This is a genomic window from Caulobacter sp. S45 (assembly GCF_009765965.1).
GTDB lineage: Bacteria > Pseudomonadota > Alphaproteobacteria > Caulobacterales > Caulobacteraceae > CAHJWH01.
On sequence record NZ_LMUL01000017.1, the window covers coordinates 24651 to 80299 of the forward strand.

Annotated in this window: 53 protein-coding genes and 2 tRNA genes (1 of these 55 only partly in view); 20 read left to right on the forward strand and 35 right to left on the reverse strand. The window is 66.2% G+C overall.

Annotated features, from left to right (window positions below; all coding sequences use genetic code 11):
* A partial coding sequence (locus tag GSQ87_RS19880) for an imidazolonepropionase (protein ID WP_158918009.1) occupies nt 1-930 on the reverse strand: 930 nt, incomplete at its 3' end.
* A gap of 1 nt (nt 931) precedes the next feature.
* Complete coding sequence (locus GSQ87_RS19885; protein ID WP_158918011.1) at nt 932-2365, reverse strand: amidohydrolase; 1434 nt, start codon at nt 2363-2365, stop codon at nt 932-934.
* 398 nt (nt 2366-2763) lie between these two features.
* On the opposite strand from GSQ87_RS19885, the gene GSQ87_RS19890 reads away from it, so the two are divergent.
* Nucleotides 2764-3132 carry a response regulator gene (locus tag GSQ87_RS19890; RefSeq protein WP_158918013.1) on the forward strand — a complete coding sequence of 123 codons (369 nt, stop codon included), beginning with the start codon at nt 2764-2766 and terminating at the stop codon, nt 3130-3132.
* A 10-nt stretch (nt 3133-3142) separates the two neighbouring features.
* On the forward strand, nt 3143-4507 hold the full coding sequence (locus tag GSQ87_RS19895) for a PleD family two-component system response regulator (RefSeq protein WP_158918015.1): 1365 nt from the start codon (nt 3143-3145) through the stop codon (nt 4505-4507).
* Between the two features lie 27 nt (nt 4508-4534).
* Here GSQ87_RS19895 and GSQ87_RS22580 read toward each other — a convergent pair whose 3' ends face one another.
* The 4 genes from GSQ87_RS22580 to GSQ87_RS19915 all read right to left on the reverse strand — a co-directional run bounded on the left by GSQ87_RS22580 (nt 4535) and on the right by GSQ87_RS19915 (nt 7613).
* Nucleotides 4535-5623: a hypothetical protein gene (locus GSQ87_RS22580; protein WP_216839499.1), complete on the reverse strand. Its 1089-nt coding sequence runs from the start codon at nt 5621-5623 to the stop codon at nt 4535-4537.
* Between the two features lie 144 nt (nt 5624-5767).
* On the reverse strand, nt 5768-6268 hold the full coding sequence (locus GSQ87_RS19905; RefSeq protein WP_158918017.1) for a DUF3455 domain-containing protein: 501 nt from the start codon (nt 6266-6268) through the stop codon (nt 5768-5770).
* 132 nt (nt 6269-6400) lie between these two features.
* Nucleotides 6401-6568 carry a 50S ribosomal protein L33 gene (rpmG, locus tag GSQ87_RS19910; protein WP_158918019.1) on the reverse strand — a complete coding sequence of 56 codons (168 nt, stop codon included), beginning with the start codon at nt 6566-6568 and terminating at the stop codon, nt 6401-6403.
* 577 nt (nt 6569-7145) lie between these two features.
* On the reverse strand, nt 7146-7613 hold the full coding sequence (locus tag GSQ87_RS19915; RefSeq protein ID WP_158918021.1) for a peptidylprolyl isomerase: 468 nt from the start codon (nt 7611-7613) through the stop codon (nt 7146-7148).
* A gap of 157 nt (nt 7614-7770) precedes the next feature.
* On the opposite strand from GSQ87_RS19915, the gene GSQ87_RS19920 reads away from it, so the two are divergent.
* The 3 genes from GSQ87_RS19920 to GSQ87_RS19930 all read left to right on the forward strand — a co-directional run bounded on the left by GSQ87_RS19920 (nt 7771) and on the right by GSQ87_RS19930 (nt 10691).
* The gene (locus GSQ87_RS19920) at nt 7771-8598 is read left to right on the forward strand and encodes a transglycosylase SLT domain-containing protein (RefSeq protein WP_158918023.1); all 828 of its coding nucleotides are present in this window, start codon (nt 7771-7773) and stop codon (nt 8596-8598) included.
* A 53-nt stretch (nt 8599-8651) separates the two neighbouring features.
* The gene (locus tag GSQ87_RS19925; protein ID WP_158918025.1) at nt 8652-9809 is read left to right on the forward strand and encodes a DUF2336 domain-containing protein; all 1158 of its coding nucleotides are present in this window, start codon (nt 8652-8654) and stop codon (nt 9807-9809) included.
* Between the two features lie 105 nt (nt 9810-9914).
* Nucleotides 9915-10691: an NUDIX domain-containing protein gene (locus GSQ87_RS19930; protein ID WP_158918027.1), complete on the forward strand. Its 777-nt coding sequence runs from the start codon at nt 9915-9917 to the stop codon at nt 10689-10691.
* Here the strand turns inward: GSQ87_RS19930 and GSQ87_RS19935 are convergent.
* From GSQ87_RS19935 to GSQ87_RS19955, 5 genes are all read right to left on the reverse strand, one after another.
* Nucleotides 10664-11173, reverse strand: coding sequence for an Hpt domain-containing protein (locus tag GSQ87_RS19935; RefSeq protein ID WP_158918029.1), 510 nt, complete (start codon nt 11171-11173; stop codon nt 10664-10666). The two genes, GSQ87_RS19930 and GSQ87_RS19935, sit on opposite strands and share 28 nt — an antisense overlap.
* Nucleotides 11174-11321: 148 nt before the next feature.
* On the reverse strand, nt 11322-12098 hold the full coding sequence (locus GSQ87_RS19940; RefSeq protein WP_216839501.1) for an NAD kinase: 777 nt from the start codon (nt 12096-12098) through the stop codon (nt 11322-11324).
* A gap of 99 nt (nt 12099-12197) precedes the next feature.
* Entirely contained in the window at nt 12198-13298 is a 1101-nt protein-coding gene (locus GSQ87_RS19945; RefSeq protein WP_158918031.1) for a DUF2336 domain-containing protein, read from the reverse strand.
* 99 nt (nt 13299-13397) lie between these two features.
* Nucleotides 13398-13871 (reverse strand): cytochrome c family protein, encoded by a 474-nt coding sequence (locus GSQ87_RS19950; RefSeq protein ID WP_158918034.1) that lies wholly within the window; start codon nt 13869-13871, stop codon nt 13398-13400.
* Between the two features lie 37 nt (nt 13872-13908).
* The gene (locus tag GSQ87_RS19955; protein WP_254063179.1) at nt 13909-17931 is read right to left on the reverse strand and encodes a Pls/PosA family non-ribosomal peptide synthetase; all 4023 of its coding nucleotides are present in this window, start codon (nt 17929-17931) and stop codon (nt 13909-13911) included.
* A gap of 218 nt (nt 17932-18149) precedes the next feature.
* On the opposite strand from GSQ87_RS19955, the gene metG reads away from it, so the two are divergent.
* Nucleotides 18150-19856: a methionine--tRNA ligase gene (metG, locus tag GSQ87_RS19960; protein WP_158918035.1), complete on the forward strand. Its 1707-nt coding sequence runs from the start codon at nt 18150-18152 to the stop codon at nt 19854-19856.
* A 51-nt stretch (nt 19857-19907) separates the two neighbouring features.
* On the opposite strand, the gene GSQ87_RS22585 is transcribed toward metG, so the two are convergent.
* Nucleotides 19908-21221 (reverse strand): hypothetical protein, encoded by a 1314-nt coding sequence (locus GSQ87_RS22585; RefSeq protein ID WP_216839503.1) that lies wholly within the window; start codon nt 21219-21221, stop codon nt 19908-19910.
* Nucleotides 21222-21342: 121 nt separating this feature from the next.
* A complete protein-coding gene (gene rlmB / locus GSQ87_RS19970) occupies nt 21343-22164 on the reverse strand; it encodes a 23S rRNA (guanosine(2251)-2'-O)-methyltransferase RlmB (protein WP_371416707.1) in 822 nt (273 codons plus the stop codon).
* A 108-nt stretch (nt 22165-22272) separates the two neighbouring features.
* Between rlmB and GSQ87_RS19975 the strand changes: the two genes are divergently transcribed.
* Both GSQ87_RS19975 and GSQ87_RS19980 read left to right on the forward strand, forming a co-directional pair.
* Nucleotides 22273-22357: transfer RNA gene (locus GSQ87_RS19975), tRNA-Tyr, on the forward strand.
* Nucleotides 22358-22460: 103 nt separating this feature from the next.
* Nucleotides 22461-22534, forward strand: a tRNA-Gly gene (locus GSQ87_RS19980).
* A gap of 107 nt (nt 22535-22641) precedes the next feature.
* Here the strand turns inward: GSQ87_RS19980 and GSQ87_RS19985 are convergent.
* The 5 genes from GSQ87_RS19985 to GSQ87_RS20005 all read right to left on the reverse strand — a co-directional run bounded on the left by GSQ87_RS19985 (nt 22642) and on the right by GSQ87_RS20005 (nt 27627).
* Complete coding sequence (locus tag GSQ87_RS19985; RefSeq protein ID WP_158918039.1) at nt 22642-23151, reverse strand: hypothetical protein; 510 nt, start codon at nt 23149-23151, stop codon at nt 22642-22644.
* A gap of 516 nt (nt 23152-23667) precedes the next feature.
* The gene (locus tag GSQ87_RS19990) at nt 23668-24384 is read right to left on the reverse strand and encodes a TIGR04255 family protein (RefSeq protein ID WP_158918041.1); all 717 of its coding nucleotides are present in this window, start codon (nt 24382-24384) and stop codon (nt 23668-23670) included.
* A 117-nt stretch (nt 24385-24501) separates the two neighbouring features.
* Entirely contained in the window at nt 24502-25551 is a 1050-nt protein-coding gene (locus GSQ87_RS19995; RefSeq protein WP_158918043.1) for a tyrosine-type recombinase/integrase, read from the reverse strand.
* Between the two features lie 345 nt (nt 25552-25896).
* Entirely contained in the window at nt 25897-26610 is a 714-nt protein-coding gene (locus tag GSQ87_RS20000) for a hypothetical protein (RefSeq protein WP_158918045.1), read from the reverse strand.
* A 258-nt stretch (nt 26611-26868) separates the two neighbouring features.
* Nucleotides 26869-27627, reverse strand: a complete 759-nt coding sequence (locus tag GSQ87_RS20005; RefSeq protein ID WP_158918047.1) for a helix-turn-helix domain-containing protein — start codon at nt 27625-27627, stop codon at nt 26869-26871.
* Between the two features lie 73 nt (nt 27628-27700).
* Here GSQ87_RS20005 and GSQ87_RS23195 point away from each other — a divergent pair, with 73 nt between their 5' ends.
* On the forward strand, nt 27701-28012 hold the full coding sequence (locus tag GSQ87_RS23195) for a carph-isopro domain-containing protein (RefSeq protein WP_371416708.1): 312 nt from the start codon (nt 27701-27703) through the stop codon (nt 28010-28012).
* Here GSQ87_RS23195 and GSQ87_RS20010 read toward each other — a convergent pair.
* Complete coding sequence (locus GSQ87_RS20010) at nt 27960-28160, reverse strand: hypothetical protein (protein WP_158918049.1); 201 nt, start codon at nt 28158-28160, stop codon at nt 27960-27962. The two genes, GSQ87_RS23195 and GSQ87_RS20010, sit on opposite strands and share 53 nt — an antisense overlap.
* A 96-nt stretch (nt 28161-28256) precedes the next feature.
* Between GSQ87_RS20010 and GSQ87_RS20015 the strand changes: the two genes are divergently transcribed.
* The 3 genes from GSQ87_RS20015 to GSQ87_RS20025 all read left to right on the forward strand — a co-directional run bounded on the left by GSQ87_RS20015 (nt 28257) and on the right by GSQ87_RS20025 (nt 30773).
* The gene (locus GSQ87_RS20015; RefSeq protein WP_158918051.1) at nt 28257-28646 is read left to right on the forward strand and encodes a hypothetical protein; all 390 of its coding nucleotides are present in this window, start codon (nt 28257-28259) and stop codon (nt 28644-28646) included.
* Nucleotides 28647-29614: 968 nt separating this feature from the next.
* Complete coding sequence (locus GSQ87_RS20020; protein WP_158918053.1) at nt 29615-30133, forward strand: hypothetical protein; 519 nt, start codon at nt 29615-29617, stop codon at nt 30131-30133.
* 343 nt (nt 30134-30476) lie between these two features.
* On the forward strand, nt 30477-30773 hold the full coding sequence (locus GSQ87_RS20025; protein WP_158918055.1) for a hypothetical protein: 297 nt from the start codon (nt 30477-30479) through the stop codon (nt 30771-30773).
* 802 nt (nt 30774-31575) lie between these two features.
* On the opposite strand, the gene GSQ87_RS23200 is transcribed toward GSQ87_RS20025, so the two are convergent.
* Nucleotides 31576-31767 (reverse strand): DUF2158 domain-containing protein, encoded by a 192-nt coding sequence (locus GSQ87_RS23200; RefSeq protein WP_158918057.1) that lies wholly within the window; start codon nt 31765-31767, stop codon nt 31576-31578.
* A gap of 1033 nt (nt 31768-32800) precedes the next feature.
* On the opposite strand from GSQ87_RS23200, the gene GSQ87_RS20035 reads away from it, so the two are divergent.
* Together GSQ87_RS20035 and GSQ87_RS20040 are read left to right on the forward strand one after the other, a co-directional pair.
* Nucleotides 32801-33946, forward strand: coding sequence for a phage baseplate assembly protein (locus GSQ87_RS20035; RefSeq protein ID WP_158918059.1), 1146 nt, complete (start codon nt 32801-32803; stop codon nt 33944-33946).
* A gap of 647 nt (nt 33947-34593) precedes the next feature.
* Nucleotides 34594-35304 (forward strand): hypothetical protein, encoded by a 711-nt coding sequence (locus tag GSQ87_RS20040; RefSeq protein ID WP_158918061.1) that lies wholly within the window; start codon nt 34594-34596, stop codon nt 35302-35304.
* A gap of 597 nt (nt 35305-35901) precedes the next feature.
* Here the strand turns inward: GSQ87_RS20040 and GSQ87_RS20045 are convergent.
* From GSQ87_RS20045 to GSQ87_RS20095, 12 genes are all read right to left on the reverse strand, one after another.
* Entirely contained in the window at nt 35902-36099 is a 198-nt protein-coding gene (locus GSQ87_RS20045) for a hypothetical protein (RefSeq protein ID WP_158918063.1), read from the reverse strand.
* Nucleotides 36099-36761, reverse strand: coding sequence for a hypothetical protein (locus tag GSQ87_RS20050; protein WP_158918065.1), 663 nt, complete (start codon nt 36759-36761; stop codon nt 36099-36101). Before GSQ87_RS20050 ends, GSQ87_RS20045 begins: the two co-directional genes overlap by 1 nt.
* A gap of 210 nt (nt 36762-36971) precedes the next feature.
* Entirely contained in the window at nt 36972-37241 is a 270-nt protein-coding gene (locus tag GSQ87_RS20055) for a type II toxin-antitoxin system HicB family antitoxin (protein ID WP_158918067.1), read from the reverse strand.
* 27 nt (nt 37242-37268) lie between these two features.
* Nucleotides 37269-37637, reverse strand: coding sequence for a DNA-binding transcriptional regulator (locus GSQ87_RS20060; RefSeq protein ID WP_158918069.1), 369 nt, complete (start codon nt 37635-37637; stop codon nt 37269-37271).
* Entirely contained in the window at nt 37624-37905 is a 282-nt protein-coding gene (locus tag GSQ87_RS20065; protein ID WP_158918071.1) for a BrnT family toxin, read from the reverse strand. Before GSQ87_RS20065 ends, GSQ87_RS20060 begins: the two co-directional genes overlap by 14 nt.
* Before the next feature lie 173 nt (nt 37906-38078).
* Complete coding sequence (locus tag GSQ87_RS23205; protein ID WP_371416709.1) at nt 38079-38573, reverse strand: permease prefix domain 2-containing transporter; 495 nt, start codon at nt 38571-38573, stop codon at nt 38079-38081.
* Nucleotides 38573-38923, reverse strand: a complete 351-nt coding sequence (locus GSQ87_RS23210) for a PadR family transcriptional regulator (RefSeq protein ID WP_371416710.1) — start codon at nt 38921-38923, stop codon at nt 38573-38575. Before GSQ87_RS23210 ends, GSQ87_RS23205 begins: the two co-directional genes overlap by 1 nt.
* A 571-nt stretch (nt 38924-39494) precedes the next feature.
* Entirely contained in the window at nt 39495-39677 is a 183-nt protein-coding gene (locus GSQ87_RS20075) for a hypothetical protein (RefSeq protein WP_158918075.1), read from the reverse strand.
* Between the two features lie 57 nt (nt 39678-39734).
* Complete coding sequence (gene dprA / locus GSQ87_RS20080) at nt 39735-40853, reverse strand: DNA-processing protein DprA (RefSeq protein WP_254063180.1); 1119 nt, start codon at nt 40851-40853, stop codon at nt 39735-39737.
* The gene (gene plsY, locus GSQ87_RS20085; RefSeq protein WP_158918077.1) at nt 40850-41485 is read right to left on the reverse strand and encodes a glycerol-3-phosphate 1-O-acyltransferase PlsY; all 636 of its coding nucleotides are present in this window, start codon (nt 41483-41485) and stop codon (nt 40850-40852) included. The genes dprA and plsY overlap by 4 nt, the downstream gene beginning before the upstream one ends.
* A 59-nt stretch (nt 41486-41544) precedes the next feature.
* Nucleotides 41545-42087 (reverse strand): gamma carbonic anhydrase family protein, encoded by a 543-nt coding sequence (locus GSQ87_RS20090; RefSeq protein ID WP_174241479.1) that lies wholly within the window; start codon nt 42085-42087, stop codon nt 41545-41547.
* Nucleotides 42084-42506 carry a MerR family DNA-binding transcriptional regulator gene (locus tag GSQ87_RS20095; RefSeq protein WP_158918079.1) on the reverse strand — a complete coding sequence of 141 codons (423 nt, stop codon included), beginning with the start codon at nt 42504-42506 and terminating at the stop codon, nt 42084-42086. The genes GSQ87_RS20090 and GSQ87_RS20095 overlap by 4 nt, the downstream gene beginning before the upstream one ends.
* Nucleotides 42507-42751: 245 nt before the next feature.
* On the opposite strand from GSQ87_RS20095, the gene GSQ87_RS20100 reads away from it, so the two are divergent.
* The 4 genes from GSQ87_RS20100 to GSQ87_RS20115 are packed head-to-tail and all read left to right on the forward strand — an operon-like array spanning nt 42752 to nt 46754.
* The gene (locus GSQ87_RS20100; protein ID WP_158918081.1) at nt 42752-43225 is read left to right on the forward strand and encodes a DUF2076 family protein; all 474 of its coding nucleotides are present in this window, start codon (nt 42752-42754) and stop codon (nt 43223-43225) included.
* 57 nt (nt 43226-43282) lie between these two features.
* Complete coding sequence (locus tag GSQ87_RS20105; RefSeq protein WP_158918083.1) at nt 43283-44485, forward strand: paraquat-inducible protein A; 1203 nt, start codon at nt 43283-43285, stop codon at nt 44483-44485.
* On the forward strand, nt 44482-46164 hold the full coding sequence (locus GSQ87_RS20110) for an intermembrane transport protein PqiB (protein ID WP_158918085.1): 1683 nt from the start codon (nt 44482-44484) through the stop codon (nt 46162-46164). Before GSQ87_RS20105 ends, GSQ87_RS20110 begins: the two co-directional genes overlap by 4 nt.
* Nucleotides 46161-46754 carry a membrane integrity-associated transporter subunit PqiC gene (locus GSQ87_RS20115; RefSeq protein ID WP_158918087.1) on the forward strand — a complete coding sequence of 198 codons (594 nt, stop codon included), beginning with the start codon at nt 46161-46163 and terminating at the stop codon, nt 46752-46754. Before GSQ87_RS20110 ends, GSQ87_RS20115 begins: the two co-directional genes overlap by 4 nt.
* A gap of 31 nt (nt 46755-46785) precedes the next feature.
* Here GSQ87_RS20115 and GSQ87_RS20120 read toward each other — a convergent pair whose 3' ends face one another.
* Complete coding sequence (locus tag GSQ87_RS20120; protein WP_158918089.1) at nt 46786-48825, reverse strand: ATP-binding protein; 2040 nt, start codon at nt 48823-48825, stop codon at nt 46786-46788.
* A gap of 216 nt (nt 48826-49041) precedes the next feature.
* Here GSQ87_RS20120 and GSQ87_RS20125 point away from each other — a divergent pair, with 216 nt between their 5' ends.
* Nucleotides 49042-49854, forward strand: coding sequence for a UDP-2,3-diacylglucosamine diphosphatase (locus tag GSQ87_RS20125; protein WP_158918091.1), 813 nt, complete (start codon nt 49042-49044; stop codon nt 49852-49854).
* Nucleotides 49855-49944: 90 nt separating this feature from the next.
* Here GSQ87_RS20125 and GSQ87_RS20130 read toward each other — a convergent pair whose 3' ends face one another.
* A complete protein-coding gene (locus GSQ87_RS20130; protein ID WP_158918093.1) occupies nt 49945-50451 on the reverse strand; it encodes a hypothetical protein in 507 nt (168 codons plus the stop codon).
* Nucleotides 50452-50986: 535 nt separating this feature from the next.
* Here GSQ87_RS20130 and GSQ87_RS20135 point away from each other — a divergent pair.
* Entirely contained in the window at nt 50987-54148 is a 3162-nt protein-coding gene (locus GSQ87_RS20135) for a TonB-dependent siderophore receptor (RefSeq protein ID WP_158918095.1), read from the forward strand.
* A gap of 101 nt (nt 54149-54249) precedes the next feature.
* On the opposite strand, the gene GSQ87_RS20140 is transcribed toward GSQ87_RS20135, so the two are convergent.
* Nucleotides 54250-55649 carry the 3' portion of a sulfotransferase family protein gene (locus GSQ87_RS20140; RefSeq protein WP_158918097.1) on the reverse strand. It continues 250 nt past the right edge of the window, so 1400 of the gene's 1650 nt are visible here — the last part of the coding sequence; its start codon lies off the right edge, out of view — the gene reads right to left on this strand; it ends in the stop codon at nt 54250-54252.

The following is a 55649-nucleotide window of genomic DNA, read 5'->3' on the forward strand; positions in this document are numbered from 1 at the left end:
AAGTTCCTCGAAGCTGTTGGGCAGGTCGGCGCCGGCGTTGAGCAGCACCGGCACATGGGCGGCGGCGATCTCGGGGGCGACCATCCAGCCCTCTTCCGCGCTTTCCAGGATCAGCTTCAGCTTCTCCTCGCGGGCGAGCTTGAGCAGCTGATGGATGTCGTTGGCGCGGTGGACGCTGACCACCAGGGGCTCGCGCCCCTCGACGACCGGGATCAGCGCCTCCATGTCCTCGCGCGACAGGCTGTAGGCGCGGCTCTGGCCATGATCGTAGGCGGCCTTGTTCTTGGCGTAGGTGCGCACGTCCTCGAACATGGCGCGCAGCAGCACGAACTCCGCCGCACGCGACCCGCCGGCCAGGTGCGCGCCCTCCTCGCCCATCACCAGGATCATGCCGGCGTGGTCCTTGCGGATCAGGTCGGGACCCTGGCCGAGATGGATCACCGCCGCCTGGCCGGCGAACAGCATGTCCTTGCGGGCGCCGGCGCGGTCATGGGGCATGTCGGGGGTGACGATGGCGTCGGTGACGCCGCCGAGCCGCACGATCGGGATCAGCAGCGAGGCCGGGTTGATCGCGTACTGGATATCGAAGGCGGCGCTCAGCCTGTCGCTGGCGGTGGAGTCGTCATTGGCCGCCGTCACCCCGTCGGCCACGTCGGCGGTGGCCAGCGCGGTGTTGGAGGCGATCAGTCCGGGCGTCACGATCTGGCCGTGGGCGTCGATCACGCGGGCGCCGGCCGGCACCGGAAGCGAGGCTCCGACGCCGGTAATCTTGCCGCCCGAGACCAGCACGGTCCCCGAGGCGATCTCGCCGGCCGGACCCAGGCTGTAGATATGGGCGTTGGTGATCGCCAGGGTCTGGGCGGTCGCGGCGCCGGCGATAGCTGCGGTGGCGACGCTCGCGGCCAGCGCGATGAGCAGATTGCGGTTCATCTCAGCGCGCTCCCGAAACGGCGGCGTCCTGGCCGGGCTGGCCGAGCATGAAGTCGGATTGGGGTTGATAACGCCGGTCGTGCGCGTCGTAGGCGAGGCCGCCGTCGATGAACACCTTGTCGGGTGTGGCGTAGACGCTGAACGGGTCGCGGCTCCACAGCACCACGTCGGCCATCTTGCCGGGCTCCAGCGAGCCGGTCTTGTCGGCGATGCCGAGCGCCTTGGCGGGGTTGAGGCTGATCCAGGCGAAGGCCTGGTCGCGGGTTATGCCCAGTCCGGCGCGGTTGCCGGCCCCCATCGCGAGGGCGGCCTCGACGTTGAGATGCTGGATCAGGTTCTCGTCGTCCGACGAGAGGGTGGCGCAGGCTCCGGCGTGCTGGAGCATGGCCACGTTCTCTTCGATGCCGTCGTAGGACTCCATCTTGAAGCCGAACCAGGTGGTCCAGGTCACCGAGCAGATGCCCTCGCGCTTCAGTAGATCGGCGATCTTGTAGCTCTCGGATGCGTGGTGGAAGGCGGCGATGTGGAAGCCGAACTCGTGGGAGATGTCGATCATCTGCGCCATCTCGTCGGCGCGGTAGCAATGGTTCTGGATGCGGATCTCGCCGCGCAGCACGCCGGCCAGGGTGTCGAGCTGCAGGTCGCGGGCTGGCGCCTCGGCCTTCTCGCCGCGGCCGATCTTGTCCTTGTAGTCGTCCCACTTGCGCAGGTACTCGCGCGCCTTGATCCAGCCGGCGCGATAACCGGCGACGTTGCCCATCAGGGTCGCGGGCGATCGGCCCTTGGAGCCGTAGACCCGCTTGGGGTTCTCGCCGCAGGCCATCTTGAGGTCGTAGGGCGCGCCGGGGAACTTCATCGCCTGGGCGGTGGTGGCGGCGACGTTTTTCAGCACCACCGAACGACCGCCGAACAGGTTGGCCGAACCGGGGAGGATTTCCAGCGTGGTCACGCCGCCGGCCAGGGCGTGGCCGAAACCGGGGTCTTGCGGCCAGACCGAGTGCTCGGCCCAGACCTGGGCGGTGTTGGGGTCCGTCGCCTCGTTGCCGTCCGACAGGGCGGGTACGGCGGGCGAGGGGTAGACGCCCAAATGGGAATGGGGGTCGATGATCCCGGGCGTGACCCAACGACCGTTGGCGTCGATCACCTGGGCGCCGGCGGGCGCCTGGACGTCGGGGCCGACGGCTACGACCTTGCCCTCGGCCATGACCACGGTCCCGCGCTCGATCTCACGACCGGCGGCGGTGAGGATGTGGGCGTTGACGATGGCGGTGGGGACGGAGGGCAGCGGTCGGTAGGTGGAGGGGAAGGGATCGGGATTGACGAAGGGGTCAAGTCCGGGCGGCAGCGGCTTGGGCTTGTGGGCCTCGGCGGTCTTGGGCGGTGGCGGCGGCTCGGTGGCGCATCCCGCGACAAACAGGCCCAATACCAGCGCCATCGTCGGCGCGATCCTGAAATTCGACACGGCCAGCCACGTCCCCCGTACTTCCAGCGTCCGGCATCTGACCCAAGCCCGCCGCGGCTGTCCAGCTTGTGGTCGATAGTCGTGGGCAGGAAAGGTGCAGGCGCCTCGATCTGGGCTGTCGTCGCATCCCCCGAGAGTTCGTCCTGCGCGGCGTGTCTGCGAATGGCGATCCCCGACCTGAAGGCCTCGGATAGGCTGCGATGACAGCTTGGTTAAGCCTGCGCCCGACCCAAGAAGTTACCAAGTCATTGATTTTTCAGGGCTCAACTTCTTCGGGTAGCTAACCCCGGTTTAAGGATATGCATGCCATATGAGCCTGCACAAAGTGCGACGGACACTCCCGTCGTCATAAGGGCGGGACGTTGGTGTCGATGACGGCGAAAAAGGTCCTCATCGTGGAAGACAACGAGCTCAATATGAAGCTCTTCCACGATCTGCTGGACGCACAGGGCTACGACACGCTGCAGACCCGCGAGGGCCTGTCGGCCCTGTCGCTGGCGCGCGAGCACCGCCCCGACCTGATATTGATGGACATTCAGTTGCCGGAGATATCGGGCCTGGAAGTCACCAAGTGGCTGAAGGAGGACCGTGAGCTGGCGCATATCCCGGTCATCGCCGTCACCGCCTTCGCCATGAAGGGCGACGAGGAACGTATCCGCCAAGGCGGATGCGAGGCCTACATCTCCAAGCCGATCTCGGTCGGCTACTTCCTCGACACGGTCCGGCGGTTCCTGGGATAAGGAGCAAGCCATGTCCGCGCGCATCCTGGTTGTCGACGATATCGAGGCCAATGTCCGCCTGCTGGAAGCCAAGCTGACGGCCGAATACTACGACGTCTTCAGCGCCCATGACGGCCCGAGCGCGCTCGCCGCCGCCGCCGAGATTCATCCCGACATCATCCTGCTCGACGTCATGATGCCAGGCCTGGACGGGTTCGAGGTCTGCCGCCGGCTGAAGGCCGATTCCGCCACCCGCCATATCCCCGTGGTGCTGGTCACAGCGCTCGACGGTCGCCAGGACCGCCTGACCGGGCTCAAGGCCGGCGCGGACGACTTCCTCAACAAGCCGATCGACGACGTGGCCCTGTTCGCCCGCGTGCGCAGCCTGACCCGGTTGAAGCTGGTGATCGACGAACTGCGCCAGCGCGAAGCGTCCGGGCGGCGGATCGGCGTGATCGAGGACGTCGCCAGCCGGCTCGGCGGCGGCGGTGGCCGGATCATCATCGCCGACGACCACGAGCGCCAAGGCCGCCGCATCGCCGACGAGCTTGCGGCGGAGCATCGTCCCGTCATCGAGGCCGATCCCGAACGCGCCCTGATGGCGGCGCGGGGCCGGGCGGACCTGCTGATCGTCAATATCGCTTCCAGCAGCTTCGATGGTTTGCGCCTGGCCGCCCAGGTCCGTTCGGACGAAAGCACACGCCATCTACCGATCTTGATCGTCTACGAACCGACCGATCGGCAACGGGCGCTGAAGGGGCTGGAGATCGGGGTCAACGATCTGATCGCCAAACCGATCGATCCGGAGGAACTGTCCGCCCGCGCGCGCACCCTGATCCGGCAGAAGCGCTACACCGACTTCCTGCGCAACAACCTGGACAACAGCCTGGAACTGGCGGTCACCGATCCGCTGACCGGCCTGCACAACCGCCGCTACATGAACGGCCAGCTTTCGGGTCTGGTGCGGCGCGCGGCGCTGGGCGGCGATCCGGTGGCGACGCTGCTGGTGGACATCGACCACTTCAAGCGCATCAACGACAGCTTCGGCCACGATGTGGGCGACGAGGTGCTGCGCGAGTTCGCCGTGCGGCTCGCCACCAACGTCCGCGCCATCGACCTGCCGTGCCGCACGGGCGGCGAGGAGTTCGTGGTGGTCATGCCCGACACGCCGCTGGCCGCCGCCGAGATCGTCGCCGAGCGCCTGCGTCTGCACGTGTCTGGCTCGCCCTTCCACGTCGCGGGCGTGGAAGACCTGATGCACGTGACCATCTCGGTGGGCGTCGCCTGCACGTTAGGCGAAGGCGATACGCCCGAAGCCCTGCTCAAGCGCTCCGACGAAGCCGTCTACGAGGCCAAGGCCAAGGGCCGCAACACGGTGATCGCGCGCGCGGCGTGACGCCTCTCGGCCGGTCCCGGTTCGCCTTCAGTTGGCGAAATTGACCATCGACTTGATCGATTCGTACGGGTCGCCGTAGCCAAGCGCGATGGAGTCGATGGCCACGGTCTTCTGATCTTCCGGGTCATAGCGCACGGGAAACTCCGCACCGACGTGAGCGATGCGGGCCGCCTTCTCGGGCGACGACAGGCTGGTGGTCAATTCCGTGCGGTAGGGCCAGCCCCGCTCGGGCGTCACCTCCAGCTCCAGCTTCCACTTGCTGAAGCCGCGGGCGGCCAGGACCGGCTCGCCCATCGCTATGTGCTCGGCCGCCTTCACCACCGCCTTCGCCTTGGCCCCGGCCTTGAGGATTTGTGGCCCGAGCACCAGGGCGTCGAGCCGGTTCATCCCGCGCGGCAAGGTCTGGCCGCCGGTCATGGAGGGGGGCAGGATCGTCACGGCGGAACGGTCGTTGGGATCGATCTGCACATAGACCCGGTCGCCGGCGTCCAGGCTCTGACCCGGGATCGCGTCGGCGGTCACCCGTCGTTTCGGCGCGCCGATCGCGTCCAGCTCCAGGCTGACGACAGGGGAACCGGTGATCGAGGAGGTCGAGATCACTTCGCCTACGCCGAGTTCCCCCTTCAATGCGGGTGGCGGCGTGGGGGCCTGCGCCGCGCCGGCGGTCGAGCCGCCCATGGTCTGGAACGCCGCCATGGCCTGGGCCTGGCCGGCGAGCGCCTGCGCCGCCATGTTGGCGAAGGCCGGCGGGAGGTTGGCGAAGGTGTCCGCGACGACGCCGGAAGTCAGCCTGGCCTTGCTGAGGTCGGCCGGGTCGTAGACGATGTTGACGATATCGCCGGGCCGGGGAATGGAGCCCAGGTCCAGGATTTGGACCGCGGTCGCCTGCCGGGGTGGACCGCCCTGGATCACCTCAAGTTCTATGCGCATCTGGGGCCGGTCGTTGACGGTGACGCCGGTCTGCGACGCCCGCAGCACGCGAGCCATCCCCGGCGCACCGCTCTTCAGCAGCTTGGCGTTGCCCATGGTGCGGCGGATCAGCGGCACGAACACCAGTATCATCACGACAACGACAATGATCGGCAGCACGATCGGCGCCAGCATCAACAATCCCATGTCCCACCCCGGAATGACGCCGGCTCCGCCAGCGAGTACTGGATATCGGGGACGGATCGGTGCGCGCCGCGCTCATCACAGCCCCCGCGTTAAAAAGCGTGACTGCAACTTTCGATCCGCCGGAACGTGTATTTTGGCGGGCGCCTACTTCTCGGCAGGGGTGTAGAAGTCGTACTCGGCGGAGTAGGGCACGCGGATCTGATCGCCGAGGTTATCGCCGTTGCAGGTTTTCGTGGGAGCCTGGCCGCCGGCGGTGTTCAGGCGCTGGACAAAGACCACACGCGCAAACAGGCCGGGGCCGCTGGTGGCCTTCGCCGACAGCAGCAGCCAGTCGATGGATGCGGCGTCGGGGCTGGCCGCCTTGGCGCGGACCTCGCCGACGACCTTGCCGCCGTCCGCCGCTTCCCAGGTCGGGCCGGCGTAGTGGCGGCCGATCGCTTTACCCCCCGCGTCGAGCAGGGTGGCCTGGGGCGCGACGAAGCGCCAGCCGTACTGGCCGGGACTGTCGGCGGGCTGCTCGCAGGCATAGGTCTGGACGCCCCGGCCCTCAGCCCGGAGGGCCAGGACCGCGCCGGCTGGAACAGCCAGTTGCACGGGCGCGGCCGGCGCCGTCGCCGCGAGGGCGGCGATCAGGGTCGCGATCATGGATCGACCTCAAGGCTTAAAGTGACATCGGGCGAGACGCTTAGCGTACCTCCGATGCGCAAGCCACTGGCGATCAAACGAAAAACGCCCGGCCGAGGCCGGGCGTGTTCGTCCGTCGAAGCCGGCGAACGCCTACTTGATCTTGCCTTCGCGGAACTCGACGTGCTTGCGCACGACGGGATCGTACTTCTTCAGCACCATCTTTTCGGTCTTGGTGCGGGCGTTCTTCTTGGTGACATAGAAGAAGCCGGTGTCCGCCGACGAGTTCAGGCGGATCTTGATGGAAGCCGGTTTGGCCATGGCGTAGCTCCGAGCGCCGGCCAACCGAGCGATGCCGGGCCGGTAAAATAGAGGCGGGGAACATACTCACGCAGGCGCACGAGTCAATGCGCATGCTTGGCCGCACGACACGATGGCGACCTATCGGTTTTCACCTAGAAAAACGGATGCGTAAAACTGTACGTGGCGGTCCAGTTTTACTCTCCTGCCGAAGATGTCCAAGTCTTCGCGGGGGTGTTGGACGGGATCGTCTAATCAACGAAACGGCTATTGCCGCGCAACGGGAAGCGTGTTTCCCTGGTTGGATTGAGATCGCACGTTAGATGCGGTGTGAGGAAACGAACAGGAGACGGCGATGATAACGCTGTTGCTTGGCGTATTACGAAACGTGATGGCGGCCTGCCACGAGGGAATGAGCCTTTACGGGCACGCTGGTCTGCGATTTTGACCAGCGCATAGGGGCATGGGTCTTCGGTTCGATCCGAAGGCCCTGCAGTCACCGTCATGGGCCTACCGGAATCAGCCGGTGATGGCGGGCGGGGCTCGATCTTGTGGCGGCGGCCTAAGGGCCGCCGCCATTTCATTTTCAGCTCTAGAGCTAAGCTTTGTCCTGGGTGCGCATCGAGACGATCTTGCCCGGCGTGCGCGGCGGCTCGCCCTTGGGCAGCGCGTCCACGTGATCCATCCCTTCGATCACCTCGCCCCACACCGTGTACTGGTTGTCGAGGAAGCCGGCGTCGTCGAAGCAGATGAAGAACTGGCTGTTGGCCGTGTTCGGGCTGTTGGTCCGCGCCATCGAGCAGACGCCGCGCACGTGAGGCTCGCTGGAGAACTCGGCCTTCAGGTTGGGTTTGTCGGAGCCGCCGCTGCCGGTCCCGGTGGGATCGCCGCCCTGGGCCATGAAGCCGGGGATCACCCGGTGGAACACCACGCCGTCATAGAAGCCGTCATTGGCCAGCTCGGTGATGCGGGCCACGTGGCCGGGGGCCAGATCGGGTCGTAGGCGGATGACGACGGGGCCGCTCTCCAGGGTCATCAGCAAAGTGTTTTCGGGGGTGTCGGTCATCGATAGGCGGCCTTTGTTATGGTCGAAATGTCTCTAACGCACGGGCTGGCGAGATCGAAGCTTCCGTTTTCACGGCCGAGCCCACGCGCAAGGGAAGTTAAGTCGCCGACCCGGCAAATTAAACCGACGTTAACCGTACACCCGGCAAATCCTGCCTATGGATATCGGCCAGATCGGAGGGCTCGGCGGGGTCGAGCAAGCGATCAAGCGCGCGGCCTCCGCAACGGGCGTCGATTTCGGCTTCCTGATGCGCACGGCTCGGCGTGAAAGCGGATTCGACGCCGGCGCCCACGCCTCCACCTCCTCGGCCGCCGGCCTGTTCCAGTTCGTTGAGCAGACCTGGCTGTCGACCCTCAAGCGGCACGGCCCGGCCCATGGCTACGCCCGCTACGCCGACCTGATCTCCCAGGGCGCCGATGGGCGGTTCTTCGTCCCCCAGGGCGCCGAGGCGCGCAAGACGATCATGGACCTGCGCTACGATCCGCATGCGGCCGCGACTATGGCGGGAGAGCTGGCGTCGGATCACGCGGCCTATCTACGCGGGCGGGTCGGACGCGAACCCACCGGCGGAGAACTCTACGCCGCCCATTTCCTGGGGCCGCAGGGTTCGGCCCGGCTGATCGAAGCCTACAACCGCAATCCCAACGTGACTGCCGCGACCCTGTTGCCCGACGCGGCGGGCGCCAACCATGGCGTGTTCTACCATTCGGGCCGCGCCCTGACCGTGGCCGAGGTCTACGCCAATCTCAGCCGCACGGGCGGCGACGTGGCGGTGCAGATGGCGGCGGCCAACGATCCGGGCGAGGGCGCCTTCACCGCCTACGCCGGGGCCGCGCACACCGAGCGGCTGAAGGAGGAGGAGATGCTGGTCAACTTCATCCTCAGCGATCACGACAGCGGCGGCGGTTCGCCGGTCAATTCGATGTTCTCCTCGGAGATGCTGAGCCTGTTGTCCGAGGCGCGGACCCACCGTCGGGTTGAGTAAATGCCCCATTAAGCTTGACGGCTCACACTGCGGTCCAATCCGCTAGGGAGGGGATGTCCGTCGTGCGTACCGGGCTGAACGAAACCGATATCCGGGCGCTGGTTCGTGGCGAAACGCCAGATGAGCGCGCCCTGGCCGCTCACAAGCTTTGCCGACGCATCGAGGCGGGCGTTCCCGACGAGGAGCGCGAAGCCGCGGGCGAGGTGCTGCGGCTGATGGCGTTCGACGCCGCCGAACTGGTGCGCCGCGCCCTGGCCGTGACGCTGAAGACCTCCCCGCTGTTGCCGCGCGACGTGGCGGTGAGGTTGGCCCGCGACGTTGAGAGCGTCGCCCTGCCGATCCTGAGCTTCTCGCCTGCGTTCACCGACGAGGACCTGGCCGAGATCGTGCGGGTGAGCGACGAGCTCAAGCGGCTGGCCGTGGCCAAGCGTGCGACCCTGTCGGAAATGGTTACCGACGCGTTGGCGCTCCACGCTGGCGAAGAGGCGCTGAGAACCGCCTTCGCCAACGACAACGCCCATTTCACCGAAGCGGCGATGAAGCAGGCCCTGGCGCGGTTCAACCGCAGCGAGGCCATGGCCTTGGCGCTGGCCTATCGCAAGATGCTGCCGGCCTCTATCTCCGAGAAGCTGGTCAGCCTGGTCAGCGATCAGGTGCGCCAGCGCCTGGTGGACCACCACGCGATCTCGCCCGAGACCGCGCTCACCATCGCCATCGGCGCCCGCGAGCGCGCCACGGTGGACCTCGTCGAGCAGGCGGCCCACATCTCGGATCTGGAAACCTTCGTCGCCCATCTGCGCGCCGCGGACAAGCTGACGCCGTCGCTGCTGCTGCGCGCGCTGGCGCACGGCAATATCGCGTTCCTGGAATGGGCCCTGGCCGATCTCGCGGACCTGCCGCATCACCGGGTCTGGCTGATGGTGCACGACGGCGGGCCGCTGGGCCTCAAGGCGCTCTACGAGCGCGCCGTGCTGCCGTCCAACCTTTATCCGGCCTTTCGCGCCGGGATCGACACCTACCAGGCCCTGCAGCAGGAAGATGGCGAGCTCGACCTGCCGCGCTTCCAGCAGCGGATGCTGGAGCGCTTCCTGACCGGCGCGGCGACTGTCTCGCCGCCGGCCGACGTGGACTATCTGGTGGAGCGGATGGACAGCCTCGGCCTTCGCGATCGCCGCGCCGCCGAAGCCGCCAAGCGGACGATCGCGGCCTGACGATGCGAGACGGTTCCAGGCGCTTGTCGGTTTCTCGGCCCGACGTTGGACGTTAAGGTGGGCGCCTAACCCCCCCCGTCAGCTCCGAAGGGGCGCGCGCCGCCCATGTCCACAGACCAGACGCCTGCGATCCCGGCGGCCAGCGTGATCCTGGTCCGCGACGCCCCCGAGCTTCAGGTGCTGATGGGCGAGCGCCCCCTCACCGCCAAGGCCTTCCCTGGCGCGCTGGTCTTTCCCGGCGGCAAGGTCGAGGCGCAGGACGCGGACCCCGTGTGGCGGGATCGGGTTGCACCGCTGGAGGGCGACGACCTGCTGGCGCTGCGGATCGCGGCGATTCGGGAGACCTTCGAGGAGACCGGCGTTCTGCTGGCGCATGCGGCGCCTGGATATACCCCCGACGTGGCGCCGCGTGACCTCGCCATCGCGCGCGAAAACGTGGCCTCGGGCGAGACGGACTTCTCGGTCGTGCTGGACGAGCTTGGTCTTTGGCCGGATGTGGCGGCGCTGACGCCGTTCGCGCGCTGGGTCACGCCGCTAGAGCAGCGGTATCGGTTCGACACTTGGTTCTTCATCGCCGTGGCGTCCGACGCGTGCGCCGAACCGGTCGCGACGCACGAATTCGCCAGCCTGGACTGGGCAGGTGTTCAGGCGATGACGGAAGCGGCGCGGCTCGGTGGGCGAAGTCTGTTGTTCCCCACCCGCGCCAATCTCGGCCTGCTGGCGGAGAGCCTCACCGCGGAGCAGGCGGTGGTGGCGGCGCGTGCGCGCACCATCCTGCCGGTGCGGCCTCAGGCGGAAGTGCGCGATGGGCGGACGGTGATGACCATCCGGGCCGACGCCGGCTATGGCGTGATTCAGGACCCGCGGACGGCCGTCAGATAGTCGTTGGTGTGGCGTTCGAGCTCGCCGACCAGGGCCGCGCCCACGGGATTGTCGCTGTCCTTCACCTGGTCGCGGACGGCGGCGTGGATGGCGTCGACATGGGCGTTCACCAGCGGCATCGGCGCGCGGGCGCGGGTTTCACCCTCGCCCAGCAGCTTGCACAGCGATGCGGCGATGCGGGTGACGATCGGATACTCGTAGGTCGTCCCCAGCCCCTTCAGATCATGGGCGTGACCATAGAGCTTGTCGACGGTGGCCTGGCTGAGCCCTTCGGTACGGATAGCCTGGCGGGCGGCTTCCAGCTTGTTGATCTCGTCCTGCAGCCATTGGCCGAACTGGGACGACAGCCCTTTCAGCGCCGCTTCCGCCTTGGCGATGGCGTCGAGATTGATCTTGCCGAAGCGCGGACCCAGGCGGTCGCGCAGAGCGGTAGGGGGCGCAAAAACCTGCCCCGTATTGCCCGGCTGGCTCGGATTGGACATGGAATATCTCTTGTTCAAGCGCTCGCCATCCAACTTCGCCGAACTTGCTTAAGAAAGATTGTCTTTGCGGCGCGTTCTTAGGGGACGGGTCGGCGAAATCGTCCGGACGCCGAGGTTTCGCGACGTCTCCGGGATTTTGTTGCGCCAGTCAGCTCTGGAACTGCTCCGCCAGCACACGTTCCTCAAGGCTGCGGCCGGCGTCGAACAGCATGGTCAGATGGATTTCGCGGTTTTCCACGATTTCCACCTTCTGCACGCGGCGCACCTCGAAGTTGTCGGCCACCGCGCTGACCGGGCGCTTGTCGGACTCCAGCACTTCGATGCAGACGTGGGCCTTGTGCGACAGCAGGGCCCCGCGCCAGCGCCTCGGCCGGAACGCACTGATCGGCGTCAGCGCCAGCACCCGCGCGTCCAGCGGGATGATCGGGCCGTGGGCCGACAGGTTGTAGGCCGTGGAGCCCGCAGGCGTGGAGATCAGCACCCCGTCGCAGACCAACTCCTCCATCCGCACCTTGTCGTCGATCGACACCCGCAGCTTGGCGGTCTGGCGGGTCTGGCGCAGCAGAGAGACCTCGTTGATCGCCAGGCCATGATGGACTTCCCCGGCGATGTCGGAGGCGGTCATCATCAGCGGATGGATGACGGCGCGCTCGGCGGCGTCGATCCGCTCCAGCAGCCCCTCTTCCAGGTAGTCGTTCATCAGGAAACCGACCGATCCGCGGTTCATGCCATAGATCGACTGGGTGGTCCGCAGGCAGTGGTGAAGGGTCTCGAGCATGAAGCCGTCGCCGCCGAGCGAGACCACGACGTCCGCTTCGTCCACGGAATGCGATCCGTAGCGCGCGGCCAGCCGCGCCTTGGCTTCCTGGGCTTCCGGTCGGTCGCTGGCGAGGAAGGCCAACCGGGGAGGGCCCGCGTGGCTCAAGGGAGGCTTGCTCGACAAGGGGCGCGGACCACACAGTTGTTCGGCGCACAAAGGCGACCCTGCGGCGGTTTGTCAAACCCTGGCTAAGGTCGGCGGCGATCAGGTGCGGCCGGCGGCCTGTTCGCGGAAAGCGGCGGCCGCACCGGCCTTGTCGTAATCGGAGGTGAAGCGGATCAACTCGGCCAGCGTCTGGCCCACGCCGGGGCGGCCATGGTTGAGCTGACGCACCAGGGAGAGCACGGTCGGCAAGGCGCCGCGATCCACGCCCACCGCCGCGCAGGCCAGCGCCAGGGGCTCTGCGCGCTCCGCATCCAGCGCCACGCGTACATCCTCAGTGGAGAATTCTCCCAGGCTGGCCAGCGCGATCGTAAACAGGGTCAGCTTGCTCTCGCGAAGCGCCCGCAACAGCAGGCCGGGGCGAAGCTGGCCGCCGGCCTTCAGCTTTTCCACCACCCGGTGATCCATGGCCACGCGCTCGTCCATCTCCAGGCTGGCGGCCTCCCCAGGCGCGCCCCGAGCGTGTTTGACCGCATGATCCACCGCCGCGCGGAACGCTTCGCCGTCCACTTCGAAGCGGGTCGCGAGCACGGCCCGAATGGTCTCGCCCACCCAGGCGTAGAGCATGGCCCCAAGCTCGGTGCTGAGGCGCGGATGGTGGCTCAGCGGGGCGCGAAGGCCGGCGATGGTCTGGGAGAAGGAGACCAGCCGCTCCATCGACAGCGGGGTGAGCTCGGCGGTCTCGTTGCCGCCCAGCGCGGTCAGCACGTCGGCCTCGCCCTGGGCCAGGATCGCATCCACCACCGAGGCGCTTAGGCCCGGACGGCGCGCCACCTCGATGTGATGCTCAAGGCTGGCTTCCACCAGTAGGCGGATCAGGTCGTGGTCTTCGAGCAGGGGGCTGCGGGCGATGATCGGGCGGGCGATCTCAACGTCGTCGCGCGCCAGGTAGACGATCAGTTCGTGGGGGGCCCAGGTGGCGCCGGCCAGTTTCTCGGCGAGCTGGCGGCGGATGTCGCGCTCGACCCCGCCGATCAGGCCCATGAACACGTCCTTCAGGACGGCCTGCACGTCGGGCTGGTCGCAGCCGCCGTCGTTTTCGCACAGGTCGGCGACGGCCAGCAGAAGCTGGTCCCGGTCTCCCGGCTGGCGGGAGCGGGCGAGATCGAGGATCGACCCGTGGATGTTCTCGGCGGTGTTCACTTGGTCCGATCCGCTGGGGCCTTATGGTTATCATCCCTCGTGGGCGTGAACATGCCCTTAAAGTGGACGAGGCCTAGCCGCGCGCCGAAAAATTAGGCGCTATGGTTGCTCCTCGCTCGAAGCAACCTTCAGGTAGGCGATGAGATCCCGACGGTCCTCGTTGTCCGGAATCCCGTAGAAGGTCATCTTGGTCCCTGGGACGTAGGCGCGCGGGTTCTTCAGCCAGCTGTCGAGCTGGTCGGCGTCCCAGGTCCAGGCCTTGGCTTTGAGGGCGTCGGAATAGGCGAAACCGGCCTTGCTGGCGACCTTGCGTCCGAACAGACCGTGCAGGTTGGGGCCGGTCATGTTCGGGCCGCCGTCGGTGATGGTGTGGCAGGGCTTGCACAGGTTGAAGTGCAGGGCGCCGTTGTCCAGGTCGGCCTTGGCGTAGGCGGGCGGCAATTCGGCCAGCAGATGCTTGTCGGCCTCGGGAACCGGGGGCGGCGCGCTGGCGGAGCTCGGCTGCTGCGATTGATGGCAGGCGCTGGCGACCAACAAGCCGGATAGGGCGATAGCCCTCAAACCGCGCGACATTCGATTTCCGCTCCGTCAGCCCAACGCTTGCGGCTCTTTAACCCCGCGCCGGCCGCGCTGGCGAGCCTTCCCAGCTGGTGCCGGCGGGCAGGGTTTCGCCCTTCATCAGCACCGACAGGTCGCCGAGCTGGGCGTCCGCCTCGATCACCGAATCGTACAGGACGATGGCCAGCGAGCCGACCGTCGCCCGCGCGCCGATCTCGACCGAGGAGACCTTCATCACCCGGTCCTCGAACAGGTGGGTCTGGATGCCGGCGTTCTCGTTCAGCGCCGCGTCGTCGCCCACCGACACCAGATCGTATTCGGTGATGTCGGTGGTGTCGGTGAACACCCGCTTGCCGATCTTGCAGCCGAGCAGGCGCAGATAGATGTTCAGGTAGGGCGTGCCCCTGAGCGGCTCCAGCAGCAGCGGCACGACCAGGTTCTCGTAGGTCGAGGTCACTAGCTCCGTACGCCAGACATAGGTGCTCCACAGCGGCTTGGTGATCGGCGCGTACTTGCCGGCCACCAGCCATTTCAGCGCCACCACGAAGGCCCCCGCCGCCACTGCGAACCAGATGTAGAGGAAGGGGAAGGCCAGCGTGATCCATAGCGCCGCGTGGCGCTTGTTGGACAGGTCGCCCACGATCGACAGCACCGCGCTGAACAGGGCGATGAACACCGTCAGCGACAGGGTGACGCGCACGTACTCGATGGCCAGGCGGGTGGCGATCAGCCGCTTGGAGGGCCGGAAGCGCGCGCCCTCGTCGAACACCGCGAAGCTCTGGCGGTGGGGCAGGCGGATGGCGGGCGAGCCGAACCAGGTGGCGCCGGTCTCCATCGCCTTGGCCGGGTCCTCCGGCGGCTTGGACAATACCCCGATCAGCACCTCGTCGCCCAGGTCCGTGCCCGTGGGCAGCAGGCCGGAATTGCCGACGAAGGTGCGTCGGCCGATGCGGGTGCGCTCCAGTACCAGGGCGCCCTGCTCGGCGCGGGCGGCGCCGAACACCACCCCGTCGGCGATGAAGCTTTCCGCACCGATGTCGATCAGGTCATGCACCACCGAGGTGGCGGTGGAGATCTCCGCCCGCGCCCCGACCTTGGCCCCCAGCGCCCGATACCAGGGGCGCACATAAAGGGTGGCGTACAGCGGATGCAGCAGGTCCAGCGCCAGCAGGCCAAGCTGGCGCACGAACCAGAACCGCACATAGAACCAGCTCCACAGCGGATAGCGGCCGGGTTTGACGCGGCCGAGCAGCAGCCACTTCACCGCCACCGTCAGCGCGCACATGGCAAGCACGTAGATCAGGGCCAGCACCGGCGAGAGCGCCATGTAGGTGTAGTCGCTGGTGCGCCAGTCCAGCTCGATCATGGCGATCAGGCCAGGACCGATGGGGATAACCGCGGCCAGCGGCAGCAGCGGCGCGGCCAGCACCAGACCCGTGTTCACCAGCACCTTGCGGATAAAGCCCGGCTGCTTGACGGGTTTGCGCTCGGGCGCACGACCGATCCGCTCGGCGGGAGAGCCGCTCCATTGCTCGCCCGCGGGGATCTGTTCGCCGGCGGGCAGGGCGGAGAGATCGTCCAAAACGGCGCCGTCGCCGACGCTGGCGTTGCGGCCGACCACCGCCATGGTGCCGAGGAAGGCGTCCTTGCCAATGTCCGCTCGGCCCAGGCGCAGCAGGCCCCGCTCGACCGAGACGGTGGCGATGGTCGCGCCCTCGCTGAGCACTGCGCCCTCGCCTATGCGCACCAGGTCGGCGGCGTCCATGTCGTTCAGGCCCATGAAGGCGCCCGAGCCGACGTCGGCGCCCAGCATCCGGTAGTAGAGCCGCATCATCGGCGTGCCGGACAGGAACTGCACCGGCACGATGGCCAGGAACCGCCGCACGAACCACCAGCGGAAATAGTAGGCGCCCCACAGTGGATAGTCGCCGGCCTTGTAACGCCCGATCACCAGCCACTTAACCGCGATCGAGACCAGCAGCACCAGGGGCGGCATGAAGACGAAGGCCGCGCCGGCCACCAGCAGCGGCAGGATGCGGTCCTTGTCGGTGGCCAGCGCGGTGTAGGCCAGATACGGGAAGATCCACTGCACCCCCGCCACCGCGAAGATCGGGATCAGCGCCAGGGTCTGGGCGATCACGCACAGGGTGCGACGCATCTGGGGAATGGGGTGGAAGGGCTCGGGCGGACGGGCCGCGGCGGCCGCGGTCGCCGCCGGGCGCGCCGCGTCCAGGCGTGCGGCCAGGGCGCGGATGGTAGGCGCCGCGTACAGGTCCTGGATCGAGATGCTGCGCAGGTCCGGGGTGGCGCGGGCCAGCGACACCATCTTGGCGGCGCGCAACGAGTGGCCGCCCAACTCCTCGAAGAAGTCGTCGGTCACCGAGATCGCCGTCTGGCCCAGCGCCACGCGCCAGGCCTCCAGCAAGGCGGCCTCGGTCGAGCCCGACGGCGGTTCGAGCACCCGGCTCTCGACCTCGATCCGGCGGGGGCGTTCCAGGGCCTTACGGTTGATCTTGCCCGAGATCAGCGTGGGCAGCGACTTGCGCACGTCGTAGGCGTTGGGGCGCATGTAGGCGGGCAGGCGGTCGACCAGGCTGGCCTTGATCCGCTCCAGGTCGACCTCCCCCTTGCCGCGCGGGGTGACGAAGGCGACCAGCAGCTCGCCGCCGTCGTCCTCGCGGTACAGGTTGACCACTGTCTGGGAGACGCTGGCGTCGTCGGCGATGGCGGCCTCGATCTCGCCCAGCTCCACCCGGTAGCCGCGGATCTTCACCTGTAGGTCGATGCGGCCGAGGAATTCGATGTCGCCGTCGGCGGTCAGTCTGGTCAGGTCGCCGGTGCGGTAGATGCGGGGATAGTCCCCGTCCTCGCCGACGAAGGGGGCGACGACGAACTTCTCCGCGGTCAGCTCCTCGCGATGCAGATAGCCAGGACTAACCGCCGGGCCGCCGATCACCAGCTCGCCCTCCGCGCCGTGGGGCACGGGCATGAGGTTCTCGTCGACGATCCAGGCGGTGAAGCCGGGCAGGGGCGTGCCGATGGTGACCGGCCGTCCGGCGCGAAGCTCGGTCCAGGTGGCGGTGACGGTGGTCTCGGTCGGGCCGTAGGTGTTGAGCATCCGCCGGCCGGGCCTGGCCCAGCGGCGGACCAGTTCGGGCGGACAGGCCTCGCCGCCGACATTGACGATGCGCGCGCTCGGCACGTCGTCGTCCAGCGCCGCCAGCAGCGAGGGCACCGGGCACCAGATCGTCACCTTCTGCGCCGCCAGGGTCAGGGCCAGGTCGGGACCGGCCTTGGCCAGGGCTTCCGAGCCGATCAGCAGCTCCGCCCCGTTCAGGAACGCCGCCCACATCTCCTCCACCGAGATATCGAACGACAGCGAGGCGCCGGCGAACACCCGGTCCTCGGCCGTGACGCCCAGGATCGAGGCCTCCGAGCGAATCTGGAAGCAGACGTTGGAATGGCGGATCACCACCCCCTTCGGCCGTCCCGTCGAGCCGGAGGTGTAGATCAGATAGGCCGCATCCTCGGGCGCCGCCTCGGTCTCGGCGCGGGGTAGGGGGTCGGTCGGGAAGGCGGCGACGTCGCCCAGCACCCCGTCTACCGCGATGACCTTGGACGCGGGCTCGACGGCGAAGGACGATGCGCGTTCGGCGGTGGTCAGCACCGCATAGGCCTCGCTCTCCACCGCGATGTAGTCGGTGCGGTCCTGCGGTGCGGCCCAGTCGATCGGCACATAGGCGGCGCCGGCCTCCAGCACGCCCAGCACGCTCATGTACTGGTCCACCCCGCGCGGCAGGCAGATCGCCACCCGATCGCCCCGCCGCACGCCCTGGCTGCGCAGGTAGCGGGCGAACTGCGACGCGCGGCAGCGGAGCTCGGTATAGGTCAGCTCCGAGCGGCGGCTGCTGTCGGGGTCGGGCTCGGCCAGGCGGACGGCCAGTCGGTCGGGGTGTATCGCGGCGGTGGCGGCGAACACCTCGTGCAGCATCTCGTCGCGGGCGTAGGGCCGCGTGTCGTAGGGCGGGGCGGCGGGCGCGACGCCGGTCGGGGAGGAAGCGATAGGTTGGTCCACCGGGTTTGCTTAGCAGAGTCCGCGAGCGCGCGGGCAAGCCGATGCGCGGATTGGCTGGGGTGGTTTCATTAGGGGGTCCGGGCAACGGTTCCTGGCGCTGGGAAATGCAACGCACGAAAGCCGGTCGGGTGGCGCGCGCCGTGTTTCGAGAGGCTTGGCTTTCGCCCTGGGGCCTAGGCGTCCTATATGCCGGCGTCCTTCATCGAGACCCCGTCCGCATGGCCCGCATCCTCATCACTTCCGCCCTGCCCTACATCAACGGGATCAAGCACCTGGGCAATCTGGCGGGGTCGATGCTGCCGGCGGACGCCTATGCGCGGTTCCAGCGGGCGCGCGGGAACGAGACCCTCTACATCTGCGCCACCGACGAGCACGGCACCCCGGCCGAACTGGCCGCCGCCGCCGCCGGCCAGGACGTGGCGACCTACTGCGCCGAGCAGCATGAGCTGCAGAAGACCATCGGCGCGGCATATGGCCTGTCGTTCGACTGGTTCGGTCGCTCCTCCAGCCCGCAGAACCGCGAGCTGACCCAGCACTTCGCCCATGTCCTGCTGGAAAAGGGGCTGATCGAGCCGCGCACCGACAAGATGATCTATTCCAACGCCGACGGCCGCTTCCTGCCGGACCGCTATGTCGAAGGGATCTGCCCCGTATGCAGCTTCCCGCGCGCGCGGGGCGACCAGTGCGACAACTGCGGCAGCCTGCTGGACCCCGTCGACCTGATCGAGCCCTATTCGACCATCTCCGGTTCACGGGACCTGGAGGTGCGCGACACCCGCCACCTGTACCTGCGCCAGACCGCGCTGGCCGACACCATCCGCGCCTGGGTCGATTCCAAGACCGAGTGGCCCGCGCTCACCAAGTCCATCGCCTACAAGCACCTGGACGAGGGGCTGATCGACCGGGGCGTGACCCGCGACCTCAGCTGGGGCGTGCCGGTGGCCTATGAGGGCGTGCCCCTGCCGGGGTTCGAGACCAAGGTCTTCTATGTCTGGTTCGACGCGCCCATCGAATATATCGGCGCCACCGCCGAGTGGGCCGCCGCGACCGGGAACGACTGGCGCTCGTGGTGGCGCACCGACGAGGGCGCGGGCGATGTCCGCTACGTCCAGCTGATGGGCAAGGACAACGTGGCCTTCCACAGCGTCAGCTTCCCGGCGACCCTGCTGGGGTCGGGCGAGCCCTGGAAGACGGTGGACATGCTCAAGAGCTTCAATTGGCTCAACTGGTACGGCGGCAAGTTCTCCACCTCCCAGAACCGCGGCGTGTTCATGGACCAGGCGCTGGAGCTGCTGCCCGCCGACGCCTGGCGCTGGTACCTGCTGGCCAATTCGCCGGAGGGGTCCGACACCGCCTTCACTTGGGAGCAGTTCGCCACGGCGGTGAACAAGGACCTGGCGGATGTATTGGGAAATTTCGTCAACCGCATCCTGAAGTTCTGCGAGACCAGATTGGGCGGCGTGGTGCCGGAAGGCGGCGAGGCCGGTCCCCGTGAACTCCAGCTCTACGCCGACATCGGCAAGAGCGTGGCGGAGCTGAACGCCAATCTTGAGGCCATCGAGATCCGCAAGTCGGCCCAGGCGGTGCGCGCCCTATGGGTGCTGGGCAACGAGTACCTGGCCGAGGCCGCGCCCTGGACGGCGATGAAGACCGATCCGGTGCGCGCAGGGGTGATCGTGCGCACGGCCTTGAACCTGACGGCGCTGTTCGCCCGCGTCTCATCGCCCTTCATCCCCTTCGCCGCCGAGACGATTGGCACGGCGCTGGGGCAGCATGAGAAGAGCTGGCCGGGCGAGGATATCGCCGCGGAACTGAACCGGCTGACCCCCGGGGCCGCGGTGCGCACGCCCGAGGTGCTGTTTCGGAAGATCGACGACGTCCAACTCGCGGAGTGGGGCGAACGATTCGGCGGGGCGGAAGCTTAACGCCGCCCACCCCGCCAACGGGAGAGGCGAGCGCGAGGCTCGCCCCTCCGTCTAGAGGGTCGGTGGGTCGCTGTTCTGGTGGGTGGAGCGCGGCCGGGTCGCGCCGGTGGCCTTGGGCCGACGGCGGCTCTGCATCACCCAACCGATCAGGACCGCGGCGATCAGCACCAGCAGGCCGATGCCGAACACGCGTCCCGCTCCGCCGCCGCCCGATTTGATCGAGCCCAGGGTTAGGCTGCGGTTGGAGCCGAGCAGGTTGACGTGGACGTCGGCGTGCAATGGTCCCGGGCTCGCGCCCTGCGTCGTCTGGGGCGTGACCTTCCAGTGGAATACGGTCGCGGCGCCCAGCGTCAGCGGCAGGGCCTGGGTTTCGGCCGGGACGACGCTATAGCCGTCGCCTGCAAGCGTCGCTTCCAAGTTCGCCGAGGCCGCCTGGTCCGACAGGTTCTGCTTGGCCGCTTCGGTGCGCAGGGTCTGGCCGAAATCGCCAGGTACGGTCAGGGTGACGTCTGTCGTCTGGCCAGGGGCGAGGTGGCTGGGGCCGAGCACAGCTTCGTGGGCGAACGCGGCCGTCAGCGCCGACTGCAACGCGTCATAGCGTTGATCCTCGGGCGTGGCGGCGGCCGTGGTGTTGTCGGCCGCGCCGGTGGTGTTGGCCGCGGTGTTTCCATTGGCTGCGGCGCTCGATCCGCCGGTTGCGGCGGCGACCGTGGCCGCGTCCGGGCCGGTGTGGGCGTGGGCGTGGGGCGCCTTGGGCTTCAGCAGCTGGGTCCCCGAGGCGGCTGCTGCGGCGACCGCGGCGGCGGCATGGCGTGCATGATGGGCGACCGGGGTGACGGCGTGCAGGTGGGCGGGCGCCGTTGCGATGTGGCTGTGGATGCGATGGCCGTGATGGACGACCGCTCCCCCGGCGTAGACCGGACCCCACCAGCCCTGGTGATGACGATGGTGGGCCGCGCGCCATTCGTGGCTATGGCGCGGTTCCTCCGGCGGATTGGGGATTGGGGCCATGGCGATGATTTCCACGGGCCCGCGCGGCGCGGCGCCGTACGGAGGGCCCGGGGGATAGGGCGGCGGCGCGCCCGGCCCATAGGGACCCGGACCCGGCCCATAGCCCGGCGCGCCGGGCGGAACCCCGTCCTGGGGCGGACCGACCTGGGCGTATCCGGGCGGCGGCGGCGGGGCGCCCATCAGGTCTGCCGAGCCCTGATCGGGCGCGGCGGCGGCCGGCTCGGCGGGCGGCGCCGTCGAGCCATTGCCTTCGCAAGCCGACAACGTGACGGCGCAGACGGACGCCAGGGCCGCAGCCGCGATCCAGCGGGCGCCGGCCTGCATTCCTCCGGTGTTAAGATGCCTCGTCGTCATGGTGCGCCTCGGATGCAACGTCGCCGTCCACGTTTGGGACATTTACACGTTGTTCAGCAAAGACGCGGCCAAGCCCCGAACGCAACGGGGTTCGCCTGAGGCGTGCGCGTGAAAGCGCCGCTCAGACGGGGGCGCGGCGCGGGCGGGTGGCCTCGTAGAGGGCGATGGCGGCGGCGGTGGCCACGTTCAGGCTCTCGAATCCACCGGGCATGGGGATGGCGGCCAGCAGGTCGCAGTGTTCCGAGACGAGACGGCGCAGGCCCTCTCCTTCCGAGCCGAGCACCAGCACGACCGGGCGGCCGTCGAAGGCTTGGTCGAGCGTCGTCTCGGCCTCGCCCGCCAGACCGATCGCCCGCCAGCCAAGGTCGGAAAGCGTCTCCAGCGCGCGCGACAGGTTGACCACCCGTGCGCAGGGCACCTTGTCCACCGCGCCGGCGGCGGCCTTGGCGAGCGCGCCGGACAGCGGCGGCGCGCGCCGGTCCTGCATGATGATCCCGCGCACGCCGAACGCGGCGGCCGAGCGGAACAGAGCGCCGACGTTCTGCGGGTCCCCCACCTGGTCCAGCAGGATCAGCACACCCTCGGCGGGGTCGGCCAGTTCCTCCAGCGTCATTTCGGTCGCGGGCTCGGCCAACAGCGCGAGGCCTTGATGGACGGCGCCGGTCGGCAGCAGGCGGGCGATCTCGTTGGCTTCCGCGATCTCGATCCGCAGTCCGCGCGCGCCCAGGCCCTCTTCGAGGTGCGACGCCTTGCCCGACACCGCCAGCAGGCGCTTCAAGCCTTCGCGATGCGGGTTGGCGACGGCGGCGTCCACCGCGTGGCGACCCCATAGCCACTCGGCTCCGCCGGACTCTGGAGGACGGGGGAAACGGCGGGATTCCGACGGCGATTTGTCCTTCTGATAAGGACGCCGGCGGTCGTTGCCTTTGGGAGATGAGGCCACTATAAGACGCGCTCCGTTTTGGGGCCCCTTCCGGGGCTTCCCGCTTCGGTCTGGTCTATACTGGCTGGACGGTCGTGGGGAGGCCTCGATCGAGCCTTGATCGCGTACGGGGGAATGTCCCGAGTGGCAAAGGGGGCGGACTGTAAATCCGCTGGCTACGCCTTCGTAGGTTCGAGTCCTACTTCCCCCACCATGCGCGATCACGGATCAAGGTTACGGGCTAGGGCGAGACAGCCGAAAGTGGGTTCCGGTCCCGGCGGCTATCGTGCTCTATTCCGGTCAAGGGTGTTGAGCCCGCAGGTATAGCACAGTGGTAGTGCAGCAGCCTTCCAAGCTGAGGATGCGGGTTCGATTCCCGCTACCTGCTCCAGCCTTTTCAATAAGTTAGGTCGAGCTTCCAGCGACTTTTGGGAATTTTTTGGGGATCGCCTAAGCCAAGGGGCCTACTGACTTCGCGTCGAGCGGGCGAGGGCGCGCCTAAATCAGATCCTCAGCGGGGATCAGCTTTCCCCAAGCTTCCATCGCCAACAGGAGCAGAAGATCATCATTCTGGTCGTTCATCTGGCGGACGGCCGCGTGCGCTTGGTGATCGTCTTCAGGTTCGTGAACGATGCGCGGCCGTGGGCCGAATTGGTTGCCGGCGTCTCTAACGGCTAGGACGTTCCCTACCGCGAAGGCACCGCTTTTCCGGACGGTGAGCGCATTTTTAAATCCGTCCGCGCAGTTTTTCATTAGGTCTGCGCCTGCTGGGACATAGAACTCCAACCATGCACACGAAAGGAATTCCTCCCCTTCGCGGCGGCGAAACGCCTGGGGGATTGCCATCCTGATCCCGGTCTCGGGATCGGTGGGAGACTGCTTGAAACTCAAATATTTTACGACACTGTCCGCGTCAGGGATTCGTTCGGGCAATCCACTGTCCAGCTTGATAGGGTTCAAGGACGGCTGGAAGGCGTCGCACATCTGTACGACCGGCAGCACTTTCACGGTCGCCGTTGATGGTGTGGGCTAGGACCCACCTCACCGCATCCTTGGGGATGCATTCTATGCTTAGCCGCCCAGCTTCGGACGCCCAAACGGCGACTATGTTCCCCTCGTGGGTGACGCCGACACCGGGGCGTCGAACCTTACGGAGGAACGTAATCATCCGGAGAAAGGTAGTGAAGGACTCTGGAGAAGGAAGGCGGTCAGAGAGGTCCCATTCCTCTGGGTCGAGAAGCTTGTCGATATCGCCGAAGAGTCCTTCGCGCCACGCCGTGTCGAGGTGAACAGTGAACAACCCGGCTTGCGCTTTCAGGTGGAAAGCTGCGACCGCTAGCCGAAGATCGTCCTCCGAGTCGTTTTCGGAGAGAGGTGCCGTGACAACGCTTTGGCTTGCGGACGAATTCAGGCTGATCGACTCGCCACGCATCACCGAGTCCGAGATTCGGGTCACATCGAGAGGGCCGCCACCCCATCCGCTGGTCACCGGAACAAGCTCGACTGGAGTCAGCCCGAGGTACATTATCGTATGATCTCCCGAGCGCGATCCGTGATGCAGGCTTCGAAGACGGAGGTACCCAAGCTTCGCATCTCGGATAAGGCTCCGATTATATCGTTCCACGATTGAGGGACGTCAACGTCTCGCCCAACATCGATGTCGAGCAAAAGTCCTGCGTGATCGATAAGGGGTGAGAGCGTCGTGCCCGCGATGAGGATCATCTCGTAGCCCTCGTGGCGGCTGTGGTCTTGGGCGCTGAAGCCAACGGTAGTTGTCGGCGATATTGGCGGCCGCGCGCGGAAGGTTAGAAATTCAGAGGGGTCTAGTCCGATGGCGGTTGCAACCGGGATGTCAAATCGATTCCGAGATCGAAGGCCGAGTCGCACGATCTTGCGTCGCCCGACCTCCTTAGACCAGACGCGCCATGCGCGCTCGGCGCGAGAAGTAAAGTCTTGCCAGCTAATGTAAGGAAAATTCCGAGTGTAAGTCATGCCGTAAGGTCTGGTTACGACGATATTGGCGGCGTCCGCCGACTTAAAGTGGACTGAGTCGATTCCGGCCTTGGATATCCTCGGATCTGATCCTGGCTGTATCTTAAATTCCCAGTTATCATGCTGCTCGCGTATTGGATATTCGGATTTAAGTCTTTTCCCGACGCGATCAAATTCATCCAAAACCCCATGAGGCTCTGTTCTGAACTCGACAATGACCTCGAACAATGGTGACTTGGAATAGCTCATGGCAGACTTTTTCTGAGAGCGGGCGCTAGATCCCACTTTGAGTTCAACTCGCAAAACATTGATGAAGATGGTTGTGCGCGGCCATCAGGGCGACCTTCCGTCGGCAAATTTCAAGTCTCATGACCTTGCCAGGGTCGATTTGGCTTCGTTCGACGCGACCTTCCTAACCAGCGCCTTCACGATCCGGTCCTGGTCGACGTAGCGCGCCAGGATCCGGCGGACCCGCTCGCGCTCCCAACCCATCACCTCGGCGATTTCTTCCTCGGTCAGGCCGGCGAGCCGGAGCCGTGTGGCGAACGTGCCGCGCGCGTCGTGCAGCGAGCGCTCGATCTTCACGTCGGCGGCGAACTTGGCGATGCGGTGACTGAGGCTGTTCGCGCCCCAGGCGCGGCCGTGAGCGTTCAGCAGGACGGTCTCGTCGGGATCCTTTCGGCCGATCTCCTTGAGGAGGGCGCGGGCGTCGGCGAGCAGTGGGATCGTCGCCGTCCGGCGCAAACCGCTCTTCGCGGTGGCCAGCTGGATGGCCAGATCTCCGACCTGGCTCCAGCGTAGTGTGACCAGGTCGCCGCGGCGCAGGCCGGTGAGGCAGGCGAGCCGGAGTGCCTGTGATATCGGCGCAGGCGCCTTGTCGCAGAAGGCGGTGAGGGCTGCAGCCTCCCAGATCAAGTCGGCCCGATCGCCCTCATAGAGGTGCGGGATGCCGGCGGCGCGGTTCGCGGAGAGAATGCCTCGCTCGACCGCGAAGCCGAGTACGCGAGAGAGGACCTGTACGCCATAGTCGGCCGCGCGCGGCCGGTCGGCGTACTCATCGCGCCAGTCCATCAGGTCGGCCCGGACGCGGGAGTCGTCTAGCATGCGCAGGCTCAGCTCGCCAATGTCGTGGAGCGAGATCCGGTCCAGCCAGCGCGACCATTCCTTCTTGGTGCTGGCGCTCAGGCCGGTGAACTCGGGCTTGGACTTGTAGAGGGTGACGAGGCCGGCGAGATTGTCGTTCCGCGGAGCCTTCCGATCGGCGACGGCCAGATTGTAGGCGGCCATGAACTCGGGCGAGCCGGGCTCGCCGGGCAGGCGAGGGCCGCCTTTCCAGGCGTACCAATAGACCGTGATGCCGCCGTCGGCCCGTTTAACGCGGACCTGGTTGAGCCCCTTGAGCCTTACGAGCGGCACGCCGCATTCTCCATTCCTCTAGGTCGTCACGCTGTGCAGCCGGCGAAGCGCCGGTCAAGACGCGTACGCCGCCGTCGGCGGTGATCTCTATGCTGGCCACATGCAGACCGGCGTCTTGGGCGGGCCTGATCGCGCGATCGATCTCGGCCTTCCGGGCGGTGGGTCTACGGAGCCTGGAGCGCTCGCCTATCATCGCGCCGGCGGCCCTCAGCAGGGGTGAGGTCGCATCAGCCATTGCTGCTGTCCGCCAGCGTAAGAAGGGTCTTCACCCGCACCATCGCGTTTAAGGCGCCGACGAGGTCGACAAGCCGCCGTTGCGCGCGGAGGTGCGGGTGCGAGTTCAAATCAGGAGGCTTTGGCCAAGCGCGCTGTCTCGGGCAGCTGCGGCTCCTCAGCAGCGTCGCCTCCGAGCATGGCGCAGACGCCAGCTAGGGACCCCTCCAAGATCTCATGGATATCAGAAGCGTTTCCCTGGAGATCCATGAGGCTGAGGCGGACGGCGCTCACTTTGACGGCGGCGTCCTGAAGCGAGCAGCACGGCGCCGCGTGGACGTCATCGAGGAGCTCCTCTCGCCTATCCCACAGCGGCGCCCCCAACCAGTGATCACCTTCCTCTGTGTAGTCTGAAATAGCGTTCGCATCGTCGCCGGCGCGACGGGCGTCGGAGAGCATGGCGGCTAATGCGGAGACTCCCCTGACGGTAGCCAGATCGCTTCTGAGCGCCCGCAGTGCTGCTGTAAGGCGGGCTGGATCGAGGGCGGCGCTTTCGAGGGCAGCTGCCTTTTCCTCGAGCTCAATCCAAGTCCGCGGAGGCCATCCGATCAACGCTGCGGCGGCGGCGTCGAACGCCCCTACTGCCGTGGTATAAATGGCAGCCTCGTCGGTGGTGGCCAGGCGCCCAAGGGCAACCTGATCGCTAAGGTGGCCCTTTCGAGCAAGATCTGCGGTTGCGTTCGAGAGACGCCATTGCAAGACATCCAGCGCAGAACAGGTTTGCGGATCGAGTGCGGGAACGGCGAGCGCTTCGGCGTAAGCGGTCGAAAAGTGATGGATCGTCATTTGGGTTTCACCTCAGTTGAGCGGCCATAAACGCGCTCCTGGCGGCCGAACAGGAGGGGGTGGTTCCCTGCAGCCGCGAGAGATCTCGGGCCAGAAGGAGTGGGATCGCGATCTGTGCCGGAGGTGCGGGCAGGTCTGGGCAAACGAGGCCGAGCCGACGTTTTCAAACCGCAATCGTAGCGCATGAGCTCCTCCACGCGATAAACGCTACAGAATATAACGCGATCAAGCAATATAAATTGTAGCGGCGCGCGTCAGCTAGGTGTTGTTGGCCCTGGTGTGGCGACCGCTGATCGTCTCGAGTGGCGTTTCAAGGCTCGCGACCGTCGGTACGTCATCTAGGCCGAGCTTCATCGGTGGACGCTGTACGAGCGTATATGCGGCGGTGATCACCCCTATCACCAACTCGGCTTCGGTCAGCGGGTGGTGATTCGAGCCGTCTAACGCGGAAAGCGAGAGGGTGCCTTCCGTCATTGCAAGGCGTCGAACCGTTATCTCCTTCAAGCCGGCGCGTGTTTTCTGCACTAGAACGGCGTCGCCGTCTCGAAGCCGAATCTGATCACCTGGGACTACAAAGACGTGGGTGCCATCAGAAAATTGTGGTTCGGCATGATTATCCTGGATTTGATAAATCTGCATGCCCGCTAATGTGTCGTTAGCGCCAGGAATATCGAGATTTCGCTCGGTTTCACGAAGTGAAGCGGTGGCATCTTCGACATACGAGCCAGCTTTAACAATTCCGACGACAGGAAGACGAAGCCCACTTACGCGATCGAATTCATAGCGGCTCAGCGATGTTCCTCGCATCAACCAATTTGGGGTTACATCATATGCGTGGCAGTAATCCGCGAACGCATCTGCAGGTATGCCGTTTTGGCCACTTTCGTGCGCTCGCACGGTGATGGGGTTCATGTTCAGGGCGCGAGCGGCTTCCGCCGCGGTAGCGAACTTAGCCTGCCGAGCCTCCTTGAGGCGTTCGGCGATTTCCAACAGTCTGTTGCGCGATCCACTGGCCATCGTGTCTCCATACTGGACCCTGCGATACAAATAATATTGACCAGATGCGCTATAAAACGTATCGCCGCTTCAAATGGAAGCTCGAACGGTCATCCTGACATTGGGAGGAGCAGCCGCCCTCGCGCGGGAACTCGGCATGCCTGCCGGGGAAAAAGCAGCCGGTACTATCCGAGCCTGGGCGCATCGTGGATCTATTCCTGGAGAATGGATGGCCGCCGTCTCAAGGGCGGCCGCGCGGCAGGGCCGACCCGAGATCAACGAAGCTATGCTCGCGGCAATAGCAGAGCGCCGTTCCCTAGCCGCGCGAGGATTATCAACCGGGAGCAGTGGGATCACGGCGCCTCCTTTGGGACGGTTGCAACGCCCTTGTGAGCCGACTGCATGATCCGCCCTCGGCGCAACGCCAAGCAGATCAGTTCGGCGCTCGGCCGTTCTAGGGCGTCCGGAATCTTAGCTTGGGGAGTTCCGTCCTCTTCAGGCCCGTCCTTCATTTCGGTCGTCACACCCGCCGCCTCCATCTGCAAACGCAGCATCGCTCCCTCGATCGCGAATTACTCCCTTGATTCCGACGGCTTTGTTCAATGAGCCGAGCTCTAGAGGCAGGGGAGCTCAAGGCGCTAGTCCGTGCGTTGGTGAAGGCTGCGGGTGGCGTCGAGGCTTGCGCCATCGAGCTCGGGATCTCGGGGGAGCGTGTTTCGCAGCTCCAGCGCCCCACCTGCCTTGATCAAATGTCGCTCCTTTGCATCTCACAGCTCGAGGCGGTGATCGGCCGAGCGATCGTCACCGGTGCGGCGGCGCGGGCGGCCCAAGGAGAGACTTTCTCTCCGATCGCCGTGGCGGTCGTGTCGTCGGTGATGGCGTCGGCCGCCGCGCTGCGGGTGATCTCGGAGATGGATCGGGACGGGCGCCGCGATGCCCGCGAGATCTGTGACGTGCAGAAGGCCGCTCAAGAAAACCTCCGCCTGGCGCAGGCGCTCGCCGACACGGCCGGACGCTTGCAGCTCGGGAGTGTCGCGTGATGCAAGTCGCGACCGCGAGCGCGCTTCTCATTTCTCGGCGGAGAGCGCCGCTCGCCCCAGCTGAGAAATCCTTCATCGCTGACCGTCGGCGCGCGGGCCTTAGCTGGCAGGCGCTGAGCGCCATCACTGGCGTGAGCCAGCATGGCCTGCGCCGAGCTTGTGATCCTGGCTACGGGATACGGTGGCGCCAGCGTGTCATTCACTGAGCCGCCCGTTCAGCGGGCGGCGATCGCCTCGCTCTTGGGCCCCTGGCGGCTACGGCGCCGAGATTCTGCCGCTACCGAGAGGGCGGCCGCCTCGCACGCCGCCATGCTCGCGACGATCGCGCGTGATCGCGAGCGACCTGGGCGCCCTCGTCCGCCTCACACCGCGATTCGGCCGCGCCCCCGCTCTGCGTCCCTAGCCTGGCAGCAAAAACGCTGACGGCGACGCGGCCAACCGCATCGATCAATACGGTTCCGACCAGAGCCGCTGCCGTCCGCCGAGCAAAGCCGGCGAACGAAGCTCCCGTTGGAGGTCCACCCTAACACGCCCCTCAATCGGGGGGTGAACGGGCGCGTGTGCCCCCGACGACGGGCTTCCCGCCGCGATGACTGAGGTGTCAGCGCGTTCGCGGGCGGCTGCGCCCTGTCGGAGCCATCGGGAGACTTTCCGATGGACGTGCATCGATATGCACCTTCCGCGCCCGCGGCGATCACCGCAGGCTGGCGCTTGGCTAAGCCCTCCGCCGTTTCCTCCAGGCAGCTTGCCGCGTGGCGGTCATGAGCGCGCGGAGTTGGGAACGCGATGGGGTGCTCCAGGCCCGCCCCTCGGCCGGCCGGCTAGATCCGGTGGCAGTCGCCTTAAATCTTGAGGCGCCGATGACTGAGACCGAGCCCTCTCAGCGGCGAACTGGGGCGAAGGTCCGGCGCTGTTCCCGGCCTTGGCAGTGGGCGGCGAGCTTCTGTAGGCATGTCGCCAAGGAGGCGATGAAGCGGATGCTCGACGCCTTGGCCTGGTATGCCGACCGCCTACCGCGTCGCCGGGGACAGGGCTACGGCGAGATCTCGCCCAAGATGATGCGCGTCTATCGTGAGTTGCTGGCGATTGCGGTCAAACCCGGTGGCGACATCCTTACTCCCGCGTACAGCCAGATCGCTTACAAGGCGCGGTGCTGCAGGGGTACGGTCGGCCGAGCTCTGGCGGTGCTCGAGCGGCACGGCTTCCTCGAGCGTCTGCGGCGCGTTCGTCCGCGGGCTGCCGGTGACGGCCGCTGGGAGCAGGATACCAACGCCTACCGGCTGATGACGCCGCCGGCGGCCGAGCGCCTGGTGAACGCTCCGCATCTTGGTCTCGACATGCGGGCTGTGCCGCGGCCCTGGCCGCCGAGGGAGAGGTGTCGGCCCATACCGCCGTTGCCTCAGGCTCAGGTCGACTTCCAAGCAGCCTTCCTCGCCGGCTTCGAGGCCGCGCAGGTTCAGAGTACGGCGGTCAGCCGGATTCCGTAGCTCCATTTTTCTAAGAGGCAGGATCAGAATGATGAGTGCGCCTGCCGGCGCACAAATTCGCCTTTAAGGCGTCGTTTCCCCAGCTTCAGAACCTTTGCGTCGCGCAAGGGCTCGCTGGCGCTCGCCCGAGTTAGCTCTCCGGCGAGAGCTCTCGATCCCGCACCCGCAACGGCGATTGGCGTCGTGGGCGCGGGAAGGCATTTGATTGAGAGGTGCCGAGAGGCGTTCGACGGGCACGCTTTGGCTCGCCGCGCCGCGGCTCGGTTCTGACTTCCCCTAACACCTGGGCTGCCGTAAAACGGCCTACCCGCGAGACACTCAGCGGACGGGAGCGGTTCTTTCGATGACGATTTTCGCGATCCTAATGCCAAGCCCTCAGGACGCGCTCTCGAAAAAAATCGAGGATGAATTCAAGACGGATTCCTTGAAGATTACCGACACTCAATACCTGGTATCTGCGCAGGGAACGGCCCAAGAGATTTGTGTCCGTCTTGGGATTTTTAATTCAGACGCAGCAGTTCCGGTAGTAGGTCAGGGAATTGTATTTGCAACGTCCGGCTACTTCGGGCGGGCGCCGGCAAATATCTGGGAATGGGTGAAGGCAAAATTGGAAGCGCCTACTTCGGCGACAACAAGCTAGTGAGCGAGGGCAGTCAGACACCCTTGGTGCCGGGACAAAAGGGGTACGCGGAGCCACCTCCGCCAAGTTTCCCTGTAACGACACCTTATGGAGACCTATCTCCGACGCAAACAATCTCGACGCCAGAGCATCTAGATTGGCATATGATACAAGATCATGAGCTAACCCAGCTTTCGAGCACCGAGAACGGGGTTATAGCGTCGCTTGCCTTCGCAGGATTGGGCGCAGCGATTGGACTCTGTGGACCTTTTCTGTCCGCCTATGAAAGAGTTAGAGCTCGGCCGCCTCAGGCTTTGGGTGCCGCGGAAATATTTTACCTCGTCACGTTTAGTGGAGCAGTCGTTCTAACGATCGTTTGCTTTTGCATTCACATTTCCAACAGGCGTCGAAACAAGAGCATTGCCGCCACGATTCGAGAGAGGCCAAAGCGTGGAATGGGCCCCAGCCATGGAGCTCCAAGATAGCGGCCGAGTAGTCCGCCGCACGGTGCTCAGTGACTGGCTCTCACGGGCGGCCACGTGATCGATCAGTCTGAGCCCCGGTTTCTGGTGCCCCATAACCCGATTGCCAGCGCTCCAGTGCCGGCCGGCGCAGCTTGGCGTTAGGCCGCATGGACTTTGTGCGCATAGGGAAGCATGACATCCGTTAGAAGCGGGGCGTTCGCCCCGAGCGTCCCCTGGGGGCCTTCGCCGACGCCAGCCTTGTTTAGTTTATCGCCCCTGTCAGTCGCCATGCGCCGAGAGGTTTGCCCTAACCTCTATCGGTTTTGGGCGAGGGCGATAATGTTCCTTATCGCCCAGCGTTAGTTTCCGCCGACAGGTCTCAGGGCCGCCTCGGGAAAGTCCGCTTGATTCGTGCCGGGTTGGTATTGAGACGTGCCCGGCTGTTCGCTGAACCAGCTGCATGTCCAGTTGCCCCGCTCGGTCTGAGCAGTGATGGTCATCTTGGGGCTTCCGCTCTTCAGCTCAACCACGTCGCCGATTTTTAGAGCCACAGGCTAGTTCTCCATCCTAACTCGCGCGGGAAATAATCCAGACGGGAACGTCCTAATAACATGACCCGAAAAGCCGCACAGCGTCCAATAACCCGTCAGGGGCGGGACATAATGCGTATTATGTCCCACTTCTTCTTCAGCAAAAATTTCTGAAATCAACGAGTTAGCGCGCGACGGGGTTTCGCGCCCACGGCTTTGCGCGGAGAGGCGATCTCCGAGGCTATCGAATCACTCCGAAAACCGTCGCGGCGCGGGGCTGTGGCGGATACCGGAAATCACGCTGATCGGGAGTGAGGGGCTTGTCTCCACCCTGGAAACGGCGGCGTGAACCCCGCAAATTTCGGGTCATAGGCGCAGCCAGGCAGGAGTGCACATAACTCCTCGTCAAGCCGAACAATAACTCCAGCTTCCAAAGGCCGATAGCGAACATAACCCGTCAGATGGCGAACATAACTACAGTTATGTTCACAATCGAGGCGGTGGGCGGCGAGACAAAAATCCAATCCGATCAACGGTGTATTTCGCAGACGCCTGTGACCATCTCGCCGTTCGCGCATGTTGACGCGGACCAACCCACAAATTCAGTGGGCTCACGAAGCAGATGCGCTCCGGCCGCTCGATTTCGCAACGGGGCCATCGCCGTGTGGGAGTTGCGGTCATGCGGGCGCGGGATTGGAGCGCCGCAGGCCGCTGCGGCCCCGCGCCGGGCGCGGCGGTTCAGCGCGGTCAAGTCGGTGTCAATCTCCGCGCCGCGCCTCACCTGCTCGACAGAAACGCCGGCGCATCGCTGCGGGTGGGCCGGGCATCATCGACGGCAAGGAGGCCGCAAAGGTGCTCGCCGCAGGGACCCCACCGTTTTGGTTCATCCTCGATCGGCGTTAGCGATCTTCAGCGCCGCGTATGTGGCCTGACCGTGCTCCCGCGTCAGGCCGAAAGGCTCTGCGACGTTCCCATGGCGAGCTGCGGATGAACGAAGCCGACCCAGCTCTCTCAGTTCATGCCTGCCAGCTTCCAGGCCTCGGAGAAAACTCATATGGCTGACGCCACGCCCGCCGTTGCGCCGATCACTGTTACCTCGGGAAAGGCTGTCCCGGACGATACCATCACGCTGATCGTCAACGGCCAGAACATCACCGGCTGGACCGACGTGCGGATCACGCGGCGATGCGAGGGGATCCCCAACGACTTCGAGCTCGGCCTGACCGCACTCAATCCGAGCGATAGTTCCCAGGTCGTGGCCTACGCGGGCCAGACCTGCGTGGTGAAGGTCGGCCGCGACACCGTCATCACCGGCAACATCGACCGGGACACCAACCAGATCGATGCCAATAGCCATCGGCTGGGTATCATCGGGCGCGGAAAGTGCGCCGACTTGGTCGATTGCTCGGCAGAATACCCTGGCGGTCAGATTAGCGGGGCGAGCGCGCTGGGCATCGCGGCAAAGCTGGCCGAGGCCTACGGGATCACCACCTCCCAAATCGGCATCCAGACTGAGACGCCCATCCCGCAGTTCAACCTGAGCCTCGGGGAAACGGCGCAGGAAATCGTTGACCAGATCTGCACCTACAGCGGGCTGCTCTACTACGAGGACGAGCTGGGAGATCTGATCCTTTCGCAGATCGGAAGCGAGCAGGCAGCCAGCGGTTTCGCCTACGGCCAGAATGTCCAGGCCTGGAACGTCGTCAATTCGATGGACCAGAGGTTCAGCAAGTATGTCTGCGCCATGGTCAGCATCTCGCCGCTGACCGAGCAGGAAAGAACCGACAACCTCTTCTTCACCGCGTTCGACCCCAACGTCACGCGGCACAGGACCAAATATCTCATCGCCGAGAGCGTCTCGGGAGCGAGCGAGCTGCTAGAATTCCGAGCGCTCTGGGAAGCCGCCCGCCAAGCCGGCCGAGGCACAGTGGTCACCTTGACGGCTGATAGCTGGCGGGACGCCGGCGGGACGCTCTGGACGCCGAACACACTCGCCCCGGTCACCGGGCCAGGCCTGCGGATGAGTCCAGGCGCGCAATTGGTGATCTCGGAGGTCGTGCTGCGCTACGATAACGATGGGGGGAAGGTGGCGGACGTGACTTTGATGCCGCCGGCGGCCTTTGCGCCCCAGCCCATTCAGATCCTGACCCCGCCGTTGGCTACGGCCATTGACCCGGACGGGTCGTCCTCGATCGGGTGAAGCTTGTGGGCGCGGAACCTGCGCTCACGGATTGGACGGGGCGCGCAGCCAGAACGAAAGATTCCATGGTCTGGCTCGGGGATAGGTGGCCGTGGCGTTCGGCTCAGAATGAGCAACGCCACGGGATCTTCGAATGCGGCAGCTACGCGCGGATCGAGCCCCAGGCGACCCCCACGCAAGTCGAAGATCGTGGGGCCGACATCGTTCCGCGCTGCAGGCCGCCTCGGGCCACGCAGTGATCCAGCAGCCGCCTGCACCGGCTGACTCAAGGTGATCTTGGGTCCTTCCGGGGCAATCGTGCGTCGAGGGTAATTCGAACCGCGACCTGTCTCCAGCTATGACCCCCAAAAAAGGGTCCGCACTGCGTAGTCCGCACTTTGAATCAGGTGCGGACCTCGTGCACCCATCCTCGCGCGGCATCCGAAACCCTTGTTCAGCAAGGCGTTGGGGAGCGCGCACCTGCGGAGGCGGGTGCGGACCCTAGGTGCGGACAAGTGCGGACAAAGTGCGGAGGGTCCGCACCCAAGCGCCGAAACTACGCACTTTGTCCGCACCTGGTCCGCACGACCCTCCGCACCCGCGCCGGCTCGAGCGATGCACGCGGCCGGTCAGAATTTTCCCCCTCTATCCAAACAGGAGAGCCACCCATGACGAAGTCCAGCCCCGCCGCGATCAAGGAAGCCGAGGAGGCTGCCCCGCCCCCGGCGGCCGAAAAGGCCGCCTATCTACTAGCTCGACAATCGCTCGCCGCCGCCCGTGAGAAGGCGACCAAACTCCGTGAGCGTCTGGTCGCCGTCGACGCCGAGATTGTTGAGCGCCAGGCTGCGCTCAGCGAGGCAGGGGAGCGGATGGCCTCCTCGCCCGATGACCTGGCGAAGTCTCAAGCCTTTTCGGAGGTGACCTCGCAGCTCACGAACCTCGAGGCGCAGCGGGCAGCCCTTCGTGATCGCCTTATCCCAGAGGCCGATTCGCAGATCGGGGAAGTCGCCGGCGAGCTCGAGACTGCGCACACAGCGCTGAACCGCGCTGACTTCCGATCTGCGGTGCGGGAAAAACTGTTGCCCGCGGATCGACGTTGGGTCGCGGCCATCGCCGAAATGGAGAGCGCCCTGGAGGCGTCCCAGGCTGTGCGCGTTGAGCTTCGATCTGAAGACGCCTTCCGCCCATTTTGGGAAGTCGATCGGGGCATGGGGCAGAAGCGAGACTTTCTCGCCACAGGCACGCTGCGGGCGGCGGTGACGTTCGGCCTGGCCCGCTTCATTCACACCTACGCAGCGAGCGGCCGCCACATCACCGCGTCGACGCCGATCCAGGACATCGTCGCGCTTCACATCCAGAATTTTGGCCTGGAGGAATAGCCATGGGGCTGAGTTACGACATTCGGAACCCTGCGAAGCCTCCCAGTGGCGCCAGGGAGTGGCGGTGGGACGCGAAGGCGGGCCGGTGGATGTTTCAGCAGGCCGCCGGCGCAAAGCCGAGCAGGGGAGGTGCTCGCGCTGTTGTCTTCGTCCCTAAGCCAACGGCTGGCAAGGCCCCCACGTCGCCTCCCAAGGGGCGCCCAGCATCACCCTCGAAGCGCGAGGCTGCACCGGCGCCGCAGGGCGCCGGCGGTGTGGCGGCGGCCGCGGGAGGCGGGCGATTTGACCATCTGGTTGCGCATGCCGCCGACCCCGATCCATCAGACGAGGAGAGGCGCTATTGCACGGACTGTAATGGAACCGGAGCCGTTGACGGGAAGCCGTGCGAAGCATGCGCCGGAATCGGGATTATCGTTCCGGCTCGGGAGGAAGAGGATCGATCGGCCGCAAAGCTACGGGCCGCTGAAATCCTCAGGTCGGCAGCGATCGCACGTGGCGAGGTGTCGGGCTCCAAAGGAGGCCGCAAGCCGCCGCGCGGCTCGCTTGCCGAGAAGATCCTCGCGGCCGCCGCCAAAGCTAGGGGCGAGCGCTAAGGCTCTAGCCGCGGGTATTCCCGCTCTCGGTGGCGGACGCGCGCGCTTTTTCCGCCCGGTAGACATTGAGGCCGTGGCTGTCATGGATGCCCAGTGCGCGGCCGATCGCCATCCAGGTCGCGCCGTCGTCTCGCATGCGCACTAGCCGTTCCCGATCTTCGGCGGAGAGAGCGGTGTAGGGTTTCCGATAGGCGTAGCGCATCACGCCTGATCTGGCGCCGCGGGGACTTTGCGGAGCGCGTGATGGGAGCGAGCCGCCTGGTCGATATCCGAATAGGCGAGGCGGAGATTTTCGCACGCCTGGCGGACAACTGTTCCCTGTCCGTGAGTGTCCCCCTCGCCGGTGATCCTTTGGACCTCGGCCCGCCAGATTAGAGCCGAGCCGCACATCACAAGCGGCTGAACCAGAGCCCGCAGAACCGCCGCGTTTGCACGGCCAATCATGCTGAGGACCTGCTCAAATCGAGCGCCGGCATCGAGCATGCGAGCGTTTACCAGGTCGCCAGGTCCCCTCGGAGCCTGATCGATGATCTCCAGCGTTGGCCTCGCGTCTTCGGTGCGGATGCCCATGCTATCGCACCAGTCCTTGAAGAGCCGATTGGCCGCCTGAAACTGGCCTTCAGATAGGCCTCCCTTCCGATGCAGTAGTTCGAAGGGGTCGCACCTCTTGGCGTAAATCGCCCGCTTGTTCGGTTTGTTGGTCGTGATGCCATCCCCGCTGGGGAGGGCGAGGGTATCGTTGGCGATCGTCCAGTTTGACGGGTCGTTTGCAGCAACGCGCTCGTCAGCCCGCCGGCGCGCGGCCGCCAGCCGGATCTCCTCCGGGCTCGAGGGCTTGCCTCGTTTGCGAGCGGCACGGCTCATTGGGCTGGTCCTAAGTCGGGGCATCCTTCCTACGGCTGGGCGGTGCTATCGCCGATGCGGTACTCAGCCGCCTAATTCGTCGCACTGAAGTTGGCAGCAGCGGCGCCCGCAGCCACCAGGCCAGGCCGAAACCACCTCGGTGGGTCTTGATTGTAAGCCCTGCTGTCCTTCGGACTGACAGGGCTTTTTGCGTTTCGGCTCAGGCCACTATTACGTTGTCACGGTGAAAGTGACACGAGAGGCAGTCCCTGGGGCAAGCGTCACCAACTCCTCGCCTTCGCCAGCGGCGCGGGGGGACGGAACTGCGCGGCCGTCCGCCATGTAGGCCAGGATCGCCTCCTCGAGCGCATCAGCGGCCTCCAGACGCGCGGCCTCCAAGCTGTCGGCGCCAGTGACAACCTCGGGGATGTCCGGAAAGGTCACCACCCAATCGCCCGCCTCCTCTTCCTGAAAGACAGCAGGGAATGCCCAGATCGGCATTGGAGCTCCTCCTTCTCCGACTTGGCGTTAAGCGTGCAGTAGCTCAGCCACCTCGCGCTTGGCCTTTGCCGGATCCTTCATGATCTGCCGCAGGAGATAGAGCATCGCGGTGTCCGCGCTGGTGCGCCCCTGCTCAAGATCGCGTAGGCGCCCAACCGTCAGCCCGTAGGCCATGGCGAACTCTGGTTGGGTGAGATCGGCTGCAGCTCGCGCGGCGCGCACGGCGCGCACAGTGTCTATCCGCTGAAATTCTTCCTTGGTGAGGGGAGGGTTGTCGGGATCCGATTCGGCTGCGCGCGTGATCTCGACATCGGTCTTCGCATCCAAGCGCGCGCGGGTCTCCGAGGATAGCTTCGGGGGATTCTTCGGGTCGAGGGTGAACTTAACGTCGGCCATATTCGCGATCCTCGCTACGGTTGGTGGCGCGCGCGGAGATGAGCCGCAGGGCGGCGGCGCGCAGGGTGTAGACGACGGCGAAGAGGCGGCCGTCGATCATGCCGATCACCTTGCGGCGAACCTCTTCATCCGTGGCTCTCGACACGTCCAGGTCGACGGCGTGGGCGTCGGTGAAAACGGCCGTCGCTTCGGCGAAGGATATGCCGTGCTTTGCGATGTTGGCCGCTTCCTTCGCGGCGTCCCATTCGAATTGCGTCGGCGTTTCCATATCCACAATGTACGGGAAACCCGTAGTTTCGTCTACGGAAAACCCGTATGCGACACATATTTCGGCAGATCGCTATCTAGCCTAAGCGACGCGTTTTTGAAGGCGGGGCCGCCTAGACCTCTGAAAGCGGTCAAGCGCCAGATTGTGGCTCTGGAGGGCAACGCGCTCGCAGTTTAGCCTCCGAAGAACCGCCAAAGCGTTTCTCCGAACGGGAGCAGCCGCATAGCCCCAGAGACGAGATTGCCTACTGTCACGCTAGCCACATCCCGCCAGTAAAGAACGCGAGCCCACCCTGGGCCTAGCCGGGCGCAGCTTTTGGCGAAGGACTCTGCGGCATCGCCCAGCTTCTCCTCACGCTGTCGCGCGGGGCATACGAAACTCAGCCAACGTTCAGCAGAACGCGGAGGGCTGTCCGTTAGGGGGAGGGTCGAAGCGATCATCCCTTTTGATATAATTGTCTGACGGGCCGTCCACTGACGGAGCACGTCCATGGTCGAATGGCCGCTCACCTCGATAACGATCTCTTGGCGGCTGGGACTCACCAGGGTGACATGCGAAGGATTCTCACCCGAAAGCACAGCTTGCTCTAGGGCGAAGCGGACCAGGTTATGAGTGGGGATGCCTGCAGGATCTTGAACTTCGACGACAAGGGTGTGAAGCGGCGGCATCAACAAGCTCCCGCGGGCAAGAGCGAAGCGAACAGGTGCGGTTTCTCGCTCGAGCGCTCAAGCGCTAGAGCGCCAGCGCCCGTTACAGCGTACAGCCGCTTCCGGCGGCCGCCACGCACAGCGGTTGGTTCTCCCCATTGGGACGAAAGAAAGCCCTTCCTCTCTAGCCGCTCGAGGACGGTGTAGATTGCGCCAAGGCTAAGCGTCCGATGGTGTTCAAGCCGGTACGCCTCCTGCAGCGCAGCGCCATACGTATCTCTTGGCCGGCTAATCAAGATCGACAGAATGTCCATTTCAAGAGCGCCCAACGATGATCGGCCCATAATGCCTCCTCGGCTTCTGTAGGACATATAGGGGAAATAGATGAAATCGGCAAGCCGAGCGAGCTCCGCCGTTGCTGGGCCAATTCTAATGGCCCAGCAACGCCTTGCGCTGCAAAGGGAAGATCAGTCCTGAACGTTGGAGTTGTGCTGGAACGGCTCAACAATCGCTCGACCTGTCACGCCGGCGCTTTCGCAGCCCTGCGAAATCGCTGCCCCAGGAACAGACACGGAATTGCTTCCCGCGATTCCCCCACATTCGGGTGGGGAGTTCCCATTTTAGACGGATCTAAGACGTGGGGAGTGGGATGAGGTCTATCTATTTTCCCCTTACACCATCAGGGAGTGATGGTGTCGCCGGACAGGATTGAACTGTCGACCTCAGCCTTACCAAGGATGAGGTCAGTTCGGCGCGTGGGCATTTGTGGCGTAAAATCGTGCCTTGTTATTTTTGGGAGAAGTTCCCTAACCGATTGATTTGATTCAGGAGAAAAACAGGTGGTTTGGGAGCTAACTACCTAGACCCACAAGCTTATCCGCAGCCTTCCAAGCTGAGGATGCGGGTTCGATTCCCGCTACCTGCTCCAACCCTTTCAGTTCTCTAGCGCTTCCGGTCGGTCTTTTCGTTGGGCGCGCCCGTCGACGGATCGGTGCGGGTCTTGTTGGTGTGGCTGGAGCCTTCCGAGCCGTGCGGTTCGGTGGCGGGACGCGGCGGCTCGCCCGGCTTCAGGTTCTCGTTCTCGGTGGATTGGGAATGGTCCCGCTGGATTGGGTCGTGTTGCATGGGTGGCCTGATCTCGCTGTCGCTGCGTAACGCGCGCGCTTGGCCGCCGATCCGAACTCAGTCCATCCGCGCGACGAGACCGCCCGGCAACAGCTCGGCCCGGCCAGCCAGCGTCAGCTCCACCAGGGCGGCTAGGACCGTGGGTGTGGGCTCTTTCAGCGCGCGCACCACCTCGTCCAGAGGGACGGGCGTTGGCGACAGCAGGGCGTGGACGCGTTCCCGCAGCCGGTCGGCGGCGGCGTCCAGGGCCACGTCGTCCACGGGCGGTCCCTCGAACAGATCGAGCTGGGGTTCGCGCATCACGCCGATCCCCTGCAGCACCCGCAGCACATCCTCCAGGCCTTCGCATAGGTTGGCGCCCTGGCGGATCAGGTCGTTGGGGCCCTTGGCGCGCGGATCGAGTGGGGAGCCCGGCACGGCGAACACCTCGCGGCCCTGTTCGGCGGCCAGCCGGGCGGTGATCAGCGAACCGGATCGGGCTTCGGCCTCCACCACCACCACGCCCAGCGACAGGCCGGAGATGATTCGGTTGCGGCGGGGGAAGTCGCGGGCCTGGGCGCGGCGGCCGACCATGTTCTCCGACACCAGACAGCCCCGGGCGGCGATGCGGGCGTAGAGCTCGGCGTGCTCGGGCGGGTAGATGTCGTCGACGCCGCCGCCGAGCACCGCTGCGGTTCCAGTCTCCAGCGAACCTTCGTGCGCCGCGCCGTCCACCCCGCGCGCGAGGCCCGACACCACCAGATAGCCCGCACGGCCCAGATCGGCGGCGAGCGCCCGGGCGAAGCGCTGGCCGGCGGCCGAGGCGATCCGCGCGCCGACTACGGCCACGGCGGGCGTGGCGAGCAAGTCGGCGCGGCCGCGGGTCCAGATCAGCGGTGGCGGTGGGTCGAGCACGGCGAGCAGGCGCGGGAAGGTCGGCTCGCCCACGGTGGTCAGGGTCGCGCCCAGCCGCTCGCCGCGTTCCAGTTCCTGATCGGCTTCGGCGAGGGTGGTGACGTGGAGCGGACCCGTCCGGCCGCCGCGACGGGCGAGGTCGGGCAGGGCGGCCATGGCGCAGGCGGCGGTCCCGTAGCGGCGCATCAGTTCGCGGTAGGCGACCGGGCCGACGTTCTCGCTGCGCGCCAGGCGCAGCCGCTCGCGCCGTTCGGCGGCGGAGATCGCTGCGGCGGCCGTCACGGGGAGGGCGTTTGGGGCGACGAGCCGGATGTCTTGCCGAACTTCGGTTCCTGGCCGCTGGTCAGCCGGGCGATGTTCTGGCGATGGCGCAGCACCACCAGCACCGCGCAGGCCAGGATCAGCCAGATCACCGGCTGGGGCGCATGCCAGAGCACCGCGAACAGCGGGGCGAGCACCGCCGCGGTCAGGGCCGACAGGGACGATATGCGGCTGACGGCGAACACGACCACCCAGACCGCGAGCGCGGTCAGCCCGACCGGCCAGGCCGCCGCCAGCATCACCCCCAGCGCCGTGGCCACGCCCTTGCCGCCCTTGAACCTGAGCCAGACCGGGAACAGGTGGCCGACGAAGGCCGCGCCGCCCGCCAACGCCCCGGCGGTCTCGCCCAGCAGGGCGCGCGCCACCAGCAGGGCGATCGCACCCTTGGCCGCGTCTCCGATCAGGGTGATCAGCGCCAGGTCCTTGCGGCCGGTGCGCAACACGTTGGTCGCGCCGATATTGCCCGAGCCGACCTTGCGCAGGTCGCCGACGCCGCCGAGCCGGGTCGCGATCACCCCGAACGGGATCGAGCCGAGCAGGTAGCCGCCGAGGAGAACGCTCGCCAGCGTAAGGAAGGTCAGACCGAAGGACATGGGGCGACTTTAGGGCGAGCGCCGGGGACGGTGCAAGCCGGCTTGGCCGTTGCGCGCGCTCAGCCCAGGGGCTGCGGCTTCAGGCCGGCGGCGTAGCGGCGCCAGTTGCGGACATAGCGCGTGGCGCTCAGGGTCAACTGCGCGCGGGCCTCGTCGTCGAGCGTGCGCACCACGCGGCCGGGCGCGCCGACCACCAGCGAGCCGTCGGGGATCTGCTTGCCTTCGCCGATCAGCGCCTTGGCCCCGATCAGGCAACCCTTGCCGATCTTCGCGCCGTTCAGCACCACCGCGCCGATGCCGATCAGGCTGCCGTCGCCGACCTCGCAGCCGTGCAGCATGGCCAGATGGCCCACGGTGACGTCGCGTCCCAGCGTCAGCGGCGAGCCGGGATCGGTGTGCAGCACCGCGCCGTCCTGGACGTTGCTGTTCTCGCCAATCTCGATCGGTTCGTTGTCGCCTCGGAGCACGGCGTTGAACCAGACGCTGGCGTTGCGCCGCAGGATCACCCGGCCGATCACCAAGGCGCCCGGCGCGATCCAGTAGTCGCCGTCGGCAGGCGTCTCCACCGCGACGCCGTCGAGGCTGTAGGCGCCGGCCGTCACGCGGTCGCCTTGGGCGCGCGTTTGGCCAGGGTGCGCAAGGTCTGGTCCTCGATCTCGCGTAGTTCCAGCAGGGTCTTGGTCAGGGCCTCGCGCGTGGTCTCCAAGTCGTCGATCCGATGGCGGACAGCCTCCAGCAAGGTGCGCAACTGCTCCTTGTGGGTCGGATCGACGTCGTAGAGGTCCAGGAACTGCTTGATCTCCCGCAGCGAGAAGCCCAGCCGCTTGCCACGCAGGATCAGTTGCATGCGGGCGTGCTCGCGCCGGGTGTAGACCCGTGTGGTGCCGGCCCGCGAAGGCGTGATCAGCCCTTTGTCTTCGTAGAACCGCAGGGCGCGCGGGGTCACCCCCAGCTCCTCGGCCATTTCCGTCACTGTGTAGAGCCGCGTCGGGGCGTGCTCAGCCACCTCGGCAGCTGTCATGGGCTTGGTCTCCCGGCGCTCCCCGCGCCAAGACGGTATTGTCACACCGATTTGGTCCGACAAGGCTGCGGCCCGGAGACGCGCTCCCGACCGCAGCCGCTGGGGACTCAGAACGAGATGCGCGGACCCACAGTCGGAGGGAGAGGTGACAGCAGACGTCCGCCACTCCATGTTTCCGCCTTCGCTTTGACGAAATCGCCGCCCAGGCGTTGAGTCGCTCGAAGACCGATCCACAGAGGTTTCCCATGACCCCCGACGAACGCAGCATCCTGCAGCAGTTCCTCTACGATCTCGGCCAGACCCGCGGTGCGGCCAAGGATCAGGAGGCCGACGCCATGATCTCCCAGGTGACGCGCGCCAACCCCGACGCCATGTACCTGCTGGTCCAGCACGCCATCATCGCCGACCAGGCCCTGCTGGCGGCCCAGTCGCAGATCGAGCAGATGGAGCAGCAGGTCGCGGTGCGGCCCGGACCGACCTCCTTCCTCGGTGGCGCTGGCGGCCAGCAGCCGGTTCAATCCGGTGGCTGGAATCAGGGCCAGGGCCAAGGCGGCGGTTGGACGCCCGAACCGCAGCAACTCCAACCGCAGAGCCCGCTTTCGGCCAATAGCGGCCTGGGCAGCTTCATGCGCACCGCCGGCACCATGGCGGCCGGGGTCGCCGGGGGCGAGTTCCTGGCCCACGGCCTGTCCAACCTGTTCGGCTCGCGGGACTGGTAGGGCGGGTCGCATGTTGGCAGGTCGGGCGTAGGCGGCTGAGTCGATGAAGGACCGGCGTTGACCGTCGCCTGCCTCGCCTGCGGAACCGTGCAGGACACGCCGCCCGTCCCCACGGCGAGCGAGTCGTCCTGCTATGTCTGCACCTCACAGATTCAGCGCACCGCCTGGCGCAGCCGCACATGGGCGCTGGGCGTGGCCTGGACTGGCCTGATCCTGATGGCGGCGGCCAACCTGCTGCCGCTGGCGGACGTGAACCTGCTGGGCGTGATCCGGCGTAGCTATCTCGCCTCCGGGCCGGCGACGATCTGGAACGAGGGAATTCCCAGCATCTCGCTGGTGCTTGGGCTGGTGGTCGTGGTCCTGCCCCTGGCCCGCTTCGTCCTGCTGATCCTGGCCCTGCAGATGGCCGGCGGCGCGGGCCGTCCCCGCTGGCTCGGGCCTGTGTTCCGCTGGGCCTTGGAGCTGGAGACCTGGGCCATGCCCGACGTGGCGGTGCTCGGCTTCTGGGTGGCGCTCAGCCGTCTGGCCGCCCTGTTCCCGCTGACGCTGGGACCGGGCGCCTACGCCCTGATGGGCGCGGGACTGGCCAGCCTGCTCGGCCGGGCCCTGCTCGACAAACGCGAGGTCTGGCAGGACATCGCGCCGGATCGGCCCGATCCCGGCGGCGAGACCGTATCCTGCGGGACCTGCGACCTGCTGCTGCCGGCGTCGGCGGCCGGCGAGCCCTGTCCCCGCTGCGGGGCGCGGTTGGAGCGGCGCAAGCGCGACGCGCTCGCCCGCACCGCCGCCCTGGTGCTGGCGGGCGTGGTGCTCTACCCGCTGGCCAACCTGTTCCCGACCTTCACCATCGTCCAGTTCGGGGTCGGGACCAGCTACACCATCCTGGGCGGCGCGATCGAGATCGCCAAGGCGCACCTGGTCGGGCTGGCCATCCTGGTGGTGGTCGCCAGCTTCGTCATCCCGATCCTGAAGCTGTTGAGCCTGGGCTGGTTCCTGATCTCGATCCGGCGGGGTTCGCCGCGCCGGCTCAGGACCAAGACCCGGGTCTACCGGATCGTGGACGAGATCGGCCGCTGGTCGATGGTCGACCCGCTGACCATTTGCTTCCTGTTGCCTTTGCTGCATTACGGAAGCTTGACCTCCAGCCGTCCCGAGGTCGGCGCCGCCTTCTTCACCGGGGTGGTGGTGGTCACCATGCTGGCGACGCGCGCCTTCGATCCCCGGCTGATGTGGGACGCCGCGCAAGGGAGAGCCGTTTGACCGAGACGCCGGAAACCGAGGACGGCCAGGCCGCGACGCCGCGACGGACCTCCGCGCGCATCGAACCGAGCCGCTGGCCGGGCTGGGTCTGGGCCATCCCGATCGCGGCGATCCTGGTGGCGGGCTGGCTGGCCCTACAGGGTTTCGCCACCCGCGGCGAGACGGTGACGGTGAGCTTCGACACCGCCGTGGGCCTGGAGGCTGGCCAGACCCAGGTCAACTACAAGGGCCTGGAGGTCGGCGTGGTCAAGGCGCTGCAGCTCCAGCCCAATGGGCGGATCGTGGCCAAGATCCACATGCACAGCAATGTGCGCCCGCTGCTGCGCACCCACACCATGTTCTGGATCGTCGGCGCCAAGCCCAGCATCACCGACATCGCTTCGCTCAAGGCTGCGGTGTCCGGGGCGGTGATCTCCATGCAGCCGGGGCCGGGCGAGCCGGCCAACCATTTCATGGGCCTGGACGAACCGCCGCCCATACCGCCCGGCACGCCGGGCTCGGCCTTCACCCTGGTGGCCGACCGGCTGGGGCCGGTGCAGGAGGGCTCGCCGATCTTCTATCGCGGGATCGAGGCGGGGAAGATCACCAGCTACACCCTGACCGCCAGCAACGAGGTGCGCATCGGCGCCTTCATCAACGCGCCGTTCGACCGGCTGGTGCGCACCCATTCCCAGTTCTGGGTGCAGAGTCCCTTGCGCATCACCACCGGCGCCGGCGGACTGGAGGCCCAGATCGCCTCGCCCCAGGCGGTGCTGACGGGGGCTGTGACCTTCGACAACCTGAAGACCGGGCAGGACGCCGGGCCCCAGGCCGAGGGCGGCGATTCCTTTGTGCTGTACTCCGACCAGAACAAGGCTGAGGTGGCGCCGACCGGGTCCCAGATCGCCTATGGCGTGGACTTTCGCGATCCCGTGGGCGACCTCCAGCCCGGCGCGCCGGTGCAGTTGCGCGGCTTCCCGATCGGGCGCGTGACCATGGTCGGCTTCCACTTCGATCCCGCCAGCGGCACGCTGCAGACGCCGGTTACCATCATGCTCTACCCCGACGCCATGCACCTGCCTGTCGGCGGACGTGCGCCCTTGGACGACATGTTGCGCAAGCTGGTCGGGCGGGGCATGCGGGCCAAGCTGGTGCAGAGTCCGCCGCTGGTCGGCTCGCGCATCGTCAGCCTCGACTTCGATCCCACCGCCACGGGCGGCGCTCTGGGCCATAGGGCTGAGCTGCTGACCATTCCCTCCAGCAGTTCGGGCGAACTCAGCGACGTGGTGACGGAGGCCGATGCGGTGATGCGCAAGGTCAACCGCCTGCCGATCGCCGAGATTGGCGAGAACCTGCGCGCGCTCACCACCCGGCTGCGGACCCTGACCGACTCGCCCAAGGTGGACGACAGCCTGGACCACCTGGACAGTACGCTGGCCAACGTCGACGAGATGGTGAAGACCGCCAAGCCGCAGGTCGAGCCGTTGATCGCCTCCCTGCGCTCGGCGGCGGATCAGCTCCAGGGCACGGCCGCCGCCGCCGGCCAGCTGGTCAGCGGCCAGGGTGCGCCCCAGGGCACGGACCTGCCTTCGGCGATCAAGCAACTCAACGAGGCGGCTCGCTCGGTGCGCTCGCTGGCGGACTATCTCGGTCGCCATCCCGAGGCGCTGGTCCGGGGCAAGACAGGAGACGCGAAATGAGGCGCCGCACGGTTCGGTTCGCCGTCTTCTCGCTCGGGGCCGCGGGGCTCGCCGCCTGCGGGCACAGCGCGCCGACCCGCATCTTCACCCTGGATGCGGTCTCGCCCCAGGCCGCGCTTCCGACGGCGGCCGCACCCTACGGCGGCGCTCCGTTCCGGGTGGATGCGGTCCACCTGCCCTCGGCCCTCGATCGGGTCGAGGTGGTGCGCCAGACCATGGCCGAACGACTGGAGGTGAGCGACTTCGATCACTGGGGCGCCCCGCTCGGCGATCTCGCCCGTCGCGCCCTGACCCAGGACCTGGTTGCGCGCCTACCGGCGGGCGCGGTGATCTATCCCGATGCGCCCAAGCCGCCGGGGGCCGGCGGCCTGGTGGTGGACGTGCTGACGTTCCGGCGCACCGACCAGGGCTATGTGCTGGACGCGAGCTGGACCCTGCTGGCGGGCCCGGCGGGGACAGCGCCCTTGCGTCGTCAGGTCAGGCTGACGGACGCCGATGTCGGGCTCGGCGACGCGGCGGCGGAAGCGGCGGCGTTGAGCCGGCTCTTGGGTCAGCTTTCGGAGGCCATAGCGGCCGGTCTGGTCCCATAGCGGCGTCTCGGATGAGCGCTCACGCGCCGTCCTACGCTGCTACGCCCATATCCATTTCCGCTTCGGCAGGCGCGCCGTCGAGCGCATTGGCCACGCCGGCGAGCAGGTCTCCGGCGGTGATCGGTTTGGCGATATGGCCATCGGCCCCGACCTCGGCGCAGGCGCGCAGGTGTTCGGGCATGGCGTTCGCGCTCAGCACCAGGATCGGCGTGCGCGGCGCGGCGGCTTGCGTCTCGTGATCGCGGATCGCGGCGATGGCGGTCAGCCCGTCCATTACCGGCATCTGCAGGTCCATCAGCACCAGGTCGAAGCGGCTCGCTTTGAACGCCTCCAACGCCTCCAACCCGTTCTCCACGCAGGTCAGCTCCACGTCGGCTTGGTCCATGATCATCTGGACCACCCGGCGGTTGGTGGCGTGATCGTCGGCCAGCAGGATGCGCGGCGGGGCGTCGCTGGGCTCGGGCGACATAAGGTGGGTGACGTTGGACGGCTGGGCGCGGACGGCGGCGTGCTCCGCGTCGGGCAGGGGCAGCACCAGGGTGAATACGGCGCCCTCGCCGGGGGTGGATTCGGCGTCCAGGCCGCCGCCCATGAGTTCGGCCAGGTCCCTTGAGATCGCCAGTCCCAAGCCCGATCCACCGTAACGGCGGGTGATGGAGCCGTCCGCCTGGACGAAGCGCCCGAACAGGGCGTTCCTGCGCGCCGCGTCGAAGCCCACGCCGCTGTCGCGGACCTCGATCCGGTAGGTGTGTTCGGCGGGGTTCTCCGCCGCAACCCGCAGCACCACGGAGCCTACGGCGGTGAACTTCACCGCGTTGCTGAGCAGGTTGACCAGAATCTGCTTCATCCGCACCGAATCGCCGACCACGTGACGCTCGGCCGCCGGATCGATCTCCACACGCAACGCCACCTGCTTCTCAAGCGCCGTGGACACGAACAGGGCCGCCGACTCCCGCGCCAGGTCGGCCAGGCCGAAGGGTTCGGGATTGATCGAAAGCCGGCCCGACTCCACCCGTGCGATGTCCAGGATGTCCGACAGCAGGTGGTTCAGGGCGATGGTCGAGTTCTCAATGATCGAGACCATTTCTTGCTGGCGGCCGTCGAGCTGGGTCCGCGCCAGGACGCCGGTGATCCCGAGGACGCCGTTCAAGGGCGTGCGAATCTCGTGGCTCATATTGGCCAGGAACTCGCTCTTGGCTCGGTTGGCGGCTTCGGCTGCGTCCCGCGCCTGGGCCAGCAGCTCGGCGTTGCGCTTGCGCGCGGTGACGTCGATCAGGGCCGCGAGCCGTGCAGGACGGCCTTGGTAGATGGTCCTGCGGATGTAGGGCTGGACTTCGATCACCTGTCCGTCGGCGCGCCGATGGCGCCAGGTCTGCTGCGGGGTCTCGGATGGCGAGGCCGGGTCGCCCTGGTTTTTCAGGAAGCTCTTGTGCTGTTCGGGGTCGATGGCGCTGAGGATGTTCATGCCCAGCACCCGTTCCGCCGAATAGCCGTATTGGCGCAGGGCCGCGTCGTTGACCGCCAGCACGCGCATGGTGCGGCTGTCCCACACGCACATGGCCACCGGGCTTTCGCTGAACAGCAACCGTGACGTTTCCTCCTTGCCCTGTGACTCGGTCTTGGCGACTTCCAGCTCACGCGCCAGTTCGGTCATTTCGGCGGCGTGGCGATGATTGTCGGCGTTGGACGCCTGCAGCAGGCCGAGCGCGCTGCCGACCCCGACGTAGCGGCCCTCGTGCATCACGATGAACCCCTTGAGCAGGTCCGAGGGGCAGCTCGACAGGGTGTCGCGGATCAGGTCCGCCGGCGAGGCGGCGCCTTCCACCATCAGGGGGTGGGCGTTCATCACCAGCGATATCGACCGCGCCATATAGAGGGAGCGTCCGTATGGAGATCCGATCTTCAGGGCGAAGGCGTTGCGCTCGACCAGCCCGACGGGGGTCTTGTCCGCGTCCACCACCGCGATCACCAGCGTGTCGGGCTCCGCATTGAAGCGATCGAACACCACCTGACCGGGCGTTTCCGGCGAAACCGGAGCCAGAGGTTCGGCCAGATCGAACAGGGACTGCATTCTCACCACCACAACTCGGTCGTTGCGGGTCGTCTAACGCGGCGAGTTGAAGCAACGATTAACGGCGGTTTTAGTACTTATGTCCGTGTAGGGACGATCTATAGCCAAATTTACACATAACCGTCACATGCGAATGCTTCACATCGATGTCACAGAATCAGCTTAGCAGCGTGTTTCAATCCGCCAAAACGATGGGTGGCGGCCGCGGAGGGCGTCATGGGATTGTTCTGCCGCACCGTCTTCATCTCCGATGTCCATCTGGGCACCAAGGGATGTCAGGCCACCCTGCTTCTAGACTTCCTCGATCAGGTGCAGTGCGACACCCTGTACTTGGTGGGCGATATCGTCGACGGCTGGAAGCTGAAGAGTGGATGGCGTTGGCCTCAGGCGCACACCGACGTGGTGCAGAAGGTCCTGCGCATGGCGCAGAGCGGCGTCGAAGTCATTTATGTCCCCGGCAATCATGACGACCGCATCCGCGACTTCTGCGGCGTCCACTTCGGAGGCGTGGTGGTCGCCCGCGACGCGATCCACCAGGCGGCGGACGGCAAGCGTTACCTGGTCACGCACGGGGACGAGTTCGACGGCATCGTCAGCCACGCCAAGTGGCTGGCCTTCCTGGGCGACTACGCCTACCGCGCCCTGCTGTCGCTCAACACCCGCTGGAATGCGCTGCGCCACCGCCTGGGCATGGGCTACTGGAGCCTGTCCGCCTATGTGAAGCTGAAGGTCAAGAACGCGGTCCAGTTCATCGACGACTTCGAGCGCGCGGTGTCCGACGAAGCGCGTCGGCGTGGCGTGGACGGGGTGATCTGCGGCCACATCCACCATGCCGAGATGCGCGAGATTCACGGCGTGCTCTATGTCAACGACGGGGACTGGGTGGAAAGCTGCACTGCGGTGGTGGAGCACCAGGACGGCCGGTTGGAACTGATCGACTGGGCGCGAGTGCGCCAGGGCAGGGGTGCGGCCGCTTCCGCGCCGACGCGCGCGCCGGTCGATCTGTTCCCGCAACCCGTCGGCGTCTGATCTAAAGACGTGATCGCGTCTCTCGCCGGGCCCTGGCGATAGGATCGCGACTTCTCCCCCGTTTGGATCGGAAGCCGCGATCTCGCACGGTCAGTTCTGGCGGGCGCAGCGGATCGCCGCCTCGTGGCCGACCTTGCAGAAGAAGCTGCTGAGCAGGGCGCGGCGGATGATCATCTTCGTGCCGGGCTTGGGCGTGTCGGTCAGCGGCGTGGTGTCGATCTGACGCCAGACAGCGCCTTCGCTGGTCGTCAGCAGCCACTTGCCGTCAGCCTCCGGGCGGGCCGAGGCCAGTTCGACCTCGAGGTTGTTCACCTGGGCTTCCTTCGCCCCGCGGGAGAAGAGGCTGATGGAGGGCAGGTTGAAGCCGAAGGTCTGGCGGTTCACCTGGCGGACCTGCTCACGGTCCACGATCACCACGTCGCCCTTGTTCTGCGCCTGCTCGAAAGCGTCGGCGGCCCTGTCGTAGCAAGTCAGGCGAGCGGCGTCGTCGGCCTGCTTGCGGCAATCGGAGATGGCTTGCACGACGGCGGCCCGGCCCGGATCGGGCGCCCGCGCTGCGTTCGCCAGCGCTGGAACCGCCAGCAAGAGCGCGGTCATGGCCATCGTCGTCCTGATCACAGTCATACTCCAAGTCCTCGTTTGGATTGGCATTGGACCTCGCTGGAGGGTCGCATGCAATGGGCCCGTATGGCTCAGGCGACGCGGGCCACGCCGCCGTCGGTTCAGGTTACGAAAAGTGTGGCCGAACCCCCGTTCGCTATCGCGCGCGCCGGTGCAATGTGCGCGCTAGAACGCCTCTTCTTTGTGCGTTGTGGGCTCAGCCGGAGGCGGCAAGGGAAAATTTGAACTGGCAGACACATTTTGCCTTATTTGAAACATGATTAAGTATACGAAATACAGTCTATTGTGCCTACCCGTTCAGCCTCGCGCCTTAATTGCGGGCTTGGTGTGACCGTGCTGTGGCAACGATGCGACAGGCGCGCGTCAAACATCGGTTAGTTCAGTAACTTGAATTGACCCCCTGCCGTATGAAAGCCTCTATTTCGACCAACCGGCGGGTAACCCGACGGGGGCGTTTTCACATCGTGAGTAGGCTGGAGGCTGACGCCCGGCCGCTCCGGAGGGGATGAACTTGAAAATCAGATCCATGCGCGAGCGCCTGCTCGCGTCGACGGTCATCGTCGGCGCCTTCGCTGCGGCCACTACCGGACAAGCCTTCGCTCAGGCGATCCAATCCGCGCCGGTGTCCGGCGCCCAACCTGTCGGCCCGACGGGTGGCAACGACAGCGTCCCGACGCCGGCGACGAGCGCCGACGGCGCCTCCACCCAGGTGAAGGAAGTGGTCGTCACCGGCTCGCGCATCCCGCAGCCCGGCCTGACCAGCGTCAGCCCGCTGACCGTGGTCAACAGCCAGGAAATCAAGCTCGAAGGCACGACCAACGTCGAAGACCTGATCAACAACCTTCCTGCGGCCGTCTCCGGCCAAACCAGCCAGATCGCCAACGGCGCCACCGGCACCGCGACCGCCGACCTTCGCGGCCTTGGCCCGACGCGCACCCTGGTCCTGGTGGACGGCCGTCGCCTGATGCCGGGCGACCCGACCCTGCCCGCCGCCGACCTGAACGTCATTCCGGCCCAACTCGTCGACCGGGTTGAAGTCACCACCGGCGGCGCCTCGGCCATCTACGGTTCGGACGCCGTCGCCGGCGTCGTCAACTTCGTGCTGAAGCACGACTTCCAGGGCGTGCAACTCGACGCCCAGGGCGGCTTCTTCCAGACCGACAACAGCGGCAACGACAGCGTCCGCAACGCCATCAACAACTACAACCAGACCGCGGCGACCAAGATCGGCATCCCCGGCAGCACCGTGGACGGACGTAAGATCGACGTGACCGCGCTGTTCGGCGCCAACACGCCGGACGACAAGGGCAACGTCACCGCCTATGTCGAATATCGCAACCTGGCGCCGGTCACCCAGAACAACCGCCTGGGCAGCGCCTGCGGCCTCGGCACCACCCCGTCCGGCAAGACCAATGCGTCGGGCGCGAATATCTACGACACCCACGCCTGTATCGGCTCGAGCAACAACCCCAACGGCCGGTTCGGCGTTCAGTCGATCACCTCGCCAACGGGAACCGTGCTTGCCAATTCCACCGCTGGTCTGCAGGCCTTGGGCGTCAACACGGCCACGCTCTCCAATGGCACGACGCCGGGAACCTTCGTTCCGTACAACAACGCCCTCGCCTACAACTTTGGTCCGCTGAACTACTTCCAGCGTACGGACGACGCCTACCGCGGCGGCTTCCTCGCGCACTACCAGGTGAACAAGATGTTCGACCTGTATTCGGACTTCATGTTCAGCGACGACCGCACCGTGGCCCAGATCGCGCCCAGCGGCGCCTTCGCCGGCACCGGCGCCAATGGCGGCAGCACGCTGGCGATCAACTGTAACAATCCGCTCCTGTCGGCCTCACAGGCCTCCGCGCTCTGCGGTTCCCTGGCCGGGACTTCGAACCTCGCGAATGCGCTGGTCGGCTATCGCGACATCAACGCCGGTCCGCGCCAGGACGATCTTCGCCACACCGAGTACAAGATCGACATCGGGTCGCGCGGCGATCTTGGCCAAGGCTGGAACTACGACGCCTACCTGCAATACGGCACGTCGATCCTGAGCGAGGAATACCAAAACGACGCCTCCGTCTCACGCTTCCAGAATGGTTTGCTGGTCAATCCGGCCACCGGCGCCTGCGCCGGCGGCCAGGCTGGCTGCGTGCCCATCAACATCTTCAAGGCTAACGGGATCTCGCCCGCCGCCATCGCCTACACGGCCGTCCCGGGCTTCGAGGAAGGCAACACCACCGAGCAGGTGGCCAGCGCCTCGGTCAACGGGGACCTGGGCCAGTACGGACTGAAGAGCCCGTTCGCCAGCGACGGTATCGGCGTGGCGTTCGGCGCGGAATATCGTCGTGAGAACCTGGTCCTGAACACGGATGAGGAATTCTCTTCCGGCGACCTCGCCGGCCAGGGCGGTCCGCACCTCAGCAACTCGGGTTCGTTCGACGTCTATGAACTGTACGGCGAAGTCCGGGTGCCGCTGGTTCAGGACCGGCCGTTCGTCAAGAACCTGTCGTTCGACGGCGCGTACCGCTTCTCGGATTATTCGACGGCGGGGATCACCAACACCTACGAAGCCCAGCTTCAATATGCGGTGAACCGCGATATCGCCTTCCGCGGCGGCTACAACCGCGCCGTCCGGGCCCCGAACGTCAACGAGTTGTTCGGACCCAAGTCGGTCGGCCTGTACACCGGCGTCGATCCCTGCGCCGGCGCCACGCCGACCGCTTCGCTCGCCCAGTGCGCCAAGACCGGCGTGTCGACGGCCCAATATGGCAATATCTCCCAGTGCCCGGCGGGTCAGTGCAGCCAGCTCACCGGCGGCAACGCGAACCTGCAACCGGAAAAGGCCGACACCTTCACCCTGGGTGCGGTCTGGACGCCGACCCAGTCCTTCCTGCGTGGCTTCACCCTGACCGTCGACTGGTTCGACATCGATGTGAAGAACATCATCCAGGCGGGCTTCGGCGGGGCCAACAGCACGGTCACCCAGTGTATCCAGACCGGCAGCCCCACCTTCTGCGGCCTCATCAACCGCGATCCGACCAGCGGCATCATCTTCGGCCAGACCGGCTTCGTGAACGCCACGGAAACCAACTCCGGCTTCCTGCGCACCGAAGGCGTCGATGTGGAAGGCAACTACCACACCCGGTTCACCGACTGGGGCCTGCCGGACTACGGCGGGTTGGCCTTCAACTTCGAGGGCACCTACACCTACGAGTCGCTCGAGCAGCCCGTGTCGGGCGGCGGTGTGTTCAACACCGTCGGTTACTATGGTCCGACCTCGGCCGGCGCGACCGCGCCCATTCCTCGCTGGAGGCACAAGGCGCGCCTGACCTGGACCACGCCTTACCCGCTTACGGTCTCGGTGCAATGGCGCTTCGTGGATAGCCTGCGTTACGAGGGCAACTCCGCCAATCCGTTCCTCAATGCGTTCGACGATACGGCGGACGCCAAGCTCCCTGTGATGCAGTACATGGACTTGTCGGCGACCTACCGGATCAAGGACGGCCTGACCGCTCGCTTCGGGGTCAACAACGTGTTCGACAACAACGCGCCGGTCACCGACTCCAGCTACCTTGGCCTCGCGGGTCCTCCGTACGGCAACGGCAATACCTATCCGGGCCTGTACGACGCCCTGGGTCGGGAATTCTTCTTCGGCATCACCGCCGACTTCTAAGACTACGATCTGGCAAAGAACTGGGGCGGCGATCTTCGGATCGCCGCCTTTTATTTGTTCGGGTCTGGCTGCACCCGCGATGTGGATGGGGCCTGGAAGCTTTATTCTTCGGAATAGCCGAACCGCTCCACCCAAGGACGCAGGATCGGAAGGGCCGCAGCCAACTGATCCTTGTATCGGCGCCAAGTCCCAAACCCACTGCGGTTCAAGCCCTTCGCCACCTGCAGCGCGCTTGGCGTCGCGATCGCATGGGTCTGCAGGTGCGGCCCCTGTGTGAAGTTTCGCATATCCGCCGACCAATCCAGCCCGATGAAATCGCAGATCTCTCGCGTGCGGCGATCAAAATCGTCGACTAGATCTTCGTGGCGGGTGAAGTGTACGTCCAGCGGAAGCTTTTCAAGACACAGCATCGCAGCGCTCATATATGCCGCGTAGAAAGTTGCGCCGCGCTCCGTGTCCAGTAAATCGATGGTGTACGGAGCGACCCGGAACTGTTGACGAAAGCAGCTCAGCACGACATCCCTTGGGTCCCGCAGTGCGAACAGGATTTTGGCTTCCGGGAATAAGCGAGTGATGATCGGTAATTTCAGCGCGTTGAATGGAAGTTTGTCGATCAGGGTCTTTTCACTCGGCTCGATCCCGTGGGCGCGGACCCTGTTCCAGTAGGCCTGTCGCAGTTCGTCGCGTTGCCCGTGGCCGAGCCGTCGAAGGCGGTCGAGGCCGCTGCTCCCCGTCATGAACAGGAGGGCGGAGTCCACCAGCGTCTCCTTTTCCTCCAGGCTGACGACGGAGGGATGGGACGCCAGAACCTGTTCCAGCAAGGTCGTGCCAGACCTCGGGAAACCCATCAGGAAGGCGTGGATCACCGGTTCGTCGGGCGTTCGAATGGGCGGGGTCCCCACCGGTTCCCAGCGCGAAGCTGTGGAGAAGTAGGCCTCGGTCCAACGGGCGGCGTCCAGCCCCGTCCGGCCTTTCGCGACCTTGCCGCCATCCGCGACTTGCGCGCACCGGTTGCTTTCGGCGTAGGCCGCAAAGGCGTCCGGATATCTGTGCTGGGCGTGGCGAAGATCGGCGCGCAGGCCATAGGCGAGACGGCGCTCGAACGGACCTAGGCGCGGATCGGCCAGCAGGGCGTCGATCTTGGCCTCGGCGCCGGGATAGTCCCGCACTTCCATGTCCGCGGCGATCATGGCGCGCTTCGCCAGGGGCTGGTTCGGATCGATCGCCAGGGTACGTAGGGTATAGGCGCGCGCGCGGGGCCAATCCCCCCGCCGGGATGCGATCATCGCCAGCCGCCCCAGCGGTTCGGCGCTGCGGGGGTCCAGCGCCGCAACCCGTTCGAACGCCGCCTCCGCCGCGATCAATTCGCCGGCCCCTTCCAGCGCCCGGCCAAGATTGAAGAAGGCCGGCGCGAAACCGGCGTTGAGGTCCGTGGCGGCGCGATAGGCCGCAAGCGCCTCTTCCAGTCGATCGTGCTTCTCCAAGCACAATCCGTAGGCGT

What these genes read in the sequence shown, in the direction of transcription:
- GSQ87_RS20005 (WP_158918047.1), bottom strand. Translation starts at nt 27,627, where the DNA reads ATGGCCAGTGGATCGCGCAACAGACTGTTGGAAATCGCCGAACGCCTC.
- GSQ87_RS20125 (WP_158918091.1), top strand. Translation starts at nt 49,042, where the DNA reads ATGGGATTGTTCTGCCGCACCGTCTTCATCTCCGATGTCCATCTGGGC.
- GSQ87_RS19905 (WP_158918017.1), bottom strand. Translation starts at nt 6,268, where the DNA reads ATGATCGCGACCCTGATCGCCGCCCTCGCGGCGACGGCGCCGGCCGCG.
- GSQ87_RS20000 (WP_158918045.1), bottom strand. Translation starts at nt 26,610, where the DNA reads ATGACGATCCATCACTTTTCGACCGCTTACGCCGAAGCGCTCGCCGTT.
- GSQ87_RS20095 (WP_158918079.1), bottom strand. Translation starts at nt 42,506, where the DNA reads ATGACAGCTGCCGAGGTGGCTGAGCACGCCCCGACGCGGCTCTACACA.
- GSQ87_RS20060 (WP_158918069.1), bottom strand. Translation starts at nt 37,637, where the DNA reads ATGGCCGACGTTAAGTTCACCCTCGACCCGAAGAATCCCCCGAAGCTA.
- metG (WP_158918035.1), top strand. Translation starts at nt 18,150, where the DNA reads ATGGCCCGCATCCTCATCACTTCCGCCCTGCCCTACATCAACGGGATC.
- GSQ87_RS23205 (WP_371416709.1), bottom strand. Translation starts at nt 38,573, where the DNA reads ATGCCGCCGCTTCACACCCTTGTCGTCGAAGTTCAAGATCCTGCAGGC.
- GSQ87_RS20115 (WP_158918087.1), top strand. Translation starts at nt 46,161, where the DNA reads ATGAGGCGCCGCACGGTTCGGTTCGCCGTCTTCTCGCTCGGGGCCGCG.
- GSQ87_RS19915 (WP_158918021.1), bottom strand. Translation starts at nt 7,613, where the DNA reads ATGACCGACACCCCCGAAAACACTTTGCTGATGACCCTGGAGAGCGGC.
- GSQ87_RS20010 (WP_158918049.1), bottom strand. Translation starts at nt 28,160, where the DNA reads ATGCTGCGTTTGCAGATGGAGGCGGCGGGTGTGACGACCGAAATGAAG.
- plsY (WP_158918077.1), bottom strand. Translation starts at nt 41,485, where the DNA reads ATGTCCTTCGGTCTGACCTTCCTTACGCTGGCGAGCGTTCTCCTCGGC.
- GSQ87_RS19890 (WP_158918013.1), top strand. Translation starts at nt 2,764, where the DNA reads ATGACGGCGAAAAAGGTCCTCATCGTGGAAGACAACGAGCTCAATATG.
- GSQ87_RS22580 (WP_216839499.1), bottom strand. Translation starts at nt 5,623, where the DNA reads ATGGGATTGTTGATGCTGGCGCCGATCGTGCTGCCGATCATTGTCGTT.
- GSQ87_RS20130 (WP_158918093.1), bottom strand. Translation starts at nt 50,451, where the DNA reads ATGACCGCGCTCTTGCTGGCGGTTCCAGCGCTGGCGAACGCAGCGCGG.
- GSQ87_RS19935 (WP_158918029.1), bottom strand. Translation starts at nt 11,173, where the DNA reads ATGTCCAATCCGAGCCAGCCGGGCAATACGGGGCAGGTTTTTGCGCCC.
- GSQ87_RS20100 (WP_158918081.1), top strand. Translation starts at nt 42,752, where the DNA reads ATGACCCCCGACGAACGCAGCATCCTGCAGCAGTTCCTCTACGATCTC.
- GSQ87_RS19990 (WP_158918041.1), bottom strand. Translation starts at nt 24,384, where the DNA reads ATGAGCTATTCCAAGTCACCATTGTTCGAGGTCATTGTCGAGTTCAGA.
- GSQ87_RS23210 (WP_371416710.1), bottom strand. Translation starts at nt 38,923, where the DNA reads ATGTCCTACAGAAGCCGAGGAGGCATTATGGGCCGATCATCGTTGGGC.
- GSQ87_RS20045 (WP_158918063.1), bottom strand. Translation starts at nt 36,099, where the DNA reads ATGCGCTACGCCTATCGGAAACCCTACACCGCTCTCTCCGCCGAAGAT.
- GSQ87_RS22585 (WP_216839503.1), bottom strand. Translation starts at nt 21,221, where the DNA reads ATGACGACGAGGCATCTTAACACCGGAGGAATGCAGGCCGGCGCCCGC.
- GSQ87_RS20120 (WP_158918089.1), bottom strand. Translation starts at nt 48,825, where the DNA reads ATGCAGTCCCTGTTCGATCTGGCCGAACCTCTGGCTCCGGTTTCGCCG.
- GSQ87_RS23195 (WP_371416708.1), top strand. Translation starts at nt 27,701, where the DNA reads ATGGAAGCTCGAACGGTCATCCTGACATTGGGAGGAGCAGCCGCCCTC.
- GSQ87_RS19920 (WP_158918023.1), top strand. Translation starts at nt 7,771, where the DNA reads ATGGATATCGGCCAGATCGGAGGGCTCGGCGGGGTCGAGCAAGCGATC.
- GSQ87_RS19885 (WP_158918011.1), bottom strand. Translation starts at nt 2,365, where the DNA reads ATGGCGCTGGTATTGGGCCTGTTTGTCGCGGGATGCGCCACCGAGCCG.
- rpmG (WP_158918019.1), bottom strand. Translation starts at nt 6,568, where the DNA reads ATGGCCAAACCGGCTTCCATCAAGATCCGCCTGAACTCGTCGGCGGAC.
- GSQ87_RS19950 (WP_158918034.1), bottom strand. Translation starts at nt 13,871, where the DNA reads ATGTCGCGCGGTTTGAGGGCTATCGCCCTATCCGGCTTGTTGGTCGCC.
- GSQ87_RS20065 (WP_158918071.1), bottom strand. Translation starts at nt 37,905, where the DNA reads ATGGAAACGCCGACGCAATTCGAATGGGACGCCGCGAAGGAAGCGGCC.
- GSQ87_RS19895 (WP_158918015.1), top strand. Translation starts at nt 3,143, where the DNA reads ATGTCCGCGCGCATCCTGGTTGTCGACGATATCGAGGCCAATGTCCGC.
- GSQ87_RS20055 (WP_158918067.1), bottom strand. Translation starts at nt 37,241, where the DNA reads ATGCCGATCTGGGCATTCCCTGCTGTCTTTCAGGAAGAGGAGGCGGGC.
- GSQ87_RS19925 (WP_158918025.1), top strand. Translation starts at nt 8,652, where the DNA reads ATGTCCGTCGTGCGTACCGGGCTGAACGAAACCGATATCCGGGCGCTG.
- GSQ87_RS19930 (WP_158918027.1), top strand. Translation starts at nt 9,915, where the DNA reads ATGTCCACAGACCAGACGCCTGCGATCCCGGCGGCCAGCGTGATCCTG.
- GSQ87_RS20025 (WP_158918055.1), top strand. Translation starts at nt 30,477, where the DNA reads ATGACGATTTTCGCGATCCTAATGCCAAGCCCTCAGGACGCGCTCTCG.
- GSQ87_RS20035 (WP_158918059.1), top strand. Translation starts at nt 32,801, where the DNA reads ATGGCTGACGCCACGCCCGCCGTTGCGCCGATCACTGTTACCTCGGGA.
- GSQ87_RS20050 (WP_158918065.1), bottom strand. Translation starts at nt 36,761, where the DNA reads ATGAGCCGTGCCGCTCGCAAACGAGGCAAGCCCTCGAGCCCGGAGGAG.
- GSQ87_RS20040 (WP_158918061.1), top strand. Translation starts at nt 34,594, where the DNA reads ATGACGAAGTCCAGCCCCGCCGCGATCAAGGAAGCCGAGGAGGCTGCC.
- GSQ87_RS20020 (WP_158918053.1), top strand. Translation starts at nt 29,615, where the DNA reads ATGAAGCGGATGCTCGACGCCTTGGCCTGGTATGCCGACCGCCTACCG.
- GSQ87_RS20075 (WP_158918075.1), bottom strand. Translation starts at nt 39,677, where the DNA reads ATGCAACACGACCCAATCCAGCGGGACCATTCCCAATCCACCGAGAAC.